Source organism: Aliiglaciecola lipolytica E3 (assembly GCF_000314975.1).
In the GTDB taxonomy this organism is placed as follows: Bacteria; Pseudomonadota; Gammaproteobacteria; order Enterobacterales; family Alteromonadaceae; genus Aliiglaciecola; species Aliiglaciecola lipolytica.
Genome location: NZ_BAEN01000015.1, coordinates 115343 through 173013 on the forward strand (window position 1 = coordinate 115343; position 57671 = coordinate 173013).

The window sequence follows — 57671 nt, forward strand, 5'->3', positions numbered from 1 at the left end:
ACCACTTACTAATGCCTTATAAGTTACCTTAAGTGCTCTCGAAGATGAAATTGCACGCGTAACGCTAGATAGCACATCTACGTCAGGGTATGCCAGTCGTGGGGGATTAAGTACGCCATTAAATTCTGATAGGCCCAGCGACTCTGCAACTTTTGAGGTACGCAGTTTCGAAAGGGCACGTTGAATAGAAAATGCAAACAACGGCTTAAATTTGTTTTCACATATTTCATATTTTTTTGTTTTCTGATTTAGGGCAAGGTTTTGTTCTGCATGCTCTCGGTAAAGACGTATGTCTCTTGTTGCTGCGGCTTCTCCTAGTTCAAACCTTTCTGTCAGATCAGAACGAGAAACCCAGCCTCTGAATCGCAACATAAACTCGATGTACTCCAGTCTATCATGCACATTTTTTGGAACTTCATTGATATCTTTCATGTGCCATCCATTTTTTTACTTTTATGTTAATAATATAAACTACTTATAATCACTTTACATCATCAATATGATGATGTATAAATATCATAAGTATCGCATATTGCGATCTTTTAATTTTATAAACAACTAATAGGAGGCCCTCATGGCTACCAATGGAAAATCAGGTGATAACCGTCGGCATGGTGCCGTGCGGGGTCGCTCACAAACTAAAACCCCTTCTGGTCACTATGTTAAACGTGACTCCGATACGGGCAGGTTTTTAGACGTGAAAACGTCCGATAAGACTCCTTTTAAAGGCGTAAGGAAGGAGAAGTAGTATGGCTAACGGCAGAACTCATAGCTTGGCGGGTGGGTTAACAGGCCTCGCGGTCGGGCTAGCTAATCCTGAGTTAATAGATAAAGATCCCAAATTATTATTAACCGCGCCCATTGTTGGAACACTTTTTGGAAAGTTACCTGATATTTTAGAGCCCGCGTTTAAAAATCCTCATCATAGACAGTTTTTCCATAGCCTAGCTTTTGTAGGATTAGTGGGATACGGCACAAAGAGAGTGTATGACTGGGATCCTGAGGACAATTTAGAGAAAGTAGTTCGGCTACTTTTATTGTGCGCCAGCGCAGGATATTTAAGTCATTTAGTGCTTGATGCCGTTACTCCCAGAAGTTTGCCTTTAGTAGGTAAGCTTAAAAGTTCTTAGCAAAAGGTAGTTTAATATGTCGATACAGAATAGGTTTTCAAAATTTCACGACAAAATAAAGCTAGGTAGAGAGGACGATGCTTACCGAGAAGCCAGAGCCAAGGACAATAGCATATTGGATGAGATTAAGGCCGAATTTAGAAGTGCGGGCTATCCAATAATCGAAACTTTTATTCAGGGATCACTGAGTACATATACAGGAATAAAGCATCCAGTAGACGACTTTGATATTGACAGAGCCGTAGTGATTGACGCCGACAATGCTCCCGATAACCCAGTTGAGCTAAAAAAGCTTGTATTGAAGGTACTTGAGAAGCGTGGATTTAAAAACGCAAGGGTTAAAAAGCCTTGTGTCACTGCCGACTACATTAACCTAAGTCTGCATATCGACATTGTTGTGTACAGGAAAGGTGGTGAGCAGTATGAGTTGGCAGTCGGTAAGTTAAACTCGAATGAACAAAATCGAGAATGGTCACCCTCAGAACCTAAAAAGCTGATCGAGCACATTAACAATAGTAGCCTGTTTATTGGCTCAGCGGACCTTAAAATAAAGCAATTCAAGCGGTTGGTTAGATATTTTAAGCGATGGCGTGATGAGAAGTTCGGGCAGGCTATTGGCAAGAAGGTTTTTTCAATCGGATTAACCTTAATGCTGAAAGAGCAGTTTCGTCCTGCGATAGATAACAACGGTAAGGTCGATGATCTTCAATCACTGCGCGACACCGTCGGGGCAATTATGGCCAGTAATTATTTTCATTGGGCCGGTGACAATAAATATAAGGTCAACGTTTATTTACCTGTGCAGCCATATATAAATGTGTTCGAAAACAGCAGTATTGATACAGGCACTCAGCTCTATAACAAATTTAAGTTATTGCTCACAAAGCTTGATCAAGCTTTAGAGGAAGATTCACTGAAGAAGCAATGTGAAATACTACAAGGACTATTTGGTAATGATTTCGAAGTTCCCGAAAAAGAGCAAAGTAACAATGCTGGAAAAGTAGCATATAGCAACGCCGGTGTGGTTGGAACGTCGCAAGGAGCGTAGTTTGCAAAGTAAAATCAAGCAGCATCTTACGCGGATTGGGTATGACTGCATTGTGAGTGACATAGGTGGATTCCCTCGGCTCGTTGTCAACGTAACTATTGCAGAGTCCGAAATCCAGTTGATGCTGGCGGCTGAGCCTCCTTTTCATAGCCTTCCAGAATTTGTATTGATTGACGCTGACTCTTTTGGCAGGCTAGCTCACGTTACTGTATACCAGTATTCTGGTGCATTATTTGGCGCTGTTTGTGTTAATGATCCTGATTCCCTATCAATAAATTTCGAGCAACCACAATTAGTTGTCGAAGAGTCCCTTAAACGGCATGTGGCACTGTTAGAGATGTGCTTAACAAATCCCGATTGGAATAATAAGGAGTTGCTTCGTGAGTTCTATAGTGACTGGCTAAGAAAATGTCGGCAGGATGATTCTAAACCGCTACTGGCGAATATTGAAAAGCCCATATTGCAAAGGCTGGTAGTATACGCACCTTTAAGCGATAAGGAGTATGGCATCGAAAGTCATTATATGGTGCATCCTGCTGATAATTCCTTTTCTGGTATCAGCGATATTCACTTGTCTATGATGAAGGGAAATAGGGAAGCCGCAGGTATAGCATTAGTCATTCCTATCCATAAGCTCACTCCAGCACCGTCTCGATTTGACTCTCTTGAGCAATGGTACATTGATACCATCACAGCATTACCAACAACAATCAGAAATGAATTACAGCAAAAGTTTGGCCAATGGCGTGATACTACTTATTGGATAGTTTTTACAGCTAATACAGTCAATGATGATCGTACATGGTTTGCCCTAAAGCTTGTTTGCAAATCAAAAAAAGCGCTACCTCTAACGGGTGAAAAGCTAAAAGACTGGACACTGGCAGCCTTACCCATCCGGTTATTTAATCAAGAAAGTACGGTACAACGAGGCGGTGGACGATTGTCTCTTTCAGATAAAAAGGTGGCAGTAATAGGCGTCGGTTCTGTCGGATGCGAAATTGCGCACAAGTTGTCAGCTGCTGGTGTCAAATCTTTAACTCTGGTAGATCCGGACATATATGAAATCAATAATTTGTATCGCCATGTTTTAGAGCAAGGCTGGGTCGGTGCACCTAAATCATTTGCCCTAAGTGTGGCTATTCAGAGGCAGTTTCCTTGGTCTAACGCAACATGGTATCCATATGATCTAATGAAATTTGCGCGGAACCAAAATATGGAAAGTTATGATTTGCTTGTCATTGCTATTGGTAATCCGACGCAGGAGCGATTGTTTAAGCAATATTTATTAGATAACAACACATACGTGGCGGTAATCAATAGTTGGTTGGAGGGATTTGGGATTGGTGGCCATGCGGTATTGGATGTTTCTGAGTCAAAAGGGTGCCTGCTGTGTTCTTATGTCTGCCCAGAATCTGGTGCCCGGGGGTTAGTTTCAAACATGAACTTTATAGAACCAAACCAAGTGACTATGAAAAGTATCGCTGGATGCGGTGAACAATTTATTTCTTATGGTGCTGCAAGTTCAGCTCAGACTGGTGTAATGACGGCTAATCTAGCGATTAGATATTTGGAAGGTAAGCAAACGGAATCATGCAAAACAAGCTGGAAAGGTGATGACGATGATGCGGTAAATGAAGGTATTAAGTTAACTCATCGTTTCTACAATTTTAAGCATTCGCTTGAATATTTGCCGCTTACTGATGAGGACTGCGATGTTTGTTCTTAATAGCGAAATGGCGACCAATGGTAAAACAAAGGTTCATGTACCTTTGGAGTTGCTCAACATTTGGCGAGATAACCGTCAATTAGACAAAGATTCGTATGAAGCATTTGGGGCGTTAATTGGCTCTCAGTCTGAATGTGCCTCCGAATTCTGGTTGAACACATGCACGTTACCTCAGAAGCAGGATTCTGCAACTAGAACAAGTTTTAATTTGCGAGCGTCACACCATCAACGTGTTGTTGATTCATATTTCAAAAGCTCTAAAGGTACTTTGGGATATGTTGGAACATGGCACACACATCCACAACACACGCCTATACCGTCGAATGTTGATATTTCTGATTGGCGTGAATGCATCAAGCGTAATCCAGACCGAAGACTCCTTTTTGTGATTATTGGCCAAGTAAATATGTGCATCTTTAGGGAAGTTGAAGGGATTTTTGAGTGTGTTTATAAGGAAGAAATAGATGAGTAATAAAACTTTGATTTTTCATCAGGCCTGTTTTTATCCATTGGAGTCGGTTTCCAAGCTTACGGAGTTCTTACATAGCTTCAATGTTGACGGCAGTGAGATGCATGTTGGGTTGCTTACTGACGAACATGTAATGAACCAAGTGTATGTAATGTATTCAAATGAGATCAAAGCCAGCTTCCGGCTTAACCTACCTGATGATGAAATGGTAAAGGCTCTGAATTTAATTGCTACAAAAGGTGATATTGAACTAAGGCATCTACAGGGGAGAAGTTTGACTCGGGCAAATCTCAGCTCTATTGATGCGCTTTTCAGTGTGTGGGATGCGTGCAACAGTCAGTCTTCAAATATATCAGTTGCTGACTTGATAGATTATATCACCAGAAGTACAGCAAACAGGTTTAACAAAGGACGGGGAAACGATTTCACAACACCTACAGTCAACCAAGTCAAGCGTGATAGCCATGGCTATTGTATGTTTGAGGGTTGTGGAGAAAAACTAGATATTGATTCCCTTACTGGTGAATCAGGCAACTACTCTTACTTGGCACACAATGTTGCTTCCTCAGAGTCTGGTCCTCGGGGTATCATCTATTTGTCAGAGCAGCTATCAAATACACCAAGTAATGTTCTCCTATTATGTGATAAACACCACAGATTAATCGATAGAGTTGCTTGTGCAAATTATCCTGCAACCAGACTGACTCAAATGCGGTTTGAATTTCAAATTAATACAGAGAAATTGCTTGAAGGGCTTAGCTACCATCCCATCCCGGTTTTCTCTGTACTGTGGCCTGTCGGGGGGCATGTTGTTTCCCCCCCAGAAATGAAAGATATCGCAGGATGTTTATCTCGTTTAAAAGCTCGTATCAAGGGAACGCTGAACAATTTAAGTGGTAATGAACGTCGATATATCTCAAAGCCAGAGCGATTTGTGGAAGATATGGATGAAATCGTGTCCGATGAAGCTAAGGATATTATCAATCAATCAAAGGATTTCGGGTATCGCGCAGCTCTATTCGCATTCGGGCCCATGCCTGCATTAGTCGGGTTGGGAGCTAGCCTAGGTAACAAGTCTGAAATTACACCAATGCTAAGATATCGAGATGGTAACAACTGGCTTTGGCCCCAGAGTGCAAAGATAGAGAAGCCTTATGAAATAAACGGTCTTAGCGATATGGTGCGGTCGACAGACGTTACATTAACTGTAGCTCTTACCAATTTTCCTGACGCTATGAAGGTTGCTGCTGATAATCTGGCACACCCTGAAATATCTATTATTGCAAAGCAAATGGGGAACGCTGCAATACCTCATCCTGAGAATGGGCAGGAGCTAAAAGCAGACCTGCACTCACTACTCCAAACATTGCGTGACAAATATAAAGTCGAGCGAGTACATTTGTTAATTTGCGCCTCAAATGCTGCCTGCGTGTTCGTAGGGCAAGCATTTGATTTATATCAGCCAGAAATGGTGGTTTATGATTTTAATGGCAAAGAGATGATGCCAGTAATCGTCATTTCTCAAAAAAAGAATAAGGTTCATTTGTCATTGCCTTAAGAAAAATTTTAGAAATGACATGTAAAGTAGGAGATAAGAAGTATTCATGATTGAATTGGACGAGCATTATCTGTATGAGGTGGACGAAGGTGCTGTTGTCATTAAGTTCCATCCTAAACTCAGTGACAAGCGAATAATAGTAACTCTGGAATCAGGTTTACCGGAAGAGTTGAGTCCTTCGAATGCGTTTTGTTCGGGCAGAATTGTTCGCGTCTCTCATACCGTGACACATTTCAAGTTGAAAAGTGATGGTAGTATTGACATTGATGATTTCATTGTTCCTGTTTCTTTGAGAAAAAAAGGACTAGGGGAGTTTATCTTGAAAAAAGCAATATCTGCTTTTAATGTTTCCCCAACAACCAGTTTCTCTGGAATGCTCTCTATTGTGGATATCCCCAAGAAGTCGACTCAGTTTTGGTTAAAAGTTTTAGACACAGATGAGGGGAGGCTTGAACCGGCTACAGAGGACAAAGATGGCTTTTTTCTTGCGCCTTTAAAAGATTTCAATCAATAACCATTAGGGTATCCTAGGAAGTAAAGCTATGTCATGCTGATGGCATAGCTTGTTTTTGACATTTTCTGATGTAACAAGTCTTTAAAATAAGTTATCCGACAGGCGTTTAATAGTAGCTTGTTGGTATCCCTTTCTTATTTTTGTTCTTGAGCCAGAATTTTGCTGAAGTATTTGTACAAAACTGTATCGTCCGGTGGTGTGTTTCTTTTCTCGAAGAAGGCATTGAGGTTGTTATCTGAGCTTGCCCACCTGACGATATTACTCGTTACCGACTCTATTAGCTCAGGAGCAAAACTTACGTAGCCTACCGGAAGCGAAATATTTCTTTCATCCGTCATTGGTAGGTGGAGCAGGCAAGCAACCATGATATTAGGTAAGAGTAATACTTCACAGTTTTCCCCACCGAATTGCTTTTCGCAGCCGATCAGAGCTGGGGCAATATCTCGATTTCGGTAAACTTTCCGTTGCTCAATGGCTTCGCTGACACTCGAGCATGGAAGAGCTAAAACCGCTTTGGAAGTTTTCTTCCTGTTATCAAATAGTGAGGTTATCGATTCTAGTAATGCACCGAACTCTGAGGTGCGCCCCCACGTTGAATTGTCGCCTTTTGAAAGCCAGATTAGTCCGCTCGACTTTGGCTTTTTCGGGAATATTTCTTTTAACTTCTCAGTAAGAGCTTGAGAATTGAAGTCTGAATACAGGTTACCGACAATGAGTTGTGTATCTTTTGAATGATGAGCCATTCCATCAGCATAATGCTTAAGAAGCAACTCAATATTGAAACTATTGGTTTTGTCGTTCCAGTACTGCGTTAATATCGGATCATCGGTAGCGCTTATATAATCGCTAAAATCTCTAGTGACATCACTATAGGGCTTAGTATTGATTGCTGAATCCATATAGTTAAACAGTGATTTGTTGATGTCCCATTCGTCAAGATTTGAGTCTTCATATGCAGTTTGCAACACATCAGGCGCATCAGTATCGATGTAGTACTCGACTGGAATCGGGATCGAGAGGTCATACTTACCGTTTACATGGTTGATCTTGTATAACTCTTCTCTTTCAGAATAGATATCTTCACCTTTAACAACTTCTCGAAAATGCTCAAAATTACTGTCAAATGCAGACATTGCTTTGTCATTTAGCTTTGAATAGCATTCATCGGGTAAAGGTAGAGATATGGAGGTGCTGTTAATCCCACTGCGTTGCACTGTCTTAGGCAGCATTCTGAATTCGCTAAGTTCGAAGAATACGTTATCGATTTTATCAACCACCTCGAAAAAGCGTGGGAGCATATTACCTTCTACTTCTTCAAAGTTTTCTAATGCATGAGCCGTGAGTTCTATCTCATTATCACTCCACTTGATCAAGCTTTCCTCTTTCAAGTCGTCTAGAACCGCAAGCGTTTCTGCCGCAGTGAATCCAAAATAGTCCTGAATGAGCGATACAGGAGACTTACCCACAGAATGAAGTACACGAATAATAAACTCTTTTACGACAGGGAGTTGGCGCTTTTGGCTAACGGTGTAATCGATAAAGAACGCTTTAGTTGGTAGTCCGAAGCTAATTCTGTTTAATTGTATTTTCATTACAGCGAAACTCCTTTTACCGGGCGGATAGAGTAATTTGGGGAGTTATTGTCCTCGATAAATTTAAACACACGACCAAATGCGGAGGATTGATTATACTGGCTCCACATTTGACTATTACCCACTATGAATAGACATTCCTTAGCCCGTGACAAAGATACATTGGCTCGATTTTCAGATGATACATAGCCCTGCGTACCCCTTGTATTACTTCTTACCAGAGAAAGAATAATGATGTCGTTTTCTTTACCCTGATAACTATCCACCGTATCCACTTTCACAATACGCCTTTCAAGCAAGCTTCTCGCCCACGGCATACTGTTAATTTTTCTAATCAGGTGTCTGACTTGTTCTCCATACATGCAGATGACCCCGATCTTAGGTTCTTCGCCTTCAATAAATATTTCATCATCGCTATCGCTGTCATACATTCGTTTGATAATTGAGATGATGCAGTCGGCTTCAAGCGGGTTAATGAAGCTTTTTTCATTAACGCCCTTTCCTTTAGGAGTTGCTTCCCTGTTTTGATTTCCTTCACCAGATGTGTCAAACCATGTCACTGGATTGGCGAATGAATTAATTAAATTTTGATAGTTTTCATCAGTTAGAGAACGGCCGGTTCGCAGAGCACCATCATAGAAGTTTTCTGACACGAGTTTACCGATTGGTGGGGCCATCCGATATTGCGTGAGCAGAGAGCGTCCAACGGTCTCTCCATAGTCAGAGACGAAAGCTCTTTCAAAGTCACTTCGCTTCAGCTCTTCCTCATCTAATTTCGGCAGTTCTCGTTTTGCGGCTTTAATATGCGCTTCATCAAACAATGGCGGAAGTTGTTTATGGTCTCCAACAAGCAATACCTTTTTTCCGACCTGCATGGCAATCGCCAATTCACTTGCTGGGGAGCGAGCGGCTTCGTCAATAACAACGAGGTCATAAATATTTTCCTGTACACCGTAATGGTTCCGACCAATACCGACACAAGTGCCGCACACAAGGGTTCTGGTTTTGGCAAGGAAGTTTTGAAATTGGGCTTTTCCTGATGCCATTACACTTAACCATTCGTTAGACGTCTCAATAAGGTTGCTAACTTTGGATATCAGTTCCCTTGAGTAAATATCGAAATATTCAGAGAGTTGTTCTAGAAGCGTACTTCGTATTTTAGATAGTGGAACACCGGTAAAGGAGGGCGAATCAGGTAATTGTCTGGCCAAGAAATCGTTAAGGTTCGCCTTTAGTTTCGATTCTCTTTGTGCAAGTTTAGCTGTACCAGCCTGATCTTCATCCTGTGCTTGAGATAGCAACTGGTTAAATCGTTGACCGTAGGAATCCTCAAATTCTGATATAATAGAAGACATCTCGGCTGGTATACCAATGTGTTCAAGTAGCGTACTTAGTCGCTCTCTAAATTCAGCCCTAAACTTATCACGATAGTGTTCTTGAAGAGCTTTTTCACCGACATCAGTCAAGGATGCAGATAAGTTTGATTCATCACCAAGACGAACAATATCGATTGCTTGTTCCGTTCTTTTAAATAGGGAACGAACTCTCTCACTGGCATTATTGACGGCTTCATGAGATTGACTCACTAGTAGTACGCGCCGGGCGCCTTTCATAATTGAATAATGTATATAGGAACCGATAAAAGCTGTTTTACCTGTTCCGGGGGGGCCTTGTAACAAGGCAATAGGGCCATACTTGTAAAGTGCCTTGAAAGCACCTCGTTGTTGTTCGTTTAAGGCGAATGAAATGCTGCCATCTTCTTTGTATTCAGTATAAGAATCTAATTCATCTTCAGTTGGTGTTATACCCTCGATAATTTGAGCATCAAGTCCGGGGGAAAAATAGTCGGGAAGGTCAGGGATTATAGCTCTACCTGTAATTAATTTTGTAACCGCTTTTTCTCGTTTTGAAAGTGACGCAGCAGTCATACTTCCCTCCAAAATAAGGGTGTCTCCTGCTTGGGGAGTATTTTTACCGCGAGTTTTTAATATGAGGTTGTCTGAGCTCAAATCTTCAACAATGCCGATCACTCTTAATTCGCCTCGCACTTCCATTTTTACATTTACTCGTTCGGTTCTTAGGTCGAAGTCGAATTTGCTGTCATCTAATGAATACCGGAAACTGAGTAACTGATTGGCATTGTAAACAGGGTCGGTCACAACCTGAATCTTGGGATAGCTTTCTTCCTCTGTATCGACAAGCACTTTCCAAATTTCGCGAGCGTCTAATACTGTTGACTTTGCCATCTTTGGTAGTGTCAGAGTTGGTCTTTTCGGCCCTTTGGCCTCAGCATTGGTCTCACCGGAAGTTCTGGCTAACTCTTTGTAGGTATCACTTTCGAGAATGAAATTGATGAAATCTTCGGTTGATCCATGAATATTGTTCGATAGATGAATTTCACCAGTTAACTTTAACTGAGAATCGCGCTTATTTTTGATAAACTGGTCATGTCGAATGTCATTTTCTCTAAAACTGACAATAAACTTTCTATCTTCATTAATTAACAAGCTTATATTTTTTTTGATGCCACTAAGCTGGACACTTAATAGATCTCTATCTTTACCAGCATTCTGCTTAAGAGTCATGTAATAAGCGCCATCGTCTGAGGTCAATAACTCGGTGACCGTTCGACAATTTTTATGATGAATCTCATATTTTTTGATGGTAACTGGAGGAGGCGGATTAACAATCTCATCGAAATTATCGAGTAACTTTTCTAATTCGCTTGTCGATACCTCAGGGAGATCAAGTAATTCTTCCGCGTATTTGGCGAGATGAAGTGAACTAATTACCTGTGCTAATTCATGTATTATTTTTACAGCAGCAAAACGATCAATGGCAGTTTTAGCTAGACTTTCATACGAAGACGGAACATAGGCAGGTGTATGTTTATCTGCGTTGTTTAAGTCATATTCGACTAAGTCGATGAAACGAATATTTTCATTATCGACAATTATGTTTTGAGGGTGTAAGTCGCCATGGTGAAGCTTTGCACCATGAAGTTTGAGTAAAGCGGTTATTAATGCTTTAGCCAGCTTATAACCGTCTGGCTTCTCGATATTCTCAACTGCTTTATCCCACGAGATTCCCTCAACCCATTCGTATTTAAAGTATGCGCAGGTCATTGTCGGGTTAAAGCCGAAATCTAAAATTACAGGGAGTTGCGGTAAAGCGGCGTTGTTTATGCTCTCGAGCCTGCTGAAAAACATCAGAAGCTCATGGTTTATTCCTCCAGCTCCGTTTGTATCACTGAGTCCAAACCATGCTTTTACTCCAAAAGAGTCATCAGGGGCTTTTAATAAATGACACGTCCCCTCAGTTTTAAAGAGCACTGCGTCGAGTTCAGTATATACGTTCTTATTGTTATGATATTTTGATAAAAGTGATAAAGAATGGACTGGGTCTTCTGAACCAGTTCTTATTAACTTATTTAGCTCCGTTTGTGCATCGCAAAGATCCTGAAATCTATTTCTGGAATCGAGTTCGAGACCGCGAGAAAACCAGTATTCTAGCTTTTCACTAATTTCATTGTCCTTAATTGGATTCCAGACATAAATGCCATCTTCTTTTATCGGCCAAGTATCAAAAGCTATATAGTGACAAGCCGCAGTCGCCAAATACACGTCCCTGCTGAACGCAGTCGCATGTGAGGTTTCTTCTAATAACTCTTCAGGTGTCTCAACTCGTCCATGCTGAATAATTTTTCTGACTGGAGAAACAGTCTTTTTATCGGGATCTGGGTAATACGCTGTTAAAAAGTTAGAGAGGACCACTTTACTGGGGAGTGATAACCAAATGCTATGCGAACCTAGGTCGCGGTGAGCAACTTCAATATCATGAAGTCTCGATAGCTGACTTACCAGAACTTGTATTAAGTCTAATCTGTTCTGAGTCGTTAATTTGTTTTTATTCTTACGAATAAAAGTATCGAGTCTTTCTTTCTTATTAGGCCATTCGTAGAGCTCTACGAAATCTTCTGTTAGGTCTATTGGTATATGCAGTAACTGAAGGTGACTGTCTTTTAAATCTTCATCTTGAGTATCAATGTAACCTAGAACATTTGACTCTCTCTGAGCAATTGTTGCACGCTGTTCAGGGGTTCTAGAGTGTTCAACGATACAGGGCGCAGTAAAGTCCCATCTTCTCATCAAGGCTTGATAATTGGCATTATTTGCCTGTTGGCTACGATATTCAGCATACAAGTTATCTTTGTGCTGGAAAAGCGACGAGCCGTTTAGGACATAGCCGTTTGATGAAAAGGCTTTTGCTTTGAAGTCTGCGCTATTATTGAGAAAAATCCGGTTCCAGACTGTGATATTTTTTGTTGGTATGTCTTCTTTTCTATCAAAGCTGAATGGGCGACCTATTATTTTTGCGTATGTTTTTTCATCGCCAATGTGTTTGAACTCATCCAGTGTAAAAACACACTCTCTTTCTTCTTCTGAGAGTTGAGACGCGTCAGCTGAGCCGCACAACACTACACGTTTATCAACGTAAGGGACATATTTGTTGCCGAGTTTCTTTTGGAGTCTTGACTTTAGGATTTTCGCAGCTCTGCTTGCTTGGGAAACTGCGTTAATGCGGCTCTCTTGGCGCCCGTCATCGTACTCCTGAATCCACCGATTGCCTCTTGAGAAAATCTTGCCCTTATAGTTTTTAAGCTCAACAACGATGATTCGGTCATGAGTGACAAGTATTAAATCTGCCTCAAAGTCTTTTCCTTGTCGGCCTAACATTTCTAAAGAGGAGTAGCCTATCCAGCTGTCAGGGAGGTATTTCGATAAGACTTCATTAGCTTTGAGTTCAAAACCGTTAATTCCTTGAGGATCAAGACACTTTATGTCCATACTGCTTCCTTGATGAGTTGATAACTAAACTTCAGACAACATGTGTTACCAAGTTATCGCAGTAATGGAGGGGTATGATGAAGGCTTTCAGAGCTATTTGTAAAATTGAATTTGGGATAGCGTCCGACGTGGTTAAGCGCATTCCATTACTGCTTATTAAAAATATATCCTCTTTGCTGGGATTCAAAAAAGAGAATTCTCATTATGTACAGTATAATCTTATCAGGTTTACGTAAAGTGATTTTTTTTGAACAAAATCAATGGCGTTTTTTGAATAGCGACACTCTGAAAAGTTAAATGAAACGACTACTCTTTTTTTACGTTGAGCGTTTGTGTAATGCTATTAGTCTAAATTTATAATTTGTTTTATTAAGTTCCCGCCTTTATTGCATAAAATATTCTTAGAATAAGTGATTACCGAAAAAATATGACAGGATCGAGGAAAATAGAATGGAAGCATTGGAAAATTCTAAGTGGCTTAATGACGCTGTTGGATGTAAGCAGTGTGGGGATGCTGCATCAAGTCGATGCCAATATCGCGTAGGAATCGTAAGTTCAGTTTCTGAACTAATGTCAATATTTTCCGACGTAGGCCGAGTGTAATGCTCAAATTTTCTTGGACACTTTATTAGGCACTTTTCATTAATTTCATCTCATATTCGACTGGTGAGTTGTTTCCCAGTTTTTGGTGTCGCCGCTTTTGATTATAAAATGGTTCGATATAATCAATAATATCCGCTTGGGCCTAGTGACGAGTTTGATACCTTCGGTAGTTAACCCGTTCAGATTTCAAACTTCTAAAGAAACACTCCGCAACGGCGTTATCTTAACAATTTCCTGCTCGACTCATGCTTGCCTTGAACCCAAGTTCACTCAAACACTTCTGGAATGATTCACTTGTGTATTGAGCCCCTTGATCTGAATGGAATATGACTCCTGTCATAGGCTCTCTTTTATTGACTGCTAACCGAATAGCACGGGTAGTCAACTCAGTATTGGGTTTATCTGAGAATGCCCAGCTAATAATTTTTCTCGAACATAAATCTACTATTACTGCTAAATATAACCATCCTTGGCCTGTTCGGATGTACGTGATATCACCTGACCAATGGGTGTTAAGTTGTTCAGGGTTAAATTGTCTATTTAAATAATTAGGGGCAATGAAAGATGCCTTTCCTGCATATGGATAACGATGTAACCGAGGCCGTTTCGCTATCAATTTAAATTTGCGCATCAACCGACGTACTTTATAACGACCCACTTCATAACCTTGATGATTAAGCTCTATCATCATTCTTCGGCTGCCGTAAGTGGCGTCCATTTCATTATGAATATGCTTTACTGCAGCCTCTATGTGAATATCAAAAGACTTAATTCGCTTGGGTTTAGCATGAAAGTAAAACGAGCTACGAGGTACATTTAAACATCGACAGATATGCTGAACATTAAACCCAGCCTTCTTCAATTCTAGCGCGACTTGCCGCCTTTGTTCATTTCTATTGCGAAGAAGGCCGAAGCTTTTTTTAACAGGTTATTATCACTTTCCAACTGTTTAACTTGTTTTTCTAACTCTTGAATTCGTTTTTGTTCATTAGTGATGGCAGACGCTTTAGGCGTAATGCCTACTTGTTCTTCGCGATACTGGCGCACCCATTTTTGCAAAGTGGAATAACCCACTTCCATTGCTTCAGCTGCTTGCCTAACTGGATAACCTTGAATCGTGATCAACTCAACACATTCTAGTTTAAATTCGTCTGTGTACTTCTTCATCTTCACCTCGTTGGTTTTTGATATCATACTTCCAACAAAGTGTTTTGAATAATTAGACCATTACAAAAGCGATCAACGGGGAACTTGGTAAATTACCGCATTTTTGTAGATCTGTAATTAAGTTTGTGACTGTTTTAAAATAGTTTGTGAGTAGGAAAACGTGAAAAGCGAACCTGTGAAGGTTTGCTTTTCTGTCATTGGTTCGTCGAATTTTATTTTCTCTGGGAAGCTATGAGTGCTTTAAACAATGTGTTGCGACGACCAGTTGAACTCACTCGGTTGCTTTGGATTGCTTAATCAACCTCTTCCTAATGGTTATAAAACCTCTTCGATTGGTTTTTCACCATTAAATAGTTCGACAATAGTTTTGTCTGTTGGTGGGTGATTAACGCAATACAACAATGCTTTGGCAACGTCACCTCGGGAAATCGTTGCTTGGTCTTTTTGCGCTGGCCGCTCAGAAGTGAATTTTGAGCTAGGGTCAGAATCGGTTAACGAGCCAGGTCGAATAATAGAGTAAAGCAGTCCACTATTTATTAGATGTTCGTCGGCCATATGTTTAGCAACCAAATAGGGTTGCATCTCTTCTGGTCCTTGTTCTGGTTTATCTGCTCCAATTGAACTTACCATAACAAAATGCTTAACATTATTGGCCTTAGCGTAATCTACGGCCCGACAAGCAGCCCATAAATCGATCAGCAAGGTTAGATCGGCTCCGGTACTGCCGCCTGATCCGGCTACAAACACAACGGTATCGCACTGTTCGCTTGCACTTTGACTAAACGCGTGGCTAAAGTCTTCTTTCAGATCGCCTTCTACGATAGCAAGCTGCTCTGCTTTAATATCTGATATTTTGCTTTTGTCGCGGACAAAGGCAACAACGTTTTGCTGATTGTCGACCATCGATTGGGTTAGTTTTTTGCCGATTTGCCCACTGGCGCCAATAATTAATGTGTTTTTCATTTGTTCTCCTTATGTAACGTTGAGTATAAGTTTCTGACTCTTTGCAGCGTTTGCTTAAATTAATCTGATCCCTATTAGCACCAATATGAATACGTTGGTGAGTAGTCCAATCAAGAAAAAATAGGTTCGAGGACTGGGATTTTTTTCCGTCGCGATAGCATAATAAAGTGCCATATGTATCAACCGCGCAAGCACATAAATCCATACAGCAATGGCAAACAGAGAGCTTTGATAATTAAGAGAAAAGGCGAGTAAAACGCTTCCAACAAATAATACGCTGTTTTCTAACGTGTTATGAAATGTGCGGTGAGCTCTAAAAACAAAACTATCATGGGATAAATCTTCGTTTAATTTTCCCGGCACTGCTGCAGGCTGATTAGCCTTAGTAAATGTTGCCACTAGCCACTGTATCAACACCATTATTAGATAAAGATAAAATGCAAAATATACTGAATGTGCAAGCGCAATCATTTCATTGTTTCCTTGTTGTCATGTTAAAACATAAGAAAGCAATATATGTGCCCTAGATAACTATTTGAATTATATTGGTTATTTTATTTTAATAGGTTGGGGTGTGTAATTTATACTGTGTTGACGATAAGAATTACCGAAAAGGTTAAGTAGTCGACTCTGCAACAGGTTCTTTATAACTGCCAGAGTTAAACATGATCGCTGCATAGTTAACTAACTTGGTAAATGATCCTCATTTAGTCGATCTAAAATTAAGCCTGACCGGCGCACAGCCAGTCGTTGTAGTTTGGCTTTTAGGAGAAACCTACATGCTTTATAGCAAGGTTGTTAAATGTTCAGCATACGAGGTAATTATATTTAGCAAATCGTCCATTTTAGCCGGTTTAGTCATATGATGATCGAATCCGGCCTCTATCGACCTAGCTTGCGCATCTTTGTGGCCAAAACCAGTCAGTGCAATACTTAGTAGGTTACTGTGTAGCTTCTGTGATTTTAGTGCGGCCAATAGATTGTAGCCGGTCATGTCGGGTAGACCAATATCCAAAATAAGGACATTAGGTTTGAAGCTGTTATAAGTCGATATCGCTGATTTTCCATCGATGCATGCAACAACCTCACAGCCTTTAAGCTCCAAAATCATTGAAAGTCCGTAGGCGGCATCTTCATTGTCGTCTACTACCAATACTTTTAAATTTTTATACAGCTCAACTTTCGAGGCTACTTTTGAGCGATGAAAGTCTTTCTTCTGTTCAGCTTTTTCAGCGAGTGAGACATCGGCAATTGGAAACCTCAGAATGAAATTACTACCAGCACCAAGTCCATTACTCTCTACATGCACCGAACCGCCATGCAATGTCATAAACTGTTTCACCAATGACAATCCAATCCCCAATCCTGCATTGTCGGTGTATAAGTTATGATTTATCTGTTCAAATGGCTCGAAGATCTTATCGCGCATGGCCGTTTCAATTCCCATTCCATTGTCTCTAATATTAATAATGCACTCATCATTGAGGCGCATAAGTTCAATTTTGATTTGCCCTAAATCTGGGGTAAATTTGAATGCGTTATTAATGACGTTGACTATGGCCTGCTGCATACGGATTTTGTCTATCCGAGCCACAATAGTTTCTTTGGGTAACAATAAAGTGTGGTGCTGCTGCTTTTGCTCAAACTTAAGTAAAAAGCTGTCATATATTTCTTGCAGTAGCTGGTTAACATCTATTACCTGTTTATTCAGTTGTATTTTTCCCTCTTCAATTCGGGTCAAATCTAACAGGTCATCGAGCAAGGAAGATATTACGCTAACATTTGACTCTATCATCTTGACTGCCTTAGGCAGATGACTCGTATCTTGATCGATAATTAGCAATCCACTGCTGATTGCTGCAAGTGGATTTCTAATTTCATGCCCTAAAGTAGCTAAAAATTCATTTTTCTTTTCGTTTGCATTTTGTAGTTCAGTGACAGCCCTTCTTAACGAACTTTCTAGATTCTTGCGTTCAGTTATATCAATAACCATGCCTATCATCTTGTGAGCCTTGTTATCTACAAAGGTCACTTGGCCAGTGGCTTCAATCCATGTCACTTTTGCCGTTTTCTTATTAATGACTCGATATGTTACTTGATAATGTCCATTGCCGTCTGGACGCCCGGCGAGCTCAATTGCATGATTGACCTGTGCGATGTCATCTTCATGAATCTGCTCAGCAAAGGTCTCGAAATTTATTTCATGTCTGTCTAAGCCCCAGATTTCGAGCAATAAGTCATCCCAATCAACAGCACCCGTTTGCATCATAAATTCAAACGAGCCCAGACGGTTTGAATCTTTGGCTATGCGCAACCGATTTTCATTGTCTCGTAACTTCTGTTCAATTGACGTACGTTGAATGGCAATCGAAAGAATGTTGGCGGCTGAACGTAAAAAATTCGCATCATCTTTAGTAAAGTGTTGTTTAGTTTTGGTGTGTATACTGAGCACACCATAAGGATATTCGCCGTTTTCAATCACGCAACTAATACCACTGACGACTTTATGTTCGGTCAATAAGTTAGGTCCTGTAAAACGCCGCTCAGTTGCCAAGTCGTCGACAATTACTGGTTCAGTGCTGGTTAACGCAAACCCTGCTTGCGAGCAATTGCCAGTTTGAACTCTGGTATTACCAACTAGGCCTGCATCCCAGCCAACTCCTGCTTTTAACAATAAACTGTTTTCATTTGGTAAATACTTTAACACTTTGGCGAAATCAGCATTTAGAGTATGGGCGACTTCGCGTACTAGACGGTCGGTTAAGTTATCGATATTGTCGGTACTGAGTGCTTCAATACCAAGCTTTGAGATAATCGCGTGTTGTTGACCGCTTGTCTGTAATCCAGCGACCGCTACTTTTAAGCTGTTTATGTCGTTAAATGTCAGTACGACGCCTTCAACACGTCGGTCTTCCGTTTGATAGGGTAAAATACGTTGCAAATACCATCGATTACCCACTCTAATTTCTCTTTCCGATGACTCAAGGCTGTCTAGCACTTGAATTGCATCATTGAGTGTATTTTGGTCAACAAATTGTTGAGATATTTCTTCCAAAGGCCTGTTAATGTCTGAAGAGCCAAGTTTAAGTAATCTTTCTGCAGCAGGCGTGAAGCGCTTAACTTTTAATTCATTGGTCAAAAATACAGTGGCTAGATTAGTGCTTGCAAGGAAGTTATTGATATCGTTATGTGTAGATGATAGCTGCTCGATCTTGTCTTTTAATTGCGCGTTTACTGTCGTCAATTCTTCGTTAAGTGAACGAAGTTCTTCTGTACTAGCTTCTAATTCCTCATTGGAAGATTGCAATTCTTCGTTGGTACTCAACGCTTCCTCATGGGATGCTTTGAGTTCTTCGGTGCTTGTTTCTAACTCTTCAAGCGTATTCTGCAACTCTTCTCTGGTATCTTTAAGTTCTTGCTCCATGGCATCGAACATTTTGTATTGGTCTTCACCATCGTCATGTCCAAGTTGGTATCCGTTTTTTTCATCATCACTTAACGTTACCTTTTCAAACGTAACGACGACTGAACCTTGTAATGCACTATCATCTATAATCGGGGTGATAGTTGCTCTGTTGAAGGTCTTGTCTTGATTTACCGAGTCAGAATAATTGGATTGATTGACGATCACTTGCTGATTAGATTTTTTGGCTTTAAATATCCCGCTGCGCAGTCGCGTACACATATCGGCGTCTAACATGGCGAAAAAATTGAACTCAGCCTGTCCTTGAGGCAGTTGTAGAAATTCATTTACCTCGCCATGGATATAGTTTACTCGATGATTTTCATCTAGCAGAACGGATGGCTTCAACGCGCTAAGTAAAGCTAATTGGCTTTTTCCAAGTTGATTGTTTGTAGCTGCTTGTGTGTTTCTGCCTACAGTTGTTTTTATTGTTCGATTGAAAAAGCTCGGTGTTTGGGTTGACCTAAGAGTTTGCCCTTGTCGTTCAATGCGAGAAAAAATCCGCCACTTATGCGACACAGGGGTAAACTGTTTTTTATGATCCCCAATAGTTTCTGAGCTTCCTAAAAACAGATAGCCATTAGGCAGCAAAGCGAAGTAAAACGAGCTTAATACTTTTTGCTGTACCGAAGAACGCAGGTAAATAAGCAGGTTACGACAGCATACTAAGTGCAACTTGGAGAACGGAGGATCGGTATACACATTTTGTGTAGCAAAGGATATGCAATCACGTAATTCACTGTTTACTACGAAGTAACCATCTTCTTTCGGGTGAAAGTACTTTTTGAGGTATTCTTCCGGTAATTCTGAGGCGATACTGACAGAAAAAACGCCGAGTCGAGCTTTGGCTACAACTCCATCATCGACGTCAGTGGCGAAGATTTTAATGGCTAAATCTTTTCCAGATTTTTCAATTTCTTCTTTGAAAAGAATTGCTACAGTGTAGGCTTCTTCACCTGTTGAACAGCCTGCCACCCAGACGCGAATATCACTCCCTTCTTCTACCTCCGATACTATTTTACTCACCACGTCGCTTTCTAGAATCGCAAACGCTTCTTTGTCGCGGAAAAAATCAGTGACATTGATCAATAAGTCACGCATGAGCATTTTGCGTTCTGTCTGGCTATTACGCAAAAGCTCGATATAGGACGCTTCGTCTTGTTTGTCGGTGAGACTCATTCGTCGATATAGACGGCGATGTACCGTTGTTTCCTTGTACTGATCTAACACAAAATTTTCATGCGCTTTTAACAGCGACGAGACAATTTGTAAGGTTTTATCACTCTCATCTAAGGGATCTTTGGGGTCCAATTCATGATAAGGATGATTGGCATATTCTTGGAGTAGTTGAATCATATCCTCTATATTTAATACTTGGTCGACCACACCCGCATCAATTGCACTGTTTGGCATGCTTGGGTATTCAGCTGTCTCAGGCGTCTGCACTATAGCTAGGCCTCCACCGGCTTTTAAAGCCCTCAGTCCCGTGGTGCCATCGCTACCAGACCCAGACAGTACAATACCTACCGCTTTAGACTTGTATTGTTGGGCCATTGAGCGAAAAAGATGATCTATCGCTAAGCGACTGCCTAGCTGATGTTGTGGTTTTACGATTCGAATACGGTGGCCAACAACCTCGATATTCGAATTTGGCGGAATTAAATAAGCGTGTCCCGCGTGGATAATTTGGTTGTTTTGTGCTTGAGAAAACGAAAAGTCGGCATGTCTCTCTAATATGTCAACCATCATACTTTTATGATTAGGATCGAGGTGTTGAACGACGATAAAAGCAAGAGGGACGTCTTTGGGAACCGTTTTAAAAAACTGCTTTAATGCATCTAATCCGCCGGCAGAAGCGCCGATTCCGACAACTAACAATGGATGGCTTATTTTACTCACAGACGTTTGGCTCCGTTTAGTCGAAGAAATAACAATTTTCAGTACGGCTAAATAAACTGTGTCTGAATTTTAGAACCACACAAGTGTAAAAACACCGCATAACCCGTTGAAGCCATTCGATTTTAGTAACCACTAGGTGGGCTGTCAACGGCTAAGGTAAATTTACGTCATGGTTCAGCTTTATAGTCTGGCGAATAGCAGACTAAAACTTTACCAAAGTACTCAGCGGGCAAGGTTTGCGCTGCCGTTGGGGGACTATTAAACCTCTGTTCAAATTAAATAACATCGTAAATTTAAAATAAAAAGGGGTCGGAGTGAATTAAATATTTTATTCACACCGACCCCTTTTTACAGTTTAGACAGACATAGTTTTAAAGTTAAATCAATCCTTGGTGAAGAGCCGGATTGTGGTCTATAGTTTTTTAGCCTCTGGAATAAGTTTGCGCCCAACTTGCTTAAACTCTTTGCATGCCAATAGATTTGAATTGAATGATAGATATACAAACCTATTTTAATTTTGTACTAAACGTTGTCTATATTATTGAAATTGATCTGTGGAAATTTAGGGTTTACAGGTTGGAAGGGCTGGGTTCCCGCATTTGAATACATCAATAAAATAAATCGAATATACAAGGGATGGTAAAATGAAAAAAGTGCTTCAAATGTTATCGGTTCTTGGCCTCGTTTTAGTAGCTGCTGAGGCGGATGCTATGACAGACCAAGAAAAGCAAGAAGTTACTTATGCCAGTGAAGCAGCGCCAAATCACATTACTGATTCGGCGACATTCGTTATTTTCCGTGACGGAAAGTTTCAGACAATAAAAAAGGGCAGTAATGATTTTACCTGCTTAGTTGTGCGTAACCCAAATGGACGGTTTGAACCTGCATGTTTGAATAAACCTGCAATGGAAACAGTGTTACCAACATTAGAATATCACACTGCTCGTCTTTACGACGGAGCCAGCACAAAGCAAGTGATGGGTGAAATAGCCAAAAAGTTTGAGAAGGATGAGTTGCCCACGGCAAAAGTTGGGGCTTTGGTGTACATGATGTCTAAAAATAATCAGGCTTACCTCGAGGATACTGACGAGTTGATTTCGTTTCCTCCCCATCAGATGTATTTTATGCCAAAGCTGTCTGCTGATGTGTTCTCACTGGCTGAGAGTACGTTTTCTCCGGGGAGTCCTTGGCTTTTTCAGGAATATCCTCACATGTCATGCTTGATTGTTTTTACCAAATAATACCGTTGGATAATTGGAGAGATTGAAAGGCCGGCTGCATAATTATGTCCGCGATACGAGACAGTTTTCTGAGTGAATTCAATCCTTGTTTACACGTTAACAATGAAGAAAGTAGCTACTGAATTAAATTAGATGAATTAAATTAGACAGGCATGATTTACTTAGACCGATTTACATAGACAGACCGATTTACATAGACAGGCATAAGTATCAAGCAAAATAATCACACTCGTTTAATCGCAATTATTAAAATAAAGGTGAATGATTTAGATAGACAGGCATAAGTATCAAGTAGACATGATTTACATAGACAGGCATAAGTATCAAGCAAAATAATCACACTCGTTTAATCGCAATTATTAAAATAAAGGTGAATGATTTAGATAGACAGGCATAAGTATCAAGCAAAATAATCACACTCGACTAATCGCAATTCTTAAAATAAAGGTGAAGAAAAATATTACCGTTTTTTATATGTTCGGATTTTTGGTTAAAAAAATAGAATTAACCATATGAAAATGTCAAAACATGGGGCTACATTTTATTGCGGTAGTGTTTGGAGCTTAAATTGCGTTTTTCTATGTTAATTAGCTGAGATTTGGCGGTATCGTTGTCGATATTGTTTAATGCTGTTAGTTTGTCCTGCTGCGACGCTAAACGACGACTCAAAGTTTGAAAAAAGGGTTTGCCAAGAGCTTTCATTTATTCCTAAACGCATCAAAATAGGAGACTCGTCAAAATTGATTGAGCCGCGTTTGTTAGGCTGTAGACTGCGACCAGAAATATCGACTAGTGACAGGTAATCAATTAGATCGAATGTTAAACCTGGTGGTTGAGGTTGCGTCGGATTACCTATCAATGGCATCAACGTTGGGGGCTGCTTACCTTTTTTAAAATCCAGAATGCGGCGTTTCACGCTTGTGTGCTCTGATGTTTCAGGCGAGCTAGCTATATTAGCGCGAATGGGGTTCAAATCCACATAAACCATGCATGCTGCGATGGCATGCTCATCCAATAGTGCCTGAGACTTAAATCGTCCTTCCCAAAAATGACCTGTGCAGTGGTCTTCTCGATTCGCTTTTCGGGCAATCGGTTCGTTGAGTTCTCGCATAAACCAACTTATGTCCATTAATCGTTGTCGATAGATTGATAAGGTTGCGCGTAGAGTATTCAACTCTGCAGCTGTGAGTGACAACTCATCAGAGTTTACAAATTTTTGCGTTAACAATGTGCCTTTGTGGAGCTTATGCCATCTCAAACAGACCTGTTTATCTGTCCAGTTTTTGATTTTATCGGTATTAACATGTAGTACAACATGGGAATGATTACTCATGATTGCATAGGCACATACTTCAATTGCAAATACAGTGGATAAAAACAGTAACCTGTCTTCAACCCATTGACGCCGATGTTCAAAGTTTTTACCTGTTACTTTGTCTTCGCCACATAAATATGCTCTTCGTACACAACGAGATACACAATGATAATAGGGAGTGTCACTTAGAGAAATTTGAAGCTTCCTTGCAATAGGCATGGCGATTCCTTTTAAAAACCTTACCTTTAGCATAGTTGAAAGCCGATGGGTGAAGGTCTAGTTTATGACTGTCTCAAGGTCTAGTTTATGCCTGTCTAAGACATAAATTTCGTAACATTAATTCGCGACTAAATACTCGAGCAGCTTCAAAGTGGCTTTTTCATCTGGGCTAAAATATTTAGCTCGCGTGCGTTTGAGTTGTTTACGGAAATAAGCAAGTGTGCGGCCGCTTTCGTAATGCAATATAACGTTAGGATGGATATAATTTGAACGACACACAGCTGGCGTATTTCCTAGTTCATTTGCCACTTTTTTAACCGCCGCTAAAACATTACTTTTATTAAGTTTTTGATCTTTTGCTGGGCCAATTTCCTCAAGGGCAATTGCCATAAGCACCGTTCCAGCCCAGGTTCGAAAGTCTTTTGCACTAAAGTCTTCACCCATTACTTCGGCAATGTATTGATTTAAATCCTGAGCGTTTATTTTCTTACGCTGTCCATCAGGCAAAGTAATGTCGAACAATTCGTAACCCGTCATTTTTTCCAATTGCATCAAAACCTTGCGTACGTGTTTATCATTGATTTCTCTGTGCTGAGGTTGATGACTCTTGCCCATATAATCAAATTCCACATGGCTATTTTCAATGTTCATGTGCTTTACCCGTAATGTCGTCAAGCCGTATGTTTTGTTATCTCGAGTATAAGTGGGGTTGCCGGGTCTAAAAAACGCGTCATCTAACATGCGAGTCATACAGGCCAGAACCGCCTTTTCATCGATGGGACGTCGAGTAATATGTTGTCCGGTAACCCTCCGCATGGTTGAAAGCTCTTTCGCAAACCGCAAAATCCGTTCAAATTTTTGCTCGCTCGCTTGCGCTGTCCATTTTGGATTATAAATATATTGTTTTCGATGTTGTGCATCTCGACCAAAAGCGAGCACTTTGGCGCTACGGTCAAGATTAATTTGTACGTCCTGCCATGCAGGCGGTATTGCTAAGCTAAGTACCCATCGCTTAAGACCTTTATTCTTAACAGTTTTCCCAGTGGGATACTGATAGGTAAAGGTATCTCCGAAGGGTTTGCGGACAATAAAGCGTTCCATCTCCACTTCCTTTGTATAAATACATGCTTTCTTAAATTATCCAAGTTGATACGCTTCTGCACTTGATATTGATCAGCTTCAACAAGGATCAGGGTTGGTATTCTCCACACTATGCAACTAGCAACAGCTTTGCTGATTACGCCTAATTTTTATGACAGGCATACATAGCTGTTAATTGTAGCTTAAGTATTTTCAACTTCATCTTATGACAATTGTCATTCTTCATTAGTGACATTTGTGCCTTATTTTTAATAGCTGGTGGCGCAATAATAATCTCAACTTCAACACAACTATTGAGATTACAATGAGTAAATTTACTTTAGATCAGCAGCGCGAACAGTTCCGTCATCGCCGTTTTCTTGCTATGCCGTTAGCAGGCATGATTGTTTGGACAGTCATCGGCTTTATTGGCTTTTTCGCCAATTCCATGGAAACAAAAATATGGTCAATTTGGCTAGGCAGTGGTGCGATATTCTATTTAGGAATTTGCTTCGCTAAATTAACTGGCGAAGACTTTTTTAATCGCAAAAAAGAGAAGAATGAATTCGACAATCTGTTTATGGCAGGTGTCGTTATGGCATTGTTGGTTTTTTCTATCGTTATGCCTTTTGCAATGAAAGAATCTACTTCTATTCCTATGTCAGTGGGAATTCTTGGAGGATTAATGTGGATGCCACTGTCTTGGGCAATTCAACATTGGATAGGTTATTTTCACTCTATTGCTAGAACTCTGGCTGTGACGATTTGCTACTTTGTCTCTCCTGAACACACGTTTGTCACTGTACCAGCCGTAATTGTAGTGATATATATTATTAGCATAATTGCTCAAGAAAAACGTTACGCCAAAATTAATGGTATCAAGAACGCAAGAAATGTAGCGTTAAAAGATGAAATGTTAACAGCAAGCCCTGCTAAGTGATTGCAGTACAATCACAAGGAATCAATATGGCCACAGCCTCTTCAAACTCCAACATAAGCTTGCCTGCCTTAGGACGTGGCGAGCGTAGGAAATGGTCTTTCATTTCATTGTTTTTTTCTTTTTTCTATTTTATTCCTTTATTTGTTAACGAGCCTATCCCAAACACTCAACATTTATTCGCCTCATTTGCTTTATACGTAATTTTTGTGGCGTTTTATCTTTGGTCAGTTTTCAGCAATGGGAAAGGGGTTGTGTTACCGATAACGGGCTTATTGCTAGCTTGTATTGGTGGCACCTTACTCAATTTTGGTGGTTTATTTTTATTCGGATTTGCTACTTTTTTAATTGGCTATCATGCCAATGCTTGGGCTCGAATTGTCAGTATTACCGTGGTTTTGGGCGCAATGGTACTCTCTGTGATGCACTTTGATTCCTTTGACTTTCGTTATTTAATTCCTTCCACCTTTAGTTGCTTAGCTTTATTTGCATTTGGTTTGTTAGAAAGAAAAGAAGCCTATATTGATATGCATAAACAGCATGCAGCGGCAGAACTCGCTCAGGTAAGCGCTATTGCTGAGCGAGAACGCATAGGCCGAGATTTACATGATTTGGTTGGACATACATTATCCACTATAGCGTTAAAGGCTGAATTGGCCGAAAAGCTTCTGCAACACAATCGCATTGACGAGGCTAAAACACAATTGGCAGAATTAAGCGCTGTGTCACGAGACGTATTGTCCGATGTGAGAAAGGCGGTTTCAGGGATGAAAAAGCTCTCATTGAAAAACGAGTTACAAACCCTTGCCAAGTTGCTTGAAAATGCCAACATTGACGTATCACTTACAACCAACAAACTAACTAACACAGAGCTGCCGGTTAGCATTGAGTTGCAAATGGCCTTTATCGCAAAAGAGGCGGTCACCAATATTTTACGGCATAGTCAAGCAACCAAGGCATACATAGAAGCGTTTATAGACAACAATTTAATGACGATGCGAATTGGCGATAATGGCGCTGGCAGCAACACCGACACATACAAAGCTGGAAACGGCATTACTGGCATGCAAGAACGCCTTGATATGATTAATGGTACATTGCGCATTAAGCAAAGTGACGGAATGCACATCGAAGTTAGTGCTGCGATCCCATTTGCCTAAGAGTTTCTGAGTTATTCAAATACACCACAAAGGATGTTTCATGAGTATAAATTTAGTGATAGCCGAAGACCAAACTTTGGTGCGAGATGCGCTAACGGCACTAATTGGTTTTGAATCTGATTTAAATGTTGTTGCTTCCTGCGGTGATGGTGCAAAAGCACTGAGCTTTATTAATGATTCTGTTGATATGCCCGATTTGGTTTTAACCGATATTGAAATGCCGAACATGACAGGCATAGAACTAGCCGAAATTCTGCAACAACAGCAGCCAAGCATTAAGGTTGTGATTATGACGACTTTTGCTAAAGCTGGGTATATGCGCAGAGCCATAGAGGCGGGTGTTAACGGCATAGTACTTAAAGAGGCTCCAAGTGATTATTTGATTGCTAGTTTGCGCAAAGTCATAAAGGGGGAGCGAGTAATTGATACTGAGCTGGCGATGATGGCATTAGGCGATAAAGACCCGCTTAATGACAAAGAACGAAAAGCATTGAAGTTAGGTGCACAAGGTCTATCGACTGCTGAAATAGCTGAAAAGCTATTTATTGCTAAGGGCACAGTGCGCAACTATTTATCTGAAGCCATTTCCAAGATGAATGCAACCAATCGTGTTGACGCTGCACGTATAGCCAGTCAAAAAGGTTGGTTGTAGCCCCAATAAACATCAATCAGTACATTCAAAATTCGATTGGATTAACGATATATTTTTGCGAATCGAAACTATGACTGTCTAAAACCGAAATTAGATTTTAATGCCTGTATAGAACTCCACTTCATGCCTGTCCAAAACTAGACTAACCCAGCCTCACCCCAAGCTAGATTTCTATGCCTGTCCAAAAAAACATGCCTGTCCAAAAAAACAGTCCGTCCAACTTCGACTAGACTTCATGCCTGTCCAAGTCCTGACTTTGTGAAGCTTAGTTTTAAACATCAATACCCAGATTATTGTTTATCAGCTTTAGCTTCCGCGTCCATGATTCTGCCGTAGAGCATTTGGTCTTCGTCACTCATCACTCCGCGACAACATTTTGCGAGCACACCAGGCCCTGCTTTTAAAGTTAAATTGCTTAAATCTAGCGGTTTTCCGCAACACGAGCAGCTCAATCTAGGATGGGCGACTTCACCACATTCGGTATGCACATATTCCACTGGAACTCCATCGGAATCACACATCCATTTATCTCCCCATTGGGTGAGGGTGATGAGTACCGGATAAAGATCTAATCCTTTTTCAGTCAGACGATATTCAAAGCGGTTGTATTTTTCGTCATACAGATGCTTGAACACCAAATCTTCTTCAATCAGCCGGTTAAGTCTATCGGTTAGACGGTGTTTGGTGATCCCAAGGGATTTTTGGATATCGGAAAATCGCCTCAAGCCTAGAAAAATCTGACGCACAATTAATAACGTCCACCGATCTCCAAACACAGAAGTGGCTTTAGCAATAGAGCAGGTCTGCGTGTTGACATCTTCCCAACGCATAATTTCGTCACCTAATTTTCAAAACTATCTGCATATTTTACTTGACAGGTTCCATTTTACAACCATATATTATTATAGTTCCATTATGGAACTTAATTATTTTTAGGAGGCATTATGAACAGGTTAAGTAAACTCGGTATAGCCGTAGTATTTTCACTAATGGCTACGACTACGGTAGCTGGGGACAAAATGAGTCAGTCAGAATTGAAACAACAGGCATTGCAAATGTGTACGCAATCGGCCACCGATACATACGGTGCAGATGCCATAGTTTCCGTTCGTAAAAGAGTGGAATGGCAACAGGGTAGTAGTCGTTTAAATTGGCATGACGGCCTTCAAGCACATGTCAGGATGATTGTATGGCTGGATAAAGAGCATTTAGCCAAGGTAATGTGCAGCGTTGATCAGAAACATCACCTGTCACTTACGGCAGTAGAAGTTTCACCCAATGACGAAAATGGATTACTTGCAGTGAGTCAAATGGAATTAAATAACTAATCTCGGACATTCAAAATGGAGTAAATGTTATTAAAATAATTTGTAGTTTAACGGTGGTGACAATTGCTAGACGGTTTAGTGATTGCCGCCATCGAACAACCACATCATCAAATATCACTATCAACTTGCTAAAAATACCGGAAATCTTCACACTTACATTAAAATTGAATATATAGTTAAGCCCATGATTAAAATAAAAAACAAACTATTATCCGGTTTATCTGGTGGTGGTTAGTGATTATTCCGGGCATTCCTTTTGTGTTAACTACGTTAGGTTTTGCTATTTACGTCTATTGGCCACGCGACTTTTCGTCTGTCACTCAATTCCCGCTTCAACCAGATCTTGAATATATAACGCTTTCAGCCCATGGCGTAAAAGGCTCACCAGAAAAGTGGAGTGATGAATTACAAAACACAATGGCGACATCTCCGCCTCCCCAATTAAGCGATATTGTGCAGCAAAACCACAGCATCGATTGGCGAAATTTCTCCAACAATGTCTTTTTATGCTCGGTTGCCGGTAAAAAAATAGGCATTGAAATTGGTAAACGTCTGGCTAAGCAATCAAGCGTTAAGGCAATTCATGCCATCGGCCATAGTTGTGGTGCCTTTGTCGTGTTTGGAATCTGCGAAGGAGCTAAATCAGTAAATCACCAGGTGCAAGTACAAACAACGTATCTCGATCCCGTTAGCGTTTTTTCTGGCATATTTTGGGAATATGGCATTGATAATTTCGGCAAGTGTGGTGATTTTAGCGATACCTATATCGACACGCGTGATACTGTGCCAGGTAGCAATCAAATATTGCCCCATTCGCAAACCCTTGATGTAACTTCCCTGCAAACTGAAAAAGATGCCGGCTATTCTCCCCATGATTGGCCAACGCGGTATTACATTCAAGCGATTGAAAATAACAAGGTCCCGATTTACTATAAATCAGAATCTCGGCACTAAGCGTATAGCCCCTTCCACTACTTGCATATCTAATGGAAACTTACTCATTAGTGCAATTTGGGGATTATTCATGTCTAATTCATACACCGGATTTACGGCAAGAAAAGCGTTAATCAGATCCATAACTTCACGATTTAGTACGTTGAGATTTCCTTTATATCCACCGGCTTCAATACTGGAATCGAGTAAGTTCAAGTTGCGTAAAAAGACTGCTTTTTTCTCACTATCGTATACAGGACTTCCTTCTATTTGCAGCAATAAACGCACAGGATATTTAAACGAAAAGGCATTGATTTCTGCGCCAGAATCCACCCCTAAAGAGATAACATCTCGATTGTCAGGACCAATATCTACGTTCAAATCATTAACGTTGAGCTGCACAGGTAAACCCATCACGCTGACTTTTTGGCTCATTTGAGGCAATTGTTGAGTCAGTAACGATTGCATTTCTGCGTTGCTAAAGGAAAATACCGACAGACCTTGCGTGCTGGCGCAACCCGCTAATAAAAGTATCGACAATATAAATAAAATTTTCATATTAAACCTTTTTAAAAATGCTTCTGTAGCAGAATATGGACTTTAAATTGAAAGTGGTTACTCACTTTACTGCAGTGAGGAAAGCCCGTTTTTAAGTTAAAACCGCACCTGTAACCATCAGCGCAAAAGTATTCATTTTTTAGTATGGATTAAACAAACTTTTCGATCATTGAAATTAATTGCTTTTGATCGACCGGTTTAGACAGATACTCGTTCATACCGCTGGCGAAACATTTGCCCCGTTCTTCGGCCATTGCATTTGCGGTTAATGCAATGATTGGAATCGTTGAAATAGGGGCGGGTAGTTGCCGAATGTGAAGAGAAGCTTGATAACCGTCCATATTCGGCATTTGGCAATCCATCAATATGAGTGAAAAGAATCGCGCGTATTTTGCTTCGTGCTTTAAGATAGCCAGAGCTTCAACCCCATCGTTTACTATCTCATACGTAATTTGCTGTTGTTTCAACATTTCAGCGATAACTACTTGATTAATTTCGTTATCTTCTACAATCAATATCTTTAGGTGGCTAAAGTCAGTATTATTGTTCGCAGGGGACAGGCTCTCTTTGTCTTTTTGTTCATCATCAAGAACTTCAACGGCTATATTAACGGTAAACGTACTGCCTTGATTTGGCGTGCTGTCAACATTTACATCTCCACCCATCAATTGACACAATTTGCGAGTAATTGACAGCCCAAGTCCAGTGCCGCCAAATTTACGGGTGGTGGATTCGTCCGCTTGAACAAAAGGAGAAAACAATTGAGCTTGTTGATCCTCAGTTATCCCTACACCAGTGTCTTTAAAAGTAAGAGTTAGCTCATTTTTGTTGTTCGATATTGTTATTTCAGCAGTTACTGTTACTTGTCCTTGAAGAGTAAATTTAATCGCATTGGAGAGTAAGTTTGAGCAAATTTGGCGCAAACGCGTGGGATCAGTCACAACAGTGACATTTTTAATTGAGTCGAACTGTTTTATTAACTTAATTTCTTTTTCGTTGGCTCGGTGTTCGAAAATATCTATACAATTGTTAAGAATCTCTTCAAGATTTACAGGTACATTTTCCAGAGATAACTTATCAGAATCAATTTTGGTGAAATCCAATATGTCATTGATGATGCCTAGTAATGATTTTGCGCTATCTTTGGCTAAGCCTAAGAAACGTTTTTGTTCTGAGTCTAACTTTGAGCCTTCTAAAATTTGTAGCATACCTAACACACCGTTTATCGGCGTGCGAATTTCGTGACTCATATTCGCTAGAAATAAACTGCGCGCTTCAAGTGCTAGCGATAGTTCATTGTGTCTATCTTCTAATTGCGAACGATAAGAATACTGCTCGGTTATATCTTGGAAAGCACCCACTAATCTAACGCACTTTCCATTTTCCATTTCAGCCTTTCCTTTGACCGCCGCCCATTTGGCATTTCCTTTTTGAGTAATAATCTCGAATTCACCGGAAAAGTGGCCACCTTTTTCAATTACGTTTTCTACTAAAGAACTTATACGTGCCTGATTTTCCCCTTCCTTATAAAATTTCAACCCTGACTCTAAGTTCGGTTCAAAATCCTCATCTACTTCATGAATTTCTTTGGTTACGGCAGACCAATAGAGTTTTCCGCTAATTAAATCAAGTTCCCATGCTCCAACGCCTGCAACTTGTCCCATCTGTTCTAAAATATCCTGCTGACGAGCCATCTTCTTTTGTTGTTCTTGGAGCAATTGGAGCTTTTCATGGAGGGCGATTTCATTACCAACCCAATGAGCCAATAATTCAATAAAATCATGTTCCTCATTACTAAAAGGTTGTTTACGAGGGGCGCTGGCTGAAAAATTTATAGTGCCAAAACGTTTTCCCTCTACGATCAAAGGAGCACCAATATAGCTTTCGAGACCAAAGTTTAAGTAGCAAGGATGCTGAGCAATTTCACTTTTACCCGCATGATGAAATGATAGTGCTTGGTTAGTTGCCAGAGTATGTAAACAATAAGTACCAGATACATCAAAAGACGTACCAGCTAAAAGTGAGTTATCTGGAGAGATGGCGTGATAAATCGTGTAGTTTTCGTTGATTATATGACTAATTATACCGAGCTCAAGGTTGTAGTGTTCAACGCCTAATTGCAACAGAGAGGTCAGCTTTTGGTAGAAGGATAAATTGTTATTTGAGGTGATTTGATACAATCGTTTTAAATTTTGCACCACAACTTATTTCCTTTCTTTTAGTGAGTTCATCATCAGCGTTAATAATATAAATAAGTTAGTCAACGTTTACTCAATGGACTATATCGCAGAACAGGGGGACATCGTTATAAGTTACGCTAAAAAGTTTAAAGTTAGTGTAATTTATTTGGCTTTCCGAATAATTGTTTAAATGCTTTTGTCGTATTTCGTTGAAGCATAACTTTCCTAAAAAGTATACGCCAAGGCGTAAATACGACATCAAAAAATGATACTTTGTAAGAACGTTCTGCCACGCCGTAACGCGGAATCTCACCATTGGATTGCACAAAGGTGCCAAACATTTTGTCCCAAATTATCAACACGCCTGCATAATTTTTATCAACATATTGCGGATTACTTGCATGATGAAGGCAGTGGTGAGTAGGGGTGTTAAAGATTTTCCCAAGTAGTTTAAACTCAGGACCTATTTCTGTATGTACAAAAAACTGAAAAGCTAAATTTAATGCAACGATTGTAAAGACCAATTCGGGAGTGTATCCCAAAATAATTAAGGGTAACCAAAACACCCACATACCAACTATTGGATAAAATAAGCTTTGACGCATGGCAGTAGAGAAATTCATATTGGTAGAACTGTGGTGAACAATATGCGCCGCCCACAACCAATTACATTGGTGGCTGGCGCGATGAAACCAGTAGTATAAAAAATCTTGTAAGATAAATGCGATTAGCACCGAAAATGCGGTGAGCTCAATATTAAATATCGCAAACTTTGTGTGCAGCCAGTAAAAAAAGGGTAATAGCGCTAACATGGCAAGTATATCGGTTGCTTGGTGCGACAATGCCAAACATACGTTTAAGCAAAACTCTTTGACTGAGTAACTTTCCTTACGCTTAGTCAATTCTATTCCAATAGCAACTAGAAATAGTGGGCTTAAGACTAACAGGATATATTCAGCATTCACTGAGATAAGCCCTTAAGCGTTTTGATGCAAGTGTAAAGTCGTAGTACATCACAATTCGCAATAACCATGTTGGGACCCAGGTATTGCTTTGGCCATGAATTTGATATTGTAAATAATGACCTCCTTTGTAAGTTATGTATTCAATTTGACCTCTATGATTTTTAACCGGTCCTTCTCCTATAATTTGATAGACAAGTTTAGTTTCACTTAACTGAATTATTTCCTCAATGAATTCGTGTCCGCGCATATGAACCAAGCGGCGCTGACACTGACCATTTTGCTCCTGTTTAACTATTTTTGTTGCAAAAATCTCACTCAACAGAGCGCAGTCTGTCAACCAATGCATTTTGAATAGGGACTGCTTGGGAAGTTGGATCTTGATATCGAGTAGAACCATGGCGCACATTAAAAGTGTAAAAACTGGTACTAGCTTAACCCGTTTTAACTAGGCATACTTGGCTATAGATGTCATTTATTTGTCCTGAGGCGCCAGCATGTTTGATGTTAGCAGAGAGTATTGCCAGGTAGTTGAAGCTTATCTTCCTACAAAGTGGTTATATCATCAGCGTGTGCCCATGGAGGTTTACCTAACAGGATTAAACACTGCTGCAAAACAAACTCAAGATAGTTTATGGGGATTTAATGTTGGAAAAAATATTACCAGTGCAGAGTATGGGCTGCTGGGCTATTTAGTCGAATCCTGCGGAACATTACAATCAGCTTTAGACGCATTAATGCAATTTGATAAAACCGTAGCCGATATTGGACAAATTCAATTTATCCCTAAAGCTAATGTCGGCACATTAGTGTGGCAGCCTTACTTTCATAATCGACATGCCGTATTGCGCAATATGACAGCTTGGCTGTCAACTGTTCGCCGTATTACTGGCAAACCTATCTCGCCTAGCAGCGTATATTTACAAGATGACTTTTCTGTTTCGGAGTTACACGATCTTGAACGTTGGTACGGATGTCAGGTGAAAGGGCTAAGTGACGATAATTGTATTGTGTTCGATTTGAGCATATTGTCCACGCCAATATTATCGCGAAATGAGTTGGTAAATAGTCACTTACTTTTAGCGGCTCAAGAAGCAAAGCAACGTTTTACGAGTGAGCATAGTTGGCTAAGTGAGTTACAAATGGTGTTGCATAGTGCTGATTTACATTATCTCACTTTGTCGATGTTAGCCGACGTGCTTAACTTATCGACGCGAACTTTACAGCGACGCTTGAAGGCAAAAGAAAAGACGTTTAGTCAATTAGTTGATAACGAACGAAAACGACGATTTGAGCAGTTTGCTCCCACAATGCGCAAACAAATGTTAAGTGATTTGCTCGGTTACAGTGAACAAGCGTCGATGAACAAAGCCGTGCATCGTTGGTTTGGTATCTCGCCTAGTGAATATGTTAATTCTAAGCAGAAAAAAGCCGTTTAGAAAATCTAAACGGCTTTTACTGTATAACTCACATATAATTATGCTTTTCGGCGACGCATACCCATAACCATCATACCAAAGCCAAGTAAGGCAATCGCTGCTGGCTCTGAAACAACACCATAAGTTAGGTTGTCGTAACGTACGTCAAACGAGTTACCGTCATTCTTCGCGTTTAGTATCACTTCTCCGAACGAAGTCGTTCCTGATGTGTTTTCAGAATAGACCATAGTGTCGTTAATGAAATATTGCACACCGTTGTTCGCGGCTTTAAATGCGATTGTGTTGAACGCGTCCACATTGAACAGTGATACTAAGTCAACCCAGGCGTTGTCCCAGATGGCTAATCCAGCCTCAGGATCAGTCACGTCAGCGCCTTGGAATTCAACAATTGGGTAGCTCGAGATGGCGTTGGCATCATTTCGCCCAACACCCCAGAATCCACCGAATCGTTCGCTGTTAGTCCAGTTTGAATCGACGAACATATCTATAGAAACAAAATTAGATCCTGTTGTATCTAATTTCATTCCGTGTGTGTCGTAAAAAGCGCTTCCGCCTGGACCATTGCCCAAAGTTGCGCCATCAATACTCATAACGAGTTCATTGTTTACGATTTGGAATCCTGCCGGAGCTGCGCGGTCTACGCTAAAGTCGGCTAAAGAGTCGCCATTGTCAAACGTCTTTGTGACTAAAGTTGCATAACTTGACGCTGTTACAAACGCCGAACCTAAAACTGCTATTTTTATGAGTTTATTAAAATTCATAGTACTTCCTTTTTATTTAGATTTTTCGCAAATTTGTATGTTTGCATCTAGGTTTTAGCATATTTTGTACCATGTTTGTTTGTATATAAATATCAACTATTTGGGTGCGTGTGGTTGTTATTTTGTTAAAACTTTTGACAGTAAATTGTGTATTTATTGAACATTTTGAGGGTGGGTGAGTTTAATGTTATTCGTATCGGTATATTATTTAACCTTATGATTTTGCTAGCTTAAAGGGTTATTTTTTAATCGTTTGATGAGTTTATGTAATTATGAATTTGTGATCAGGAGAACTGGGTATGTTAATTATATGTAAATCTGCAATTGTTTTTTTTGTTTGAAACATGCAGCAAGCTGTTGAGAGATAACTAAGTGGAAATTGTCTTCGATTAAGAGTATCGATAATTTGTTTTTCATTTGATTTGCGTCCAATCCTCATAGAATAAATCACACATTTTTACATTGGCGTTAGTTTAATTTTTCAATAGGTATATTAAATAGGCAACGTTTAACAAGGTGGTGCCGTGCATTTAGCTATTTTTTCAGTGTTAAGGTCAAATGGAGGTAAAATATTCTGGTCTTTTAATGCTTTTAATCTTTCCCGAGTTCTGTATTAATGTAGATTACTATTAGTAAATACTGTAATTGCCGACAATTACTTAGGTTAATCTAGTCTCATTTGAAAGGTCTCAATGATGAAATCTCAAAAACTCTATTCTTTGTGTTATCTGTTATTTTTATTAATATGTCCATTCGCTTTTTCACAAGACTCTTTATCAACTTCTGTGATGACTCAGCAACAAGCTAAAATAACCGAAGGTGATGGCTGGGTATTCTATGAATATTTTACCGCTGACACCTACGGTACTAAAAACGCGCTGACAGGCATGGCTATTATTCAGCCCGGTAAAGAAATCCATCCGGCGCATGAACATTTTGAAGAAGAGTATCTTATGTTGACCCAAGGTTCTGGAGTGTGGACGATTGAAGGAAAAGAGTCTGATGCTAAAACCGGTGATATTCTGTATGCCGCGCCTTGGGATTCTCATGGGATTAAAAATACCGGTGATCAGCCGCTAGTTTTTGTTGTTATGAAATGGCAAAGTAAAGGCGTACCTGAACCGCAATCTAAGTAACATTAAAAACAACGAATCTATCCCACTAAAAGGAAGCAGTTAGACGTGAAATATTTTGGCATTTTTTGGTTATTGTTTACCCCCTTGTTTGCATCTGCACAATTCTCAGATCCATCTCCATGGCCTGAGATCCGTAAAAAACGTATCGCTACTTTATTGCCCTCTGCATTAAAAGAAGCAAATGTCGATGCGTGGCTAGTTATCTGTCGTGAAAACAATAACGATCCCTTGGCAGATCATGTAGGTTGCGAAAATGCAGGGCAAACAGCCGCATTTTTATTTTATAACCATGAGGGGCAATTTCATTCAATGGCGTTCTCTCCAGTGGGTGAGGCTACAGCCTTTAAGGATGTTGATCTGTTAAATGAAGTCGTACCCGTTGAGCGCAGTGCTTCTGCAATTCAAATTGCAGCTGATTATTTAAAAAATAAAGACTTCAAATCGATAGCAATCAATATGTCTACTAAGAATGCACAGGCTGACGGTATTAGCTTTACCCAGTATCAACAGTTAAGCAGTGCGCTTGGTGATGAATACAGTAAAAAACTCACTTCGGCCGAAGAGGTGATTTATCAATGGCTTTCGATCAAGCTACCAGAAGAAATTGAGATCATGCGTCAAGCGGCGAAATTAACTGCACAATGGCAAATTGAAGCGTATCAACAAGTGACACCGGGGGTCACAACCGATGCTGATGTTGCTCGATTTTTAAAGGCGAAAATGCGTGAGGCGGGAGTGACAGATGGCTGGGCCGCAGCACAAAACCCCAATGTAAATTCTGGAACAGATCGCGGTCATTCTCATCCTATGGAAAAAATTATTCAACCAGGGGATGTGATTCAGACTGACTTTGGGATCCGTGTTTACGATCGCTGGGTAACAGATATTCAACGATTTGCCTATGTGTTAAAGCCAGGTGAAACCAAAGCTCCAGAGGACATTCAAGGTTATTGGGAAAATGCCAAACAAGGGCAAAAAGCGGCTTTCTTAGCCATGAAGCCTGGGGTTAAGGGGGTAGATGTTGATGCTGCTCAGCGTAAAATTATGGAAGATACTGGATCAATTCCATTGATGTGGAGTACCGGGCACCCGGTTGGCTATGTTGCTCATGATACCGGCCCGAATCTTGGCGGTTCTCGTGCGACGAGTGTTCGTCCCGCCGCGCAGAAAGTTTTGGCAACCGGTATGACGTTTGCGTTTGACGGGTTTTACAGTTGGCTGTTAGATAATGGGCAACCGAAAACGATATCTGTCGAAGAAATGGTGGAGATAACTGAAGATGGAGCTGAGTATCTCATTCCACCACAACAAGAATTGATTCTAATTAAATCTCAGTAGCATCAGAGTTTATTTTGATTAGATGCTGAATGGCTTGATCAACCAGCATTTGTACGCAGTCAATGCTGGTTTTTAAGTCAAATTCGAAATATTGACGGTAGTATCTCCAACTTGAAGCACTTAGGCTATAGCGTATATTTGCAGCGGTTTTTAATACCTCTTGTTTTGGTGCGCCAGGAAACGTGTTGCTGAGCAATAAGGTGAGATCGCGCAATCTATCTTTAGCTGTAGAGGATATAACCCGATGTAATAATTCGCTTTGAAGTAAAGTCGAAACTTTACGAGGCTGCGCGTCCAATTTGCTGTATAGCTCTTCGATATAAGCTGGCATCTCTGCGACTGACTTAGGTACCGCGGGCAAATTTAATTGCTGATGCAATAATTGCGTCAAGGCATCTAGGAAAACATCTCGTGTGGCAAAGTAACGAAACATAGTGCGCTCCGATACATTGGCTCGTTCAGCCACTTTTTTAAAACTGATGTCATTTACGTCTAACTCTTCAGTTAATTGGCAAGCAGCTTCAAGTAACAGATTGTGCGTAAATTCCATTTTTCTTTCTTGCAATGAGATTGTCATTTCTAAAATATCCCTGTCACTTTTTATGCAAGCTTGACATATGCTATGACATCTGTCTACTATTTCAATTAACGAGTTTCTTGTTAAAGGATATTAGCGATGCAAACCAAACCATTAATTAAACATGCTAGTGATGAAGGTTGGTTAGCGGTATTAGGCATGGAATTAAAATTTTTGTGCACGTCAGACGACACACAAGGACGATATTCCAGTATGCTCAATACCGTACCAAAAGGACTAGGAGCACCCCCTCATAAACACCCTTGGGATGAGGCATTTTATGTGCTCAAAGGGCAAGTTGAGTTACTTTTAGGTGAAACTGTTACCGAACTTAGCCCAGGAGATTACGCTTTGGTACCGGCTAATCACGTACATGCATTTAAAGGGTTATCTGATGAATAAGGTTTATTAATAGCGTTTGAATCGCCAAGTCATTCCCATCACTTTTTTCAAGAAATCAATGATCGCGTAAAGCAAATGCCAGAAGATTTGAGCCATATGCCAGATATTGGTCAGCGGCATAAGGTAGAATTTGTCTAAGCGACACTAAACTTAATGATTTAGCGGTATTTTTATTTTACAATCCGCGACTTTATTTTGGTTAGTGTAGGGCATAAATGGCAGCTATAGGCATAGATTACGGGACTTCTAACTCTGAAGTAGTCTTTTTTGATGGTGAACAACATCATTTCATTAAACTTGATCCCGCGCTTGATGCTGCTAACAAAATTCGTTCTTCAGTGTTTATCTATTACGAAGAAGACTTGCCTCAACCGCCAGCACCAATTATAGAGGCAAAAGTCGCGCAAATTAAACGTGCGATTAACGATCAAATTGACAAAGCCAAACAAGGTTATTACGACGCTGTCGATCCCAGAGAGCAGCGCATATACAGTGACAAAATCGATGATTTACGCGCTGAACTACATAACCTCCCTGCGTTACAACGCAAAGCCATTCAAATTTTATTGAAAGACATGACTGTACAAGATTTGTCTTTGCAACAACTGGTGGAAACTGGCAAGTTTGCTTTTGGTGAAGATGGTTTTAAACGCTATTTAAACATGCCCGATAAAGGTAGGCTGATTTATTCACCAAAAAACTTCTTAGGTGCAAATTTAATTGCAGGTCAGCAACAAGCTTTCATCGGTATTATTGCTAAACAATTAGCATTCTTTCGACACAGTGCCGAAAACCAATTGCAAACAAGCGTTGATACAGCGGTGATTGGTCGTCCAGTAAAGTTTCATGGTACACGAGGTGAAGCTGGTAACAATCAAGCCATAGAAATTATGTCTGAAGCCGCAAAAATGGCTGGATTTTCACATGTTGAATTTCTCGAAGAGCCTATTGCTGCTGCATACCAGATTGAACGTAGTTTAAGTAAACCCACTAATGTGTTGGTGGTTGATATAGGTGGTGGCACCACCGATGTTTGTTGTATTAAATTGTCACCGGATAAACGAAACAACCTCAATAGACAGCAAGATGTTTTGGCTGTCACCGGTACTCGATTGGGTGGTATGGAATGCGATAAGAACCTGATTGTTAAAACGATAGCACCGACAATGGGACAAAACTTATTGACCCAAAGTGGGTTACCTATTCCTCCTACCTATTTTTCAGACATGTGCGCAGTGGATGATATTTCCAAGCTCAACCATTTCTTTTCGGATGATTATGGATTGGAAATCGCGCAAACCATGTCGATTACTAAAGAGCCTAAGCTATTAGAACGATTGTTGGTGGTTCAGGAGCAAAAGCTATCTGCCAGATTAGTAAATTCTTCTCGCCTTGCTAAAGAATTGTTGTCTAGCAAAAGTGAAGTAACCTTGCCACTTCATTACATTGAAGCAGATTATGATGTGAACATTAACTTGGACGATTTGAATCGTTCTATGCAAAGCTGGTTGCGCAGAGTAAAACGTTTGGTTTCGCAGTGCTTAGAAAATAGTAATGAAGCGCCAGAAATGTTGTTTATCACCGGTGGCATGAGCTTGTCTCCCATAGTCAAAAAAGAGCTACAAGAAATCATGCTACCTGACTTACCTCTAATGCAAGGAGATGCATTTAATTCGGTATGTGAGGGGTTAGCTATTCAGGCAAGTAAATTAACAAATTAGAAGTGATTCATTTTTCTTATTTAATCTAAATTATTGGTTTTCTTTAGATTTTCTCATGTGTTGTTCTAAAAATTGATTGACACTTAGTATATCAATATCTTTGACATGCTTACTGAAAACGAGATAAACAGGTAATTTATAATGGGGGTAGATTGCGCGATTTACCTCATTCTTAGCGCCGTGAAGCTCAAATTCATACATACCCACATCGGCATTTGTGACAATGGCGTCTACTCTGCCTTTTAATAGCAACTCTACAAGAATCGCAATATTGTTGGCTTTAACCTCTGGCAAGTTCTCAAGTTTAAAATGGGTTTTCATTCTTTGTGGGGCAGAAATTCCACGCATGGTCGCATAGGATTTAATTGGTTTTTCTGACTCTGATTTTAAAGTAAATAGTCCATATTGTGTTACATGTAGTGGGGTCGTTGTATAGTTTACATGTTCGCGTCGGTAAGGTTGATCCGCCATCGAAAAGTAACAATCATAATTATTCTTACCGAGCGTTTTTTTCAGTCGTTCCCACGGAATATTATCAATTCTGATCTTCCAGTTAAAGTGCGTTGCGAGGGCGTTTATTGCGTCTGTATCTAAACAGCCTAGTTCTTTGTTTTCATGACTAAATATCGTGAAAGGTGGGTAGTGAGTTGTTGCGCAACGTATTTTGCGTGATTGTTGTTCCTCAGCCAAAACTAACTCTGAATTCAAAAGAACAGTTATAAAAATTGAAAAAATAAGAAACTTATTCATGACCTATTCATTCTACGCACTTAGAGTGTAAGTAAGAGAGTAGCAACTGGCAATGTTGAGGGCAATTAGTCTTTCGTAAGGGAGCTAAAAATGCTGTCATAATTAAGCTATTCGTTTTCCTATATGGACGTTCTGTGACATTACTCCCATTTATATTCCAACGTCGTTAAGTATTGATATCCTGTATGAAGTTTTCTACCGCTTTAGCTAAAGACTGAAAAGCCATTTCACTGCATTTTACATGCTCGATATCAAGCCAATTAACGTCTGAAATTTCATGTGCTTCTAAGTTTAATTTAGGCTTTTCGGTCAAATGACAAATGAACACACTATCAATCGTTTGGTAGTTAATTTTTTTATACAAATATTGGTTAGGGAAAGAACAAAAGTAGCGCCATTGAGAGGGCTGGATAATGAGCCCTAGTTCTTCTTCCAACTCTCTACTCAAGCCTTGCTCTAGACTTTCATGGTAATCCACAAAACCACCTGGTAAGTCTAGTTTACCTTTGCCTGGTTCTTTAGCGCGAACAGTAAATAATAATTCGTTTTCGTAACGAATTATTGCTGCTACTCCTGCGGCAGTATTGTGAAAATAAACGAAATCGCAATCTGAGCAAACCCAATAGCGTTGACTATCAAAGTTTATTTTTGCACTTTTGCATTGTGGGCAATAAGGAAACATAAATTAATATTTAATTGATGAATTATCAGAGTATCGGTTTTCCCTAAGTATTAGTCAAAGCAAAGCTTCGTAATTGGCGGGTTTATCTATATGCGCGATGATATTATCTGTGCTTTATGTTTACGAATATAAAAATTGAGAGAATCCTAATATAGCGGCCTAGGTTTGAATGGCGAGTTTGGAATCTGTTAGAATGGCTGAGAACAGTTTAATTCCACTACTAGTAATAAAATAAGGACGTTGTTTGTGCTTGAATCGTTTTTTGCCTATTTTCCAAAATCGGCAAAATTAGCTGTTATTTTTTTAAGTGTCATTTTTAGTCGCTACATGTTTGCTTTTGATGGTGGAGAGCATGCATTAATTGGTAATTTAGCGTTTGAAAAATCGACATTTACTCACCCCACCTTCACACCAAAAAATGAGCTCAAAAACCTCGAAACCGATATGCCATTTAACTATGGGCAGGTCGTTGCTATGTCGGGTGATATGTATGTAAGCGTGGAAGAAATAGCGCTGAGTGATCCCATTATTTTAAACGGCTTTTTCGGGCGAAATCGAAATAGCCTTAAAAACTGTATTAATATTGAGATAGAAGCAATTTATAATGATAAAGTATATTCAGGTTGTAGTGACCTTGTATTTGCTAAAAAGAAATTAAAATACCTGACGCTTGCGCATGATAATTACACCCATTTTGCGTGGCACAATATTAAAAAGTATGTTGAATTTCATACAAAAGCATTGTGGTTCGCTAAACTTGCCTATTTAAAATGTAGTGATGATCAATGGCTCGAAAATGCGCAACAATGTGAAGCTAAATCAGCAATTTTATGGAAAGAAGTTGAAAGTTCAGGTTATCGAGAAAAGTTAAAATCGAAGTATCGTAAATTACCTAAATTGTTCCCGCGCAGAGCGTTTTCACAACGTTATTTTATTAAATTAACTAAGCAGCAAATGATTGATTTGGCGCTTTTTACCAACGGCTATGCAGATCATTTTCTCACCGATGCTTTTTCAGCTGGGCATTTACGTGTTCCCCGTTCGCAAATAGACCGATTCGTTTCTTATTATGACATTGATTTAGTCACGGACTCTGATGATCGTGAAGAAGGTACTAGTCTGTCTGGTGCGCTAACGCAATTACTGCACAATACAGATGGTTACCTAGGTGGCACAAAAGTAACCAACAGTGTTGGTAATGAATTTATTTTACGTAGCGATAAGCAACTGTTTAGCTTGCCGGACTCCACAGAGTTAAGTGCTGATTTTGAGCAAAATAACCAACTCCAATATCCAGTGGATGCAGTAGTACATTCACTGCAAGAAGTATTTAACGTTGTGGTCAATGGCGGCGATGCGATGCCAAAATACGCATACAAAGCGCTTGAACTGGTTCCATTTATAGAAAACGCGGAGCAAAATTCTTTAGCTACGCAAATTCAAGCTGCGATTGAAGATCGTGGTGCAACAAAAAAAATAATTGATCAAATGAGCGATGAAATGTCGCTATTGTTTAAAGCTAAATTATTAATTGAAGATAAATCCTATAAGCATTATTTGCAGGACTTTGTAGATAGTATCCCTCAGCTGATGGCGGAGTTTCGAGAACAAGTCACAATGGAGTCGGAAAACGAACTTTTTAAAAAACGGATCCCTGCGCCATTACTAGAAAATTTAAGACAAATGCATTGATCTAACCCGGGATTTACCGCGCCGATGGTTGGCTATTATCGCGGGGCTAACGCCCCACCTACATCTATTTGGTTATTGCCTAATAAAAACAATGATTTATAGCTCGGGATTTACCGCGCGAATGGTTGGCAATTATCGCGGGGCTAACGCCCCACCTACATTCTTTTGATTAATGCCTAAAAAAAACAATGTCTGTAGCGCGGGATTTATCCCGTGAAATCAGTCGCAGAAGCCCAACTGGAACAATCACTAACAACCAAAAAACACTTCCACCTTGGCGCAATACATCTGCTTCTAAGGCGTCACAATTGTCAATTGAACCACCGGAAATAGGTTCTAACTGTACTGCTACATAGTGGGTGGTTGTGGTCTCAGCACCGTATTCATCATAGACGATTTCACCTGATAGATTTCGGACCGCTTCGGTAACAGTCGCCGTGGCAACAATCACGTTGTCGTCATTAATTGCGTGGGCCTCCACTATATTGTATTGACTATTGCATTCAATAAGCGTGTTAATTTGGTTGAAAATATCATTTCGATAATCATACAAAAACGCCCCTGTTCGACTGGTTCCCGATGTGGTGAGCTCAGAATCACCATAACCGACAACCATGTTTTGGTTATTAATGCCGGTTGCATAGCTATTACCCTCTGTATAAAAATCATCGGGGTATTCGGTGAGATCGGCATCCATATCGTGAACAAAAAACTTGTTTAATATCGAACCATTGACAGCTTTAGAAGCGTTACCCACAACGATGTTGTCATTGTTTATATCAGTCGCGGTACTTGAGTACACTAGTTCGTCTTCATTGATCGTTGTCACTTGATCATCATTGTATATCGCTGCGGACGTCGTTAACGAGGTTGAATCCAGATAATAATCTGGAGATTGTCCTACGGCGATGCCGAAGTCATTTATTGCCACGGCCGTACTTGAATATATAGTTGTATCGCTGCTGTCAGGGGTTATTAACATCGGTAACACAAAGGTATCAGTCACATTGCCTCGTTCATCAACTTGCCAAATAATACCTCTGCGTTGAACGAGTGACGACGCGCTTGCGTTTAGTTGAATGCTTAAGCTTCGTAAACAGGACTCTTGTGGCACGTCAGCACGACTTTCTTCATCACTGCAATCTTCGATACTTTGAGCAAACGTATCAGAAACTAACTCAGTTGTACCGTAACCCACGATTTGATTACTGTTATTAATATCATAAGCATCACTTAATCCGCCCGCACTGGTTTCAGGTGGGGGCAGAGGAACTGACTCCCCATCAATCGCAGCAAATCCTCGAACGTAAAAATCATTGACTACATAGGTAATTTCATCAATGTCTTGGTTAATATAATCTACCTTATAAAACCCGTCGTAGCTCACACCTACCGCATAGCCAAAATCATTTATTGCACGTAAATTAACATACGCGCTGTTGGTGTATTCGTCAGTTAACGAATCAATGCTATCAAAACCATATACTTGTTCGCTGTCGGACTCTGTGGCGATAAAGCCGTTTTGAGAGGTAATTTGTTGGAATAATTGATTCTCGGCATTGGCCTGGATATAGCTATACACAGTTGCATAATCTTCATCACTAAAATCGCCAACTTTTGCTGATTCCAAATCAGTAAGGAAGTCAGCGATGGTATCGAAGTCTAAAAGTGCAATATCAATTGCAGGAGAGTATTTGTTGATTAGGTTGACGGTTATTTCACCTACGCTGTTAATGTCGCTAGGATAGGAGTTATCACCTAATGCAGCCACAGGTAATACAACTACCTTATATTGCGCAGCATTGCTATTTGAAACAAACAAAATCGAACATGACACAACTAGTGCAAGTGAGATTTTTTTCATGGAATTTCCTGTTTATAAGGTTTTAACTGCTTCTCGCGTAAATTTTGGACGCACTATCCCTCAACCGGCACCTATAAGCTGTGCCGGTGTAGAGAATTGTTCGTTTAATGTTGCTCGCGAGATTAAGTGAAATTAATCGTCGGATTTTTGATTGACTAAAGTCATTTGGTAGCCAGAAGGCATAGCATCGTTCTGCTCGAAAATGAGAAACTGCTCGACGCTATCTTCATCTAACGTCATTGTCATGCTATCCATGATGACGCTCGTACCATCAATAGTGGCAATGGCAAAAATATCGTAAGTGTTGTTGAGTAATGACAATGAGCCGCTGCTATCTTGAAGAACAGATAGTTTATTCTCTGCAGTAGAGATAATTTCATCATTTAATACAAAGTAAAAGGTGACACGACTGAAGTCGTCAGAATCGGCTAAATTGACGATTTTTATACCGTGATTATATATGCTCGCACTATTACTTTTGGTAATGGTAAGTGACTTAATAGTTGCCTCATATCCATCTACAATTCCATCACTGTTTTCGTCTATATCATTGTCTTCATCATCGTCAATTGGATCTATTTTGCTGTAGATAAAGATAGTGCTATCGGCGTTCTCTTCTAAGCTAAGAAGTGCGTCGCTAATGTACACTTCCTGAGTATTGGTATCTTTTACATAAAATCCATAATCCCCATTAGACGTGGTCGTGGAAACACTAAACTCACCAGTTTCTAGTGCCTCAATAACGACTTGTGAAATGTCGTTTAGCTTAACATCTACATTCATGTATCCTTGATAGTCAGGTAAGTACTCGCTCAAAGATACTGCATTATAAAAGCCAAATGTTGCTTCTGAATCCACATCGTTAAGTAATGTAACGCCATTTGTACCAATACTATCGATGGCAAACGGTGATGAGCCAACACCTGTATTTTCACGCAATACAATTACGTACTGACTGACGGTTGTGTAGGATTGGTCAGTGGAGGTGAAGATTACTTCGTCACTGCCAACTTCGGTTAGATAGAAAATGTACTGATCTTGATCCATCTTTATGTTTTCTGACAATTCCGAGAGATAGCTAGTGTTAACAAATACTGCTTCATTGAAGGTTTCGTTGTCAGCAGACAGATACACATCGACAGATTGGTAATCGGGATGCAGGTTTAGGAAACGTAAATTAAATAAATCGTCATCTTCATCGTCGTCGTCATCAATGATTTCAATGTCATAAACAAGTGTTTCAGATGCTCGAATGTCTCCAGTTAAGGCAATAAACGTAATATGATCTGAATTAATGCTGAGCTGTTCTTGATAGATTAATTCTAAATCACTTCTGTCACTGCTCTCTTCATCTTGCCAAGCTAACTCAACATAATAATTGCCAGTATCTAACTCATTGTTTGCACTTACTTTAGAAAACTCCACCGCACTGTAAGTCAATTCAATTTCATCATCGTCATCATTATCTAAATCTTCATCAACCGTCAGGTATACCCCAGGTGCATTAGAAGAGGCGTTATAGAATTTAATGTAACCAGAACTGTCATCGCCACTCGAGCCGCAGCCTGCAATGGTTAAAAGGACTAAACCTGTGTAAACCCAACGAAAGTTAACTAACTTTGGGCATGTTGTACTGAACGTCATGGAATCTCCACTTTTAATAATTGTTAGGAAAAGTGAGATTCCAAATACAAGCGATTTGGTATCTCACAGTGGCGGTTGTGACCTAAACAAGTTTTGGTAAGTTCAGCACTACCATCCCTCTTTACAGAAACTTTACGAACTGGGATGAATTGTTACGAATCGCAAATTGCAACGAGAGTTAATGTGTTGAGTGACTTCCAAATTGGTGCAAAGCAGAAAAGTGTTGAATAAATATGCGGTGTTTTATGCATTAATATTTACGTAATAGTCAAGTTGGCCGCTGTCTAGCATGGTGTCTAATGCAATAATGACTTTGCTAAAGTCGAATACTTTTTATTTCATTTGGTTACTAAAATAACGCTTTTAGACAATATCATCATATCAGTTATGAAAAATTAGGATGTTTATCATACTGTTTCGGGTAATTTAAAATACGGCTGCTTAAAAATAACGCTTTTTTCAAGCTATGTGCATCGAAATAGTGCGAGTGCAAAGAATGCATAAATGAAGTTTATTTTTGCATAAGCTATTTTTATGTATTTTAAAAAATATTAATTTTTATTATTGAGTTTTACAAAATAGTATAAGAATTAATTATATGTTACATGTTGTAAATAAAATGTTTTTATGCTGTTTAAGTCTATGAAATTATACTGTTTTTCCGCTCGTTTGTTCTTTCCGTGTTCCGCTCTTAATTATTTAATCTGATTAATTTTTTTTAAATCAATGTTTTAGGTACGACTTGTGCTTTTAGTAATTCGCAACGAACTAAAAGCGATCGATGCATTAACGTTTTTAATCGCAACAACATCAACAAATAAAAACAACTATTACATCCTTTGTACAGGAGAGAACACATGAAAAGCCCCATTGGATCAAACACGCATAAAGTAACTTACTTAGCCGCATTAATATCTTCCATGTTGGCCATGAATACTGCTCTTGCTCAGGAAGACGCAAGTGAATTAGATAGCTTAGATGACAATTCCAAGGTGGAGTCTATACAAATTACAGGGTCTCGTGTTGCTAGGGACGGATATGATACACCCGCACCAGTAACAATTATGACTGAAGATGATATAAACGCGTTTTCACCCGGCAGCGTTGCCGAATTTGTGAATACCTTGCCATCTGTAACAGGGAGTTCAACCGCTTCCACATCATCTGGATCTTTAAGTAACGGTGCTTCTGGTATTGCCGCATTAAATCTACGGGCGCTAGGTACTGGACGAACACTGGTTTTGTTCGATGGCCAACGTAACGTCGTGTCAGCTTCCACCGGACAAGTAGATACCAACACATTTCCTCAGTCTCTAATTAAAAATGTTGAAGTTGTTACCGGTGGTGCTTCATCTGTTTATGGTTCAGATGCGATCAGTGGTGTAGTTAACTTTATTTTGGATAAAGAATACGTCGGTTTTAAATCACAGGTTGAATATGGTGAAACAACTTACGGTGACAGAGAAAACGGAAAGGTTGTTTTAACCTACGGGACAGAGTTAGCAGATGGTGCAGGTCACCTTTTGCTCAGTGGTGAATATTATTCCGCTAACGGAATTCATTACACTACTCGCGACTGGGCTGAAAAGGGCTTTGTTGGCATGATAAACCCTGACACTAGTGAAGGATCCCCATTCTTTTTAGTCGATGAAAATATTGGTATTTCTAACTATACCCCGGGTGGCATGATTGCGTCTGGTCCAATGTATGGTACCTATTTTGGCGTTGATGGTGCAGTAAACCAATTGGCTTTCGGTGATGTATCTGGTCAATGGATGCAAGGTGGAGATTGGGAATATTCCACATCAGGGATGTTAGGTACTAACTCGCTAGCAGCAGACGAAGAACGCAACAACATGTTTGCCAGATTAAGCTACATGTTTGGCGAAACTGAAGTATACCTACAAGGTTCTTACGCTGAATATGAAGGATTGTCATATTACATCAATCCTACTTCCAAAGGCGTCACCATTTACGCTGATAATGCATTTTTACCTGATTCGGTTGCCACTCAAATGGCTGACCAGGGTCTCGATAGTTTCAGTTTAAATACTAGTAACGTGGATATGCCAGCGTCAGGGGCAAACAACATCCGTGATACCTTGCGTATAGTTTTAGGCGCTAACGGAGAGTTTGAAGCCGGTGGTAAGTTTTTCAATTGGGATGCTTATTATCAGCACGGCAAAACAAAAACCGATGAGCATATGACGCCAACTTTCAACAATGAACGTTTAACCTTGGCCACTGATGCGGTTTTAGATCCACAAAGTGGTGAAATTGTCTGTCGTTCTACACTAAGTGACCCAAGCAATGGTTGTGTTGCGCTGAACCGTTTTGGTGTTGGTGTAGCAAGTGATGAAGCGTTAGATTATGTGTTAGGCCGCCCACGTCGTGAGCAAGAATTCATTCAAAACGTGGCAGCGATTAACTTTAACACAGGTGATTTTGAGGGCTGGGCTGGTCCTATCTCCATTGCTTTTGGTGCTGAATACCGCAAAGAAGAAATGGATGGATACGTTGACTCTCAATATTCAAGTGGTTGGAAATACGGTAACTACAAAGTAACCCAAGGTGACTATGACGTTATCGAAGGATATATAGAAACCCTAGTGCCTTTAACGGATGATTTAGATTTCAATGGCGCGGTACGTTATACCGATTACAGTACGTCGGGTGGAGTAACTACTTGGAAAGCAGGCTTAACCTATCAACCTATTGAAGACGTGACGTTACGTTTAACAAAGTCAAAAGATATTCGAGCTCCTAACCTAAGTGAGTTATACGCTGCGGGTACTGCACGAAGCAACTCGGTAACCATCAATGGCGAATCTGTTCCTATGGTGCAGAACTTACAAGGGAATCCAAATGTTGCTCCAGAAGAGGCTGATTCATTAGGTTTAGGTGTGATTTTACGTCCTAGCTTTTTAGAAAACTTCTCAGCAGCGATTGATTATTATGAAGTCGAAATTGACGGTATTATTAGCTTCGTAACAGCAGATACTACTGCCGAATTCTGTGTTGAATTTGCAGTGCAAAAATACTGTGACAACATGATTTATGATGATTCAGGTACGTTGCAAACGATTAATCTTTTGTACGATAACCTTAACGTAATGACGGCTAAAGGCGTTGATTACGACTTAACCTATTCCTTCGATTTAGCAGATATTTTCGATGATGCACCAGGGGCATTTAAACTTAGATTCCTAGCCACTAATTATCTAGAAAGTATTACAGATAATGGTGTGACGGCAATCGATGAAGCAGGCTCGAATGCATCAAGCACACCTGATTGGAAATATCGCGCAACGGTAACCTACGACATCGAAGATTTAACTCTTAATCTTACAGCTCGCGGGGTTAGTGACGGCGTATTGAGTAATGCTTACATTGAATGTACGTCTAGTTGCCCAGAAAGTGTAGCTCCTAACTACACCATCAATGACAACAGCGTAGATGGCGAAGTGCTCTTCGACTTATATGCGGCTAAAACATTTAATTTTAGCGATGATTCTGAAGCTGAATTTTATCTGACAATTCGTAACTTGTTTGACACTGATCCACAAATGGTTGCTTTTCCTGCATTCCAGGGATCAGAAAACCGTCCTGGCTATCTAGAAACCAATCGCGGTCTGTATGACGTGTTAGGTCGTCAATTCAAAGTTGGTTTTAGAGTACAAATGTAATGACAAACAACCTGTTTAAAAAGGATAGAAATATGTTTAAACGCAAGGTGTTAAATACCTTTATTGGATTAGCAATGACCTCGCTGACGTTCTCAGCCAGCGCGTTTGAAGATATGTCTCAAGTCGAGCGTATGCAAGCTAAAATGTCATTGATTGATGCAGTCGGGGCAAAGGCTAAGCAAGTGCAAGTTATGAATGACATGATCTTTAGTTTCGGTGAGCTTGGGTTTCAAGAATTTGAAACCTCTGCCTACCTAACCAAAATTCTGGAAGACAATGGATTTACCATTGAACGCGGTATTTCTGGAATTCCTACTGCTTGGATGGCAACTTGGGGGGATGGCGGTCCTGTCATTGCGCTAGGTTCTGATATTGATGGCATACCCAAGGCGTCACAGAAGCCAGGGGTGGCCTATCATGATCCTATCATTGAAGGTGCACCGGGTCATGGTGAAGGCCATAACTCCGGTCAAGTTGTGAATATAGTTGCAGCCCTGACAGTAAAAGAGTTCATGGAAAAAAATGACATCAAAGGCACCATAAAGATATGGCCTGGCGTGGCAGAAGAGCAATTGGGAACTAAAGCATATTATGTTCGTGATGGATATTTTAAAGATGTAGATGCGGTGCTTTTTTCCCATGTATCTAACAGCTTTAGTACGAGTTGGGGGGCCGGGCGAGGTAACGGTCTGGTTTCTGTGCAATACGATTTCTTCGGAGAATCAGCGCACAGTGCAGGCTCTCCTTGGCGAGGACGAAGTGCGCTGGATGCGGTTGAACTCATGAGTGTTGGCGTCAATTACCGTCGCGAGCATTTACGCCTATCTCAACGTATGCACTCGATCATTGTCGATGGTGGCGATCAACCTAACGTGGTGCCTTCAAAAGCCAGTATTTGGTATTTCTTTAGGGAAACTGATTTTCCGCATATCAAGGCGTTGTGGGAAATTGGTGACAAAATGGCTGAAGGCGCTTCCTTGATGAGTAATACATCGTGGTCATCAACTGTGTTGGGGTCTGCTTGGCCTCAGCATATGAACAAAGCGATAGCTGAAAACGCCTACGAAAATATCAAAATGGTTGGCATGCCTGAATGGTCAGCAGACGATATAGCGCTTGCAAAAGCACTGCAATCTGAAATTGGTGTAGAGCCAGAAGGACTTAAAACAGAACTCAATGAGTTAACTGATCCGCCGGATCCAAAGAAAAATACTGGTGGTGGTTCTGATGATATCGGTGATATCTCTTGGCAAGTTCCAACCATCACCCTGAGATATCCGGCAAATATCCCTAATTTACCGGGGCACAATTGGTCTAACTCAGTAGCTATGGCAACACCCATTGCACACAAAGGCGTTCTTGCTGGTGCTAAAGCACAGGCATTGAACCTATTCGATTTGTTGACCAACGATGCGTTGATGGATGCTGCTTGGGACTATTACAAAGAGGTGCAAACCAAGGAAGATAAGTACACACCTTTATTACGTCCAAAAGATAAACCTGCGATTCATCTAAACAAAGGCATTATGGCGACCTATAAAGCGGAAATGGAAAAGTTCTATTACAACCCGGAAAAGTACGATACCTATCTTGAACAACTAGGAATCGAATATCCCACAGTTAAAAAGCCATAACACAAAACATTCATTGGCAGTCAACGCGCTGCCAATGAATCATTTAACACAAACGTTAGCCATTATTAATGCGCATTTTCGGCGAAAGTTTCGGAGCACTTCAAAATGTTAAATATCAATAAAAAGGCAGGCTTGGTATTGCTTGGCTTATTTTTCTCTCACGGCATATCAGCCACCACCTACACAGACGCACAGCGTGAAACTGCAAAAGAGCAGGTTGCTGCGGCAGTTGATAAACAAGCAAAACTAGCTCAAGTCATGAATGACATGATTTTTTCATTTGCTGAGCTTGGTTTTCAAGAAATTGAAACTTCTGCTTATTTGACAAAACATTTAGCAGAACAAGGTTTTAAGATAGAACAAGGTATAGCAGGTATCCCTACTGCATGGGTCGCGACCTGGGGATCAGGTAAACCCGTTATTGCATTAGGTACGGATTTAGACGGTATACCAAAAGCATCACAAAAACCCGGTGTGGCCTATCATGAGCCAATTGTTGAAGGTGCACCGGGTCATGGTGAAGGGCATAATTCAGGGCAAGTGGTAAATATCATTGCTGCAATGGCATTAAAAGAATATATGTCTGAAAATAATATTGAAGGAACAATTATGTTATGGCCTGGCGTTGCCGAGGAGCAGCTCGCCACCAAAGCCTATTACGTGCGAGAAGGGTATTTCGATGATGTAGATGCCGTGTTGTATTCTCATGTAGGAAATCGTTTTGGGACTTTTTATGGAAACCCTTTTTTCTCAGGTATGGTGTCAATTCAATACAATTTCTATGGTGAATCAGCACATAGTGCCGGAGCTCCCTGGCGCGGTAAAAGTGCGTTAGACGCAGTAGAACTGATGAGTGTCGGCATGAATTACCGACGTGAACATTTACGTTTGGCACAGAGAACGCACTCTGTTGTCGTGGATGGCGGTGACCAACCTAATGTTGTCCCTTCTAAAGCTACATCTTGGTATTACTTTAGAGAATTAGACTATCCCCATGTAAAAGCACTTTGGGAAGTCGGTAACCAAATGGCCGAAGGCGCCGCGTTGATGACAGACACCCGGTGGGATTCGACTGTTATGGGCACAGCTTGGCCAGGACATTATAACAAACCTATGGCGATGCGAGCGTTTGAAAATATTCAAAAGGTGGGTATGCCTGAATGGTCTGAAGAAGACATTTTATTAGCTAAATCTGTGCAAAAAGAAATTGGCGCAGAGGAGATTGGGTTAGCAGATACGCTCATGCCTGTAATCGCTCCGCCTGATCCTAAAAAAATGACAGGTGGTGGTTCAGATGACATGGGTGATATCTCTTGGGTAGTGCCGTCTATGTGGTTGTCATATCCATCAAACATTCCCAACTTACCGGGGCATCATTGGTCAAACGCAGTAGCTATGGCAACGCCGATAGCGCATAAGGGCATTATTGCCGGTGCAAAAGCGCATGCTATGACGATGATAGATTTATTTACTGATCCTGCGCTAATGGCTGAGGTAAATGATTATTTCGAAAATGTACAAACTAAAGATATGAAATATCAATCGTTTTTGCGAGATACAGACAAACCGCAAATTCATTTAAACAAAGAGATCATGAGCGAGTTTCGCGAAAAGATGAAACCTTTTTATTATGATCCAGAGAAGTACGATACTTATCTGGAACAGCTTGGGGTGACATATCCGACGTTAAAAACGCAAGAATAAATAACTTGAGGTCTGCAGAAGCTTTGCAGTAAGGAGCGGCTGATGCAGAATCACGAGTTAAATAATAATATAAAATTGAGTTCATGTGTGTGCTCCTTGGAGCAACTTCTAGCACCCAAGGTTTCCCTTGTGGTGCTTTTTTTTGGACGACTCGAATTAAATTGCCAGTTGCGCAATCATATCTTTTGCGAGCAACTCTATCGCTTCTGAACGTACTTTTTGTGGATTAAGCAAGCACACACCAATATGACCTAAATCCGGTAGGCCAGCTTGTGGCGGTAGTACAAAAAGTCCAGGAGGTACTGTACTTCTAGCTAAAACTGTTATGCCTAAATCTTCGTTAATTGCCGCTTGTATCCCGTTTAAATCCGAAATGGTATACACAATTTGCCACTGCTTTTTGCATTTAGCTAATAGATTGGTTGCTCTTTTTCGATAAATACAAGGGGCAGGGGCTGCGATCAGTGGCAATTTATTGGGTACTTTATTCACGTACCTTTGGCTACCGACCCAAACAAGTTGATCAGTGATGATAAAGCCTTCCTGCTCAGGATCGGCATCTTCTTGCAACGATAAAATTAAATCAAATTGGCTTTTCAAAGGTTCACAAACTAAATCTTTACTTAGTGCGCAGTGTACTTCTAAAGAAACTTCTGGATAAGTTTGCGTAAATCGCCGGATAATTTTAGGCATTAACGTGGTAGAAAACTCACTTGGAATACCCAGTTTGATATTACCGCTAACTTGAGGTTTACCAAATTCTGCCATGGCTTGATCGTTAAGCATCAAGATTTTCATGCCGAATTCTAGCAGTTTGCTGCCTGCCAAAGTTAGCGTTAATCGATTTCCTTCTCGTAGAAAAAGCTTTTCACCCACGACTTCTTCGAGCTTTTTAATTTGCAAGCTTATTGCTGGCTGAGTACGCTTAAGTCTCTCTGCACATAATGTATAGCTGCCCGTTTGTGCGATTGTTACAAATGACCGTAGAAAATCCACCGACAAATTTTTCATGGCTTCACTCCTATAAAGTGTATTGGCAAAATTAAATAAATTGCCCTGTTCAAGCCATATTAAATTTTTATGAGCTCATTTTTATTATTAATTTTATTTATTGCTTTGGTAGTTCTAGCATAGAGTTTCCGTAAACGCAATGGATACATAATGATGCTACTTAATAACCCGCTAAACACGACAGATTCTGAGATATTCGACATCATCGCAGATGAAGCAAATCGCCAAGAAGCGCATATTGAATTGATCGCTTCTGAAAACTACACCAGTAAAGCGGTGATGGAAGCACAAGGCAGTGTGCTGACCAACAAATATGCTGAGGGTTATCCCGGCAAGCGTTATTACGGTGGATGTGAATTTGCTGATAAAGCAGAAACACTCGCAATCGAACGCGCAAAAACACTATTTAATGCTGACTATGCAAATGTTCAACCACATTCGGGTTCGCAGGCAAATGCCGCAGTATATATGGCACTACTTAAGCCTGGCGATACGATATTGGGTTTGAGTTTAGATCACGGTGGGCACTTAACCCATGGCGCTAAACCTAACTTTTCAGGCAAGCTATATAATGCCGTACAGTATGGCTTAAACACAGATACTGGTGAGATAGACTATCAACAAGTTGCAGCGTTGGCTGAAGAACATCAACCGAAAATGATTGTAGCCGGTTTTTCTGCGTATTCTAGAGTCATCGATTGGCAAAAGTTTAAGGACATTGCACAAAGTGTTGGCGCATATTTGTTTGTCGATATGGCGCATGTGGCAGGCTTAGTTGCTGCCGGTCTTTATCCAAACCCTGTACCCTTTGCCGATGTTGTAACCACGACAACCCACAAAACGTTGCGTGGACCGCGCGGCGGATTGATTTTGTGTAAATCAAACCCTGAACTTGAAAAGAAGTTTAATTCACTGATTTTTCCTGGTATTCAAGGTGGTCCACTGATGCATGTTATTGCTGCCAAAGCAGTGGCATTTAAAGAAGCGTTAGCACCTGAGTTTACGACCTATCAACAACAGGTTGTAGATAACGCTCAGGCCATGGCTGAGGTGTTTTTAAAGCGTGGATATGGGGTGGTTTCTGGCGGTACAGACAATCATCTGTTTCTGGTTGATCTCATCGCAAGAGGAATGACAGGAAAGGAAGCTGACGCGTTGTTGGGGGCGGTGAATATTACGGTTAACAAAAACACCGTACCGAATGATCCACAATCACCTTTTGTTACCAGTGGCATTCGTATTGGTACACCTGCTGTAACTTCGAGAGGATTTAAAGTGTCGCATGTGTCTGATTTAGCGAATTGGATGTGTGATTTACTTGATAACCCTGAAGATGCATATGTGAGTGAACAAGTTAAATCAAACGTGGCTAAGTTAACGTCTGAATTTCCAGTTTACGCTTAAATAAAAACGCGCCTTAAGAATAATTCCTAAGGCGCGCTTTTTTAGCGTTAAAAAACGTAACTACTTAGCTGGCGGATTATTAGATACAGCCTTTGAAGCTAGTTTTTTAGAAGAAGCTTTTTCTTGTTCACCAATAATCACTACAGCATGCTCTAGCGCACTTAACAAATTATCAAACGATTCGACATCAGCTTGCGCAGCATTAATGCCAGTTAACACCGCCTTAATTTCGTCATTTGCTCCACATATCAGTAGTTTTCTTCCTGAGCTCTTCGCGTCCGTTGCGACGGTTTCAACGGCCATTGCTGCTGAAACATCAACACTTGGTACGCGCGTGAAGTCCATTATCAGAACTTGCGAACCCGGCTTGACCTTTTCACGAACGTGGTGACCTACATCAGCCGCTGCTCCGAAACTCAATGGGCCGCCAAAGCTAAAGATACTTACTTTCCCTTTAGTTTGTTTAAGAAGCGCATTTTCTTCTGGATCGTTAAGGATTTCAGGTATTTTTTTCAAATCTTCGATTTGAATTTGTGCGATTTGACGTACGTAAGCTAACGCGGCCAAAACCACACCTACACCTACTGCGGTAATTAAGTCTACAAATACAGTAAGACCCAATACCAGTAACATAAGTGCGAAATCCCATCTCGGACCATTGTGAGCACGTTTTAAATAGCTC

General features: G+C 40.4%; 46 protein-coding genes (2 of these 46 running past the window's edge). 23 read left to right on the forward strand and 23 right to left on the reverse strand.

The window, feature by feature from the left end; genetic code table 11:
* A protein-coding gene (locus GLIP_RS02785) for a helix-turn-helix transcriptional regulator (RefSeq protein WP_008843043.1) crosses the window boundary here: on the reverse strand, positions 1 to 432 show its start. The gene continues 456 nt to the left of window position 1, outside the view; the window shows 432 of its 888 coding nt (coding positions 1–432); its start codon is at positions 430 to 432; its stop codon lies beyond the left edge, outside the window.
* A gap of 317 nt (positions 433 to 749) precedes the next feature.
* On the opposite strand from GLIP_RS02785, the gene GLIP_RS02790 reads away from it, so the two are divergent.
* From GLIP_RS02790 to GLIP_RS02815, 6 genes are read left to right on the forward strand one after another with little or no spacing between them, the layout of a single operon-like run.
* Positions 750 to 1130, forward strand: a complete 381-nt coding sequence (locus GLIP_RS02790; protein ID WP_008843044.1) for a metal-dependent hydrolase — start codon at positions 750 to 752, stop codon at positions 1128 to 1130.
* 16 nt (positions 1131 to 1146) lie between these two features.
* Positions 1147 to 2178 carry a nucleotidyltransferase domain-containing protein gene (locus GLIP_RS02795; protein ID WP_008843045.1) on the forward strand — a complete coding sequence of 344 codons (1032 nt, stop codon included), beginning with the start codon at positions 1147 to 1149 and terminating at the stop codon, positions 2176 to 2178.
* 1 nt (position 2179) lies between these two features.
* Complete coding sequence (locus GLIP_RS02800; protein WP_008843046.1) at positions 2180 to 3904, forward strand: ThiF family adenylyltransferase; 1725 nt, start codon at positions 2180 to 2182, stop codon at positions 3902 to 3904.
* Positions 3891 to 4376: a Mov34/MPN/PAD-1 family protein gene (locus tag GLIP_RS02805; protein WP_008843047.1), complete on the forward strand. Its 486-nt coding sequence runs from the start codon at positions 3891 to 3893 to the stop codon at positions 4374 to 4376. The genes GLIP_RS02800 and GLIP_RS02805 overlap by 14 nt, the downstream gene beginning before the upstream one ends.
* On the forward strand, positions 4369 to 5931 hold the full coding sequence (locus GLIP_RS02810; RefSeq protein WP_008843048.1) for an SAVED domain-containing protein: 1563 nt from the start codon (positions 4369 to 4371) through the stop codon (positions 5929 to 5931). Before GLIP_RS02805 ends, GLIP_RS02810 begins: the two co-directional genes overlap by 8 nt.
* 46 nt (positions 5932 to 5977) lie before the next feature.
* Positions 5978 to 6445, forward strand: a complete 468-nt coding sequence (locus tag GLIP_RS02815; protein ID WP_008843049.1) for a hypothetical protein — start codon at positions 5978 to 5980, stop codon at positions 6443 to 6445.
* Positions 6446 to 6579: 134 nt separating this feature from the next.
* On the opposite strand, the gene GLIP_RS02820 is transcribed toward GLIP_RS02815, so the two are convergent.
* Positions 6580 to 8037, reverse strand: a complete 1458-nt coding sequence (locus tag GLIP_RS02820) for a hypothetical protein (protein ID WP_008843050.1) — start codon at positions 8035 to 8037, stop codon at positions 6580 to 6582.
* A complete protein-coding gene (locus tag GLIP_RS02825) occupies positions 8037 to 12884 on the reverse strand; it encodes an AAA domain-containing protein (RefSeq protein ID WP_008843051.1) in 4848 nt (1615 codons plus the stop codon). The genes GLIP_RS02820 and GLIP_RS02825 overlap by 1 nt, the downstream gene beginning before the upstream one ends.
* Positions 12885 to 13334: 450 nt before the next feature.
* On the opposite strand from GLIP_RS02825, the gene GLIP_RS21865 reads away from it, so the two are divergent.
* The gene (locus GLIP_RS21865) at positions 13335 to 13487 is read left to right on the forward strand and encodes a hypothetical protein (protein ID WP_008843052.1); all 153 of its coding nucleotides are present in this window, start codon (positions 13335 to 13337) and stop codon (positions 13485 to 13487) included.
* A 25-nt stretch (positions 13488 to 13512) separates the two neighbouring features.
* On the opposite strand, the gene GLIP_RS22475 is transcribed toward GLIP_RS21865, so the two are convergent.
* The 6 genes from GLIP_RS22475 to GLIP_RS02850 all read right to left on the reverse strand — a co-directional run bounded on the left by GLIP_RS22475 (position 13513) and on the right by GLIP_RS02850 (position 20979).
* Positions 13513 to 13617 (reverse strand): IS3 family transposase, encoded by a 105-nt coding sequence (locus GLIP_RS22475; RefSeq protein ID WP_153886256.1) that lies wholly within the window; start codon positions 13615 to 13617, stop codon positions 13513 to 13515.
* A gap of 93 nt (positions 13618 to 13710) precedes the next feature.
* On the reverse strand, positions 13711 to 14349 hold the full coding sequence (locus tag GLIP_RS02830) for an IS3 family transposase (protein WP_008843053.1): 639 nt from the start codon (positions 14347 to 14349) through the stop codon (positions 13711 to 13713).
* A 2-nt stretch (positions 14350 to 14351) separates the two neighbouring features.
* Entirely contained in the window at positions 14352 to 14654 is a 303-nt protein-coding gene (locus GLIP_RS02835; protein ID WP_008843054.1) for an IS3 family transposase, read from the reverse strand.
* A gap of 315 nt (positions 14655 to 14969) precedes the next feature.
* Positions 14970 to 15617: an SDR family oxidoreductase gene (locus tag GLIP_RS02840; protein ID WP_008843055.1), complete on the reverse strand. Its 648-nt coding sequence runs from the start codon at positions 15615 to 15617 to the stop codon at positions 14970 to 14972.
* Between the two features lie 54 nt (positions 15618 to 15671).
* The gene (locus tag GLIP_RS02845) at positions 15672 to 16088 is read right to left on the reverse strand and encodes an MAPEG family protein (RefSeq protein ID WP_008843056.1); all 417 of its coding nucleotides are present in this window, start codon (positions 16086 to 16088) and stop codon (positions 15672 to 15674) included.
* 313 nt (positions 16089 to 16401) lie between these two features.
* Complete coding sequence (locus GLIP_RS02850) at positions 16402 to 20979, reverse strand: chemotaxis protein CheB (protein WP_008843057.1); 4578 nt, start codon at positions 20977 to 20979, stop codon at positions 16402 to 16404.
* A gap of 644 nt (positions 20980 to 21623) precedes the next feature.
* On the opposite strand from GLIP_RS02850, the gene GLIP_RS02855 reads away from it, so the two are divergent.
* A complete protein-coding gene (locus GLIP_RS02855; RefSeq protein ID WP_008843058.1) occupies positions 21624 to 22220 on the forward strand; it encodes a hypothetical protein in 597 nt (198 codons plus the stop codon).
* A 583-nt stretch (positions 22221 to 22803) separates the two neighbouring features.
* Here the strand turns inward: GLIP_RS02855 and GLIP_RS02860 are convergent.
* Positions 22804 to 23754: a transposase gene (locus GLIP_RS02860; protein ID WP_008843059.1), complete on the reverse strand. Its 951-nt coding sequence runs from the start codon at positions 23752 to 23754 to the stop codon at positions 22804 to 22806.
* Positions 23755 to 23871: 117 nt separating this feature from the next.
* Positions 23872 to 24855, reverse strand: a complete 984-nt coding sequence (locus GLIP_RS02865; protein ID WP_008843060.1) for a DNA topoisomerase IB — start codon at positions 24853 to 24855, stop codon at positions 23872 to 23874.
* A gap of 304 nt (positions 24856 to 25159) precedes the next feature.
* Between GLIP_RS02865 and GLIP_RS02870 the strand changes: the two genes are divergently transcribed.
* From GLIP_RS02870 to GLIP_RS02880, 3 genes are read left to right on the forward strand one after another with little or no spacing between them, the layout of a single operon-like run.
* Positions 25160 to 25774, forward strand: coding sequence for a DUF7010 family protein (locus GLIP_RS02870; RefSeq protein WP_008843061.1), 615 nt, complete (start codon positions 25160 to 25162; stop codon positions 25772 to 25774).
* A gap of 26 nt (positions 25775 to 25800) precedes the next feature.
* Positions 25801 to 26931: a sensor histidine kinase gene (locus GLIP_RS02875; protein WP_008843062.1), complete on the forward strand. Its 1131-nt coding sequence runs from the start codon at positions 25801 to 25803 to the stop codon at positions 26929 to 26931.
* Positions 26932 to 26971: 40 nt separating this feature from the next.
* Positions 26972 to 27583 (forward strand): response regulator transcription factor, encoded by a 612-nt coding sequence (locus GLIP_RS02880; protein WP_008843063.1) that lies wholly within the window; start codon positions 26972 to 26974, stop codon positions 27581 to 27583.
* Positions 27584 to 27873: 290 nt separating this feature from the next.
* Here GLIP_RS02880 and GLIP_RS02885 read toward each other — a convergent pair whose 3' ends face one another.
* Positions 27874 to 28413 (reverse strand): winged helix-turn-helix transcriptional regulator, encoded by a 540-nt coding sequence (locus GLIP_RS02885; protein WP_008843064.1) that lies wholly within the window; start codon positions 28411 to 28413, stop codon positions 27874 to 27876.
* Between the two features lie 114 nt (positions 28414 to 28527).
* On the opposite strand from GLIP_RS02885, the gene GLIP_RS02890 reads away from it, so the two are divergent.
* Together GLIP_RS02890 and GLIP_RS02895 are read left to right on the forward strand one after the other, a co-directional pair.
* Positions 28528 to 28911, forward strand: coding sequence for a hypothetical protein (locus GLIP_RS02890; RefSeq protein WP_008843065.1), 384 nt, complete (start codon positions 28528 to 28530; stop codon positions 28909 to 28911).
* Positions 28912 to 29145: 234 nt separating this feature from the next.
* Positions 29146 to 29865: a hypothetical protein gene (locus tag GLIP_RS02895; protein ID WP_008843067.1), complete on the forward strand. Its 720-nt coding sequence runs from the start codon at positions 29146 to 29148 to the stop codon at positions 29863 to 29865.
* On the opposite strand, the gene GLIP_RS02900 is transcribed toward GLIP_RS02895, so the two are convergent.
* The 3 genes from GLIP_RS02900 to GLIP_RS02910 all read right to left on the reverse strand — a co-directional run bounded on the left by GLIP_RS02900 (position 29848) and on the right by GLIP_RS02910 (position 33547).
* Positions 29848 to 30402 (reverse strand): DUF1439 domain-containing protein, encoded by a 555-nt coding sequence (locus GLIP_RS02900; protein ID WP_008843068.1) that lies wholly within the window; start codon positions 30400 to 30402, stop codon positions 29848 to 29850. The genes GLIP_RS02895 and GLIP_RS02900 overlap by 18 nt on opposite strands.
* Positions 30403 to 30551: 149 nt before the next feature.
* Positions 30552 to 32603 carry a GAF domain-containing hybrid sensor histidine kinase/response regulator gene (locus GLIP_RS02905; protein ID WP_008843069.1) on the reverse strand — a complete coding sequence of 684 codons (2052 nt, stop codon included), beginning with the start codon at positions 32601 to 32603 and terminating at the stop codon, positions 30552 to 30554.
* Between the two features lie 131 nt (positions 32604 to 32734).
* Positions 32735 to 33547: a sterol desaturase family protein gene (locus tag GLIP_RS02910; protein WP_008843070.1), complete on the reverse strand. Its 813-nt coding sequence runs from the start codon at positions 33545 to 33547 to the stop codon at positions 32735 to 32737.
* A gap of 494 nt (positions 33548 to 34041) precedes the next feature.
* Here GLIP_RS02910 and GLIP_RS02920 point away from each other — a divergent pair, with 494 nt between their 5' ends.
* Positions 34042 to 34983 carry an AraC family transcriptional regulator gene (locus GLIP_RS02920; protein WP_008843072.1) on the forward strand — a complete coding sequence of 314 codons (942 nt, stop codon included), beginning with the start codon at positions 34042 to 34044 and terminating at the stop codon, positions 34981 to 34983.
* A gap of 38 nt (positions 34984 to 35021) precedes the next feature.
* On the opposite strand, the gene GLIP_RS02925 is transcribed toward GLIP_RS02920, so the two are convergent.
* Complete coding sequence (locus tag GLIP_RS02925) at positions 35022 to 35744, reverse strand: PEP-CTERM sorting domain-containing protein (protein WP_008843073.1); 723 nt, start codon at positions 35742 to 35744, stop codon at positions 35022 to 35024.
* 692 nt (positions 35745 to 36436) lie between these two features.
* Between GLIP_RS02925 and GLIP_RS02930 the strand changes: the two genes are divergently transcribed.
* Positions 36437 to 36880 carry a cupin domain-containing protein gene (locus GLIP_RS02930; protein ID WP_226992167.1) on the forward strand — a complete coding sequence of 148 codons (444 nt, stop codon included), beginning with the start codon at positions 36437 to 36439 and terminating at the stop codon, positions 36878 to 36880.
* Positions 36881 to 36925: 45 nt separating this feature from the next.
* A complete protein-coding gene (locus tag GLIP_RS02935) occupies positions 36926 to 38218 on the forward strand; it encodes a M24 family metallopeptidase (protein ID WP_008843076.1) in 1293 nt (430 codons plus the stop codon).
* Here the strand turns inward: GLIP_RS02935 and GLIP_RS02940 are convergent.
* The gene (locus tag GLIP_RS02940; protein WP_008843077.1) at positions 38205 to 38795 is read right to left on the reverse strand and encodes a TetR/AcrR family transcriptional regulator; all 591 of its coding nucleotides are present in this window, start codon (positions 38793 to 38795) and stop codon (positions 38205 to 38207) included. The two genes, GLIP_RS02935 and GLIP_RS02940, sit on opposite strands and share 14 nt — an antisense overlap.
* A 99-nt stretch (positions 38796 to 38894) precedes the next feature.
* Here GLIP_RS02940 and GLIP_RS02945 point away from each other — a divergent pair, with 99 nt between their 5' ends.
* Together GLIP_RS02945 and GLIP_RS02950 are read left to right on the forward strand one after the other, a co-directional pair.
* Positions 38895 to 39197 (forward strand): cupin domain-containing protein, encoded by a 303-nt coding sequence (locus GLIP_RS02945; RefSeq protein ID WP_008843078.1) that lies wholly within the window; start codon positions 38895 to 38897, stop codon positions 39195 to 39197.
* Between the two features lie 215 nt (positions 39198 to 39412).
* Complete coding sequence (locus tag GLIP_RS02950) at positions 39413 to 40918, forward strand: Hsp70 family protein (protein ID WP_008843079.1); 1506 nt, start codon at positions 39413 to 39415, stop codon at positions 40916 to 40918.
* A gap of 30 nt (positions 40919 to 40948) precedes the next feature.
* On the opposite strand, the gene GLIP_RS02955 is transcribed toward GLIP_RS02950, so the two are convergent.
* Positions 40949 to 41668 (reverse strand): substrate-binding periplasmic protein, encoded by a 720-nt coding sequence (locus GLIP_RS02955; protein WP_008843080.1) that lies wholly within the window; start codon positions 41666 to 41668, stop codon positions 40949 to 40951.
* A gap of 166 nt (positions 41669 to 41834) precedes the next feature.
* Positions 41835 to 42350 (reverse strand): NUDIX hydrolase, encoded by a 516-nt coding sequence (locus GLIP_RS02960; RefSeq protein WP_008843081.1) that lies wholly within the window; start codon positions 42348 to 42350, stop codon positions 41835 to 41837.
* Positions 42351 to 42596: 246 nt separating this feature from the next.
* On the opposite strand from GLIP_RS02960, the gene GLIP_RS02965 reads away from it, so the two are divergent.
* Positions 42597 to 44042 (forward strand): hypothetical protein, encoded by a 1446-nt coding sequence (locus GLIP_RS02965; protein ID WP_008843082.1) that lies wholly within the window; start codon positions 42597 to 42599, stop codon positions 44040 to 44042.
* A gap of 169 nt (positions 44043 to 44211) precedes the next feature.
* On the opposite strand, the gene GLIP_RS02970 is transcribed toward GLIP_RS02965, so the two are convergent.
* Both GLIP_RS02970 and GLIP_RS02975 read right to left on the reverse strand, forming a co-directional pair.
* Positions 44212 to 45906 carry a DUF3466 family protein gene (locus tag GLIP_RS02970; RefSeq protein WP_008843083.1) on the reverse strand — a complete coding sequence of 565 codons (1695 nt, stop codon included), beginning with the start codon at positions 45904 to 45906 and terminating at the stop codon, positions 44212 to 44214.
* A gap of 132 nt (positions 45907 to 46038) precedes the next feature.
* On the reverse strand, positions 46039 to 47550 hold the full coding sequence (locus GLIP_RS02975) for a DUF4397 domain-containing protein (RefSeq protein WP_008843085.1): 1512 nt from the start codon (positions 47548 to 47550) through the stop codon (positions 46039 to 46041).
* A gap of 857 nt (positions 47551 to 48407) precedes the next feature.
* Between GLIP_RS02975 and GLIP_RS02980 the strand changes: the two genes are divergently transcribed.
* From GLIP_RS02980 to GLIP_RS02990, 3 genes are all read left to right on the forward strand, one after another.
* The gene (locus GLIP_RS02980; RefSeq protein ID WP_008843087.1) at positions 48408 to 51236 is read left to right on the forward strand and encodes a TonB-dependent receptor plug domain-containing protein; all 2829 of its coding nucleotides are present in this window, start codon (positions 48408 to 48410) and stop codon (positions 51234 to 51236) included.
* Positions 51237 to 51268: 32 nt separating this feature from the next.
* Positions 51269 to 52870: an amidohydrolase gene (locus GLIP_RS02985; protein WP_008843088.1), complete on the forward strand. Its 1602-nt coding sequence runs from the start codon at positions 51269 to 51271 to the stop codon at positions 52868 to 52870.
* Between the two features lie 105 nt (positions 52871 to 52975).
* On the forward strand, positions 52976 to 54574 hold the full coding sequence (locus GLIP_RS02990; protein ID WP_008843089.1) for an amidohydrolase: 1599 nt from the start codon (positions 52976 to 52978) through the stop codon (positions 54572 to 54574).
* A 156-nt stretch (positions 54575 to 54730) separates the two neighbouring features.
* Here GLIP_RS02990 and GLIP_RS02995 read toward each other — a convergent pair whose 3' ends face one another.
* Positions 54731 to 55585, reverse strand: coding sequence for a LysR family transcriptional regulator (locus GLIP_RS02995; protein WP_008843090.1), 855 nt, complete (start codon positions 55583 to 55585; stop codon positions 54731 to 54733).
* Positions 55586 to 55735: 150 nt separating this feature from the next.
* Here GLIP_RS02995 and glyA point away from each other — a divergent pair, with 150 nt between their 5' ends.
* The gene (gene glyA / locus GLIP_RS03000; RefSeq protein WP_008843091.1) at positions 55736 to 56989 is read left to right on the forward strand and encodes a serine hydroxymethyltransferase; all 1254 of its coding nucleotides are present in this window, start codon (positions 55736 to 55738) and stop codon (positions 56987 to 56989) included.
* Positions 56990 to 57049: 60 nt separating this feature from the next.
* On the opposite strand, the gene GLIP_RS03005 is transcribed toward glyA, so the two are convergent.
* Positions 57050 to 57671 carry the 3' portion of a SulP family inorganic anion transporter gene (locus GLIP_RS03005; protein ID WP_008843092.1) on the reverse strand. Its footprint extends 1037 nt past the window's final position, so 622 of the gene's 1659 nt are visible here — the last part of the coding sequence; the start codon falls outside the window, past its right edge; the stop codon is at positions 57050 to 57052.

Excerpts from the sequence above, each read along its gene's own strand:
- glyA (WP_008843091.1), top strand. The coding sequence starts at position 55,736 with ATGATGCTACTTAATAACCCGCTAAACACGACAGATTCTGAGATATTC.
- GLIP_RS02860 (WP_008843059.1), bottom strand. The coding sequence starts at position 23,754 with ATGCCTATTGCAAGGAAGCTTCAAATTTCTCTAAGTGACACTCCCTAT.
- GLIP_RS02940 (WP_008843077.1), bottom strand. The coding sequence starts at position 38,795 with ATGACAATCTCATTGCAAGAAAGAAAAATGGAATTTACGCACAATCTG.
- GLIP_RS02865 (WP_008843060.1), bottom strand. The coding sequence starts at position 24,855 with ATGGAACGCTTTATTGTCCGCAAACCCTTCGGAGATACCTTTACCTAT.
- GLIP_RS02825 (WP_008843051.1), bottom strand. The coding sequence starts at position 12,884 with ATGGACATAAAGTGTCTTGATCCTCAAGGAATTAACGGTTTTGAACTC.
- GLIP_RS02990 (WP_008843089.1), top strand. The coding sequence starts at position 52,976 with ATGTTAAATATCAATAAAAAGGCAGGCTTGGTATTGCTTGGCTTATTT.
- GLIP_RS02890 (WP_008843065.1), top strand. The coding sequence starts at position 28,528 with ATGAACAGGTTAAGTAAACTCGGTATAGCCGTAGTATTTTCACTAATG.
- GLIP_RS02945 (WP_008843078.1), top strand. The coding sequence starts at position 38,895 with ATGCAAACCAAACCATTAATTAAACATGCTAGTGATGAAGGTTGGTTA.
- GLIP_RS02870 (WP_008843061.1), top strand. The coding sequence starts at position 25,160 with ATGAGTAAATTTACTTTAGATCAGCAGCGCGAACAGTTCCGTCATCGC.
- GLIP_RS02950 (WP_008843079.1), top strand. The coding sequence starts at position 39,413 with ATGGCAGCTATAGGCATAGATTACGGGACTTCTAACTCTGAAGTAGTC.
- GLIP_RS02840 (WP_008843055.1), bottom strand. The coding sequence starts at position 15,617 with ATGAAAAACACATTAATTATTGGCGCCAGTGGGCAAATCGGCAAAAAA.
- GLIP_RS02845 (WP_008843056.1), bottom strand. The coding sequence starts at position 16,088 with ATGATTGCGCTTGCACATTCAGTATATTTTGCATTTTATCTTTATCTA.
- GLIP_RS02875 (WP_008843062.1), top strand. The coding sequence starts at position 25,801 with ATGGCCACAGCCTCTTCAAACTCCAACATAAGCTTGCCTGCCTTAGGA.
- GLIP_RS02805 (WP_008843047.1), top strand. The coding sequence starts at position 3,891 with ATGTTTGTTCTTAATAGCGAAATGGCGACCAATGGTAAAACAAAGGTT.
- GLIP_RS02885 (WP_008843064.1), bottom strand. The coding sequence starts at position 28,413 with ATGCGTTGGGAAGATGTCAACACGCAGACCTGCTCTATTGCTAAAGCC.
- GLIP_RS02795 (WP_008843045.1), top strand. The coding sequence starts at position 1,147 with ATGTCGATACAGAATAGGTTTTCAAAATTTCACGACAAAATAAAGCTA.
- GLIP_RS02970 (WP_008843083.1), bottom strand. The coding sequence starts at position 45,906 with ATGAAAAAAATCTCACTTGCACTAGTTGTGTCATGTTCGATTTTGTTT.
- GLIP_RS02790 (WP_008843044.1), top strand. The coding sequence starts at position 750 with ATGGCTAACGGCAGAACTCATAGCTTGGCGGGTGGGTTAACAGGCCTC.
- GLIP_RS21865 (WP_008843052.1), top strand. The coding sequence starts at position 13,335 with ATGGAAGCATTGGAAAATTCTAAGTGGCTTAATGACGCTGTTGGATGT.
- GLIP_RS02955 (WP_008843080.1), bottom strand. The coding sequence starts at position 41,668 with ATGAATAAGTTTCTTATTTTTTCAATTTTTATAACTGTTCTTTTGAAT.
- GLIP_RS02985 (WP_008843088.1), top strand. The coding sequence starts at position 51,269 with ATGTTTAAACGCAAGGTGTTAAATACCTTTATTGGATTAGCAATGACC.
- GLIP_RS02995 (WP_008843090.1), bottom strand. The coding sequence starts at position 55,585 with ATGAAAAATTTGTCGGTGGATTTTCTACGGTCATTTGTAACAATCGCA.
- GLIP_RS02960 (WP_008843081.1), bottom strand. The coding sequence starts at position 42,350 with ATGTTTCCTTATTGCCCACAATGCAAAAGTGCAAAAATAAACTTTGAT.
- GLIP_RS02930 (WP_226992167.1), top strand. The coding sequence starts at position 36,437 with ATGATGAAATCTCAAAAACTCTATTCTTTGTGTTATCTGTTATTTTTA.
- GLIP_RS02925 (WP_008843073.1), bottom strand. The coding sequence starts at position 35,744 with ATGAATTTTAATAAACTCATAAAAATAGCAGTTTTAGGTTCGGCGTTT.
- GLIP_RS02815 (WP_008843049.1), top strand. The coding sequence starts at position 5,978 with ATGATTGAATTGGACGAGCATTATCTGTATGAGGTGGACGAAGGTGCT.
- GLIP_RS02835 (WP_008843054.1), bottom strand. The coding sequence starts at position 14,654 with ATGAAGAAGTACACAGACGAATTTAAACTAGAATGTGTTGAGTTGATC.
- GLIP_RS02810 (WP_008843048.1), top strand. The coding sequence starts at position 4,369 with ATGAGTAATAAAACTTTGATTTTTCATCAGGCCTGTTTTTATCCATTG.
- GLIP_RS02855 (WP_008843058.1), top strand. The coding sequence starts at position 21,624 with ATGAAAAAAGTGCTTCAAATGTTATCGGTTCTTGGCCTCGTTTTAGTA.
- GLIP_RS02900 (WP_008843068.1), bottom strand. The coding sequence starts at position 30,402 with ATGAAAATTTTATTTATATTGTCGATACTTTTATTAGCGGGTTGCGCC.
- GLIP_RS02980 (WP_008843087.1), top strand. The coding sequence starts at position 48,408 with ATGAAAAGCCCCATTGGATCAAACACGCATAAAGTAACTTACTTAGCC.
- GLIP_RS02920 (WP_008843072.1), top strand. The coding sequence starts at position 34,042 with ATGTTTGATGTTAGCAGAGAGTATTGCCAGGTAGTTGAAGCTTATCTT.
- GLIP_RS02975 (WP_008843085.1), bottom strand. The coding sequence starts at position 47,550 with ATGACGTTCAGTACAACATGCCCAAAGTTAGTTAACTTTCGTTGGGTT.
- GLIP_RS02880 (WP_008843063.1), top strand. The coding sequence starts at position 26,972 with ATGAGTATAAATTTAGTGATAGCCGAAGACCAAACTTTGGTGCGAGAT.
- GLIP_RS02820 (WP_008843050.1), bottom strand. The coding sequence starts at position 8,037 with ATGAAAATACAATTAAACAGAATTAGCTTCGGACTACCAACTAAAGCG.